Consider the following 56,830-nt stretch of genomic DNA (forward strand, 5'->3'; position numbering starts at 1 on the left):
CCAGGTGGTGTAAACCGAAACGGTTAGAGTATGTACACCTAAAAACTCAGACGCTCCAATATCATTCAGCGTTTCCAATAGGGCAAGACTGACCCCCACGGCAATAGCCGGACGCGCCAGGGGCAGGGCAACGCGAAGGAATACACCCCTACCGGATAAGCCCAGAATACGCCCGGCCTCCAGCAAACTGGCCGCCTGTGTTGAAAACATGACGCGCGTACTTAGATAAACATAGGGGTAAAGGACAAAGCCCAGTAAGAGAATGGCGCCGGGGAGCCCACGGATATCGGGCAGATGAAATTCACGTGCACTGGAATAGCCCAGAATGCTGCGGATGAGTTCCTGAACTGGACCAATAGGATGAAGGAGATCGAGATAGGCAAACGCAACAATATAAGTGGGGACAGCCAGCGGTAATAAAAGGGCCCACGATAAGATGCGCTGCGAAGGAAAGCTAAAAGCCGTAACCAACCAGGCTGCACCAGTGCCTAAACAGGTTACAAGCACACCCACGCCCAGCAACAATAAAACGGTATTTTGAAACGCGGTGGGGATAACGTAATTAAGCAGGTGCACCCAGTGCTCAAGCGAGCCGCCGGCGGCTAAACCGCCCAACGTTAAAACCGGCGTAATAACGCATATTGCAATGAATAATGCGCCCAGCCGCCAGCCGGCATCGGATCCAAATTGGAGAGGGCGGGGTAGCGGCAAACGAGTCGGTTCCTGAAACGAAGCAGGCTGCACACCCTGCGGCTGTGCAGCCTTCACAGAAGGGTTGAACGAGTTGTTATTGATCGAACCCAACTTTGTCTACCAGCTTACTGGCTTCTTTACGATGCTTGGCAATTTCAACCAGCGGCAGCGGATCGACTTTAAGTGGCCCGAAACTCGCGACAACAGGATCAAGCTTAACACCGGCGCGAACCGGATACTCATAATTGGCTTGTGCATACATTTGCTGGGCTTTATCTGACACCAGATACTCCAGCAATGCCTGCGCGTTGTCTTTGTTAGGGGCATATTTTGCCACAGCTGCGCCGGAGATGTTTACATGGGTACCCTGGCTTTTTGTAGAGGCAAAAGTAGGACGAATGACTTTAATGGCCTGGCCCCATTTGTGGTTGTCGCTGCCGGGTTCGGCATTTTTCATTCGACCCACATAATAAGCGTTTGCGATGCCAATGTCGCAAATCCCGCCCAGAATATCGCGGGCAACATCGCGATCACCCCCTGCAGCTTTGCGCCCCAGGTTTGCTTTAACGCCTTCCAGCCACGTTTCTGTGGCCTCAACACCGTTGTGTGCAATCATGGCGGCGATGAGCGCTGTATTGTATGGGTGCTGACCTGAGCGGATGCACACCTTACCTTTCCATTTTGGGTCGGCAAAGTCTTCATACGTGAGGCTGTCGATGTTGAGTTCTTTTGCTACGTAGGCAACACGGTCGCGTAAGGAAAGGGCATACCAATGGTTGTCGGCGCCGCGCAAATTAGCGGGAATAACTTCGTTAAGTGTCTTGGACTCAACGGGTTGTGTGATGCCGCCCTGTACCAGGTCGATCAAGTTGCCGATATCAACCGTCATCAGCACATCGGCGGGGGATTTATCGCCTTCAGCCTTAACACGTTCAAGCAGGCCGTCTTTAACAAATACGGTGTTTACGTTGATACCGGTATCGGTTTTGAATTGTTCGATAATCGGCTGTATCAAGCCTGGTTCGCGCGTGGTGTACAGATTTACTTCGTTGGCCTGCGCAGACGCAGCGGTGAATAGTCCGGAAAGTGCGATTGCAGATAGCAGAGCACGGGAAAATAACTTCATGAAGAGACTCCGAAGCGGAAATAGGCGTTGTTACGAATTAATGATAAAGCCGCACGCAGTGCACTACTTGCACGGCTGGATGAAAACACTGTTGAGTTTGTAAATAACAATGATTCTCAAATAGAATAGCATAAATCAGGAATAAAGGGGTATGGTCTTGCCTTAATAAAGCGTAAGCACTCTATTATTGTCAGGTCAGGCAAATGGGAAATAAACCGTCAAACAATTTGAAAAGTTGTGGTCTAACAACTTATCTATTGAAATTACAGGATAAATTGGTAAAATTGTAGTAAGCCTGAAAATCAGATATGGGCAGGTATGGCAAACCTAAATGCAGCGTATTAATGCAATTATGCTGAAGGCTTGCTAATAAAACGGCATATATTATGCTCTAACCACCGAAGAAGACACTTATTATGGCAGCTTTCAATTCAGAAAAAGTTCTCAGTGTTCATCACTGGAACGAAACGCTTTTTTCCTTTACCACCACGCGCGACCCCGGCTTGCGTTTCCACAATGGACACTTCGTTATGCTGGGTCTGGAAGTGGAAGGCAAACCGCTGCTGCGTGCTTATAGCATCGCTAGTGCCAACTACGAAGAAAACCTCGAGTTTCTTAGCATTAAGGTGCCCGACGGTCCATTAACGTCGCGCTTGCAGCATTTGAAGGTGGGCGATGAAGTACTGGTTAGCAAAAAGCCGGTTGGCACGCTGGTTGTGGATGACCTGAATCCGGGCAAACATCTTTATCTGTTCGGTACAGGCACGGGCCTTGCTCCTTTCATGAGCATTATCAAAGATCCCGAAGTCTACGAGCGCTTCGACAAAATCGTCCTCATGCATGGCGTGCGCTTTGTTAGCGAGCTGGCCTATGCCGATTTCATCGAAAATGAGTTACCCAACAACGAATTCTTCGGTGACATGGTGCGCGAGAAGCTTATTTATTATCCGACGGTTACACGCGAAGAGTTCCAGAATAAAGGGCGTATTACCCATGCAATTGAAAGTGGTGATTTTGCCCGCAAAACCGGCTTGCCTGATCTGAACCCCGAAACCGATCGCGCCATGATCTGCGGTAGCCCTGCGATGCTGGAAGATATCAGCAATATGCTTGATACCCGTGGCTTTACCATTTCTCCGGGGGTCGGTGATCCTGGCGACTACGTTATTGAGCGCGCTTTCGTGGAAAAATAAGAGTTTTCATTGCTGCGGTGGGCTGTTAATTTTGTCTATAGAAAGATAAACTCTAATAGTATTTTCAACTCCAATACTTATGTAGAGACTTATCATGACAAAACAGGTTATTCACTCGAACGACGCCCCCGCTGCAGTAGGCCCTTATTCTCAAGCCATTGCGGCCGGCTCAGGGAAAACCGTCTATTTATCGGGTCAAATTGGGCTTGAACCTGGTACGGGCGAATTGGTGTCCGAAAATTTTGAGGGGCAGGTTCGCCAGTCATTTGCCAATCTAAAAGCAGTGATCGAAGCGGCGGGTGGCACGCTCGACAGTATTGTTCGATTGAATCTATATTTAACCGATCTTTCCAAGTTTGCCGGCGCCAACGCGATCATGGCCGACATCATTCCCGAGCCTTTCCCTGCCCGCAGCACAATTGGTGTTGCCAGTTTGCCCAAAGGGGCGCAGTTTGAGGTAGACGCCATTATCGTGGTTTAACATACCACTACAGGCTTGCCTGGTTGAAACGAAAAACGGTGGCAACAAGCACATTGTCGGCAACGGAACGTCGCCTTCAGCGTCTTGGGTTGCGAACGCCCCAAGATTGCGTCATTCACTTGCCCATCCGCTACGAAGATGAAACGCAACTGCATCGCATCGCATCGGCGCGCGTTGGGCAAACAGTACAACTGGAAGGCGAAATTTCCTATAACGAAGTACAGCTTCGGCCTCGTCGTCAGCTTGTTGCCTTATTGAAAGACGACACAGGCAGCATCTTCCTGCGTTGGTTGCACTTCTACCCCAACCAGCAAAAGCAGGTTTCGAAGGGGCAATTAGTCCGTGTTCGCGGCGAAATTCGCTCTGGTTTCAACGGATTGGAAATCGTGCATCCGCGCGTCAGCAGAGCAGGAGGGGCGCTTGCTTCCACATTCACTCCCGTGTATTCCACCACAGATGGGTTAACACAACCTGTTTTGCGGAAAATTATCGGTCAGGCACTTGAAAGCGCCGACCTTTCCGATACATTGCCGGACACAATTCGCTATCGTTTCAAGCTGATGCCGTTTGCTCAAGCAGTACGCACGCTTCACTACCCACCAACGCAAACTACGCTCTCCAGCCTTGAAGAACGTTCCCATCCTGCGTGGCAACGGATCAAGTTCGACGAGCTTCTGGCGCAACAGCTGTCTCTGGCTTCAGCGCGGGCATTGCGCCTGGAACAAACGGCAACCCCTCTGAACGCGAATCATGAACCGTTGTTTAGTGCCTTGCGTGAACGCCTGCCTTTCGCATTGACCCGCGCGCAAGAACGGGTCATCAACGAAATTAGTCAAGATCTGTCACGCGCGCATCCCATGCATCGTTTGTTGCAGGGCGATGTCGGCAGCGGGAAAACCATTGTGGCTGCGTTTGCTGCGCTTAAAGCAATTTCAAGTGGTGCCCAAGTGGCGGTGATGGCACCAACCGAATTATTGGCCGAACAGCACTATCACAAGCTGCAAGCCTGGATGACGCCTTTGGGTGTTCAGGTTCAATGGTTAAGCGGAAGCCAGAAAAGCAAAAGCAAACAACAAGTTCTAGGCTCCATTGCCAGCGGCGAAACGCAATTAGTCGTGGGCACCCAAGCGCTTATCCAGGCTTCGGTTGAGTTTCATTGTTTAGGGTTGGTGATTCTGGATGAGCAGCACCGTTTTGGCGTGGGGCAACGGTTGGCACTAGGGCAAAAAGGTGAGCAGCAGGTCTCTCATGCGCCGCTGCTGCCGCATCAGCTCAATATGAGCGCCACCCCGATTCCACGCACATTGGCCATGACACTGTTTGCCGATCTCGACGTTTCGGTGCTCGACGAGCTGCCGCCAGGGCGCCGGGCAGTTGTAACGAAGTTGGTTGCCGACAGTCGTCGGCAGGAGCTCATTGCGCATATCCATTCCGAGATACAGAAAGGGCGGCAAGTGTACTGGGTGTGCCCATTGGTTGAAGAAAGTGAGGCGCTGCAGTTGCAAACCGCTGTGGATACCCATGCTTATTTACAGCAAACGTTGCCGGATTTAAGTATCGGCCTAGTTCACGGTCGCCTGAAATCCGCCGAGAAAACCGAGGTAATGGAAGCGTTTCGCAGCGGTGAAATATCCTTGCTGGTCGCCACAACAGTGATCGAAGTCGGGGTCGATGTGCCGAATGCAACTTTAATGGTGATCGAACATGCCGAGCGATTCGGCTTGGCGCAGTTGCATCAGCTGCGCGGTCGCGTCGGCCGTGGTGCCGAGCAATCAGTTTGTGTTTTGCTTTATCAGCCGCCTTTGTCGGCTATTGCGCGTCAACGCTTACGTACGATGTACGAAACAACTGATGGTTTCGAGGTTGCCCGCCGTGACCTGGCGCTGAGGGGGCCGGGCGAGTTTCTTGGTTTAAGGCAGTCGGGCGTGCCGCTTTTGCGTTTTGCCGACATCGAAACGGATACCGCTCTTGTCGAACAAGCCCAGTCGCTTGCCACCGAACTATTGTCGAACGCACGCGACATTGCGCAGATGCATCTCGACCGATGGATGCAAGGCAAACATGTTTATTTACGCAGTTAATAACGGGATCAGGAGTTGCCATGACGCTGACTGAGCTGAAGTATATTGTCGCCGTTGCCCGTGAGCGCCATTTTGGCCGCGCGGCTGATGCCTGTTTTGTCAGCCAACCGACATTGTCCGTTGCGATTCGCAAACTCGAAGAGGAACTGGGCGTGACGCTGTTTGAGCGAGGCGGGAATGAAATTGCCGTTACACCTATTGGGTTGCGTGTGGTGGCTCAAGCCCAGAAGGTTTTGGAGGAGGCGGGTAATTTAAAGGAAATAGCACGGGAGGGGCATGATCCACTTGCCGGACCGTTGAGGGTGGGAATTATTTATACGATTGGGCCATACCTATTACCTCGTTTGGTTCCGGCTCAAATTGAAATCACGCCACAAATGCCGTTGATTCTTCAGGAAAACTTCACGACACGGCTCATTGAGTTGCTCCGACAGGGCGAGATTGACTGCGCGATCATGGCATTGCCGTTACCCGATGCGGGGCTGGAAGTGTATCCACTATACGATGAGCCTTTTGTGATTGCGGTACCGCGTCGACACCCTTGGGCCAAATGCAAAGAAATCAGCGCCTCGGAGCTTAAAGACGAAACCATGTTGCTACTGGGTGTTGGTCACTGCTTTCGTGATCAGGTACTGGAAGTGTGTCCCGAGCTTTCGCGCTTTTCAGCGTCCAGTGAAGGGATTCAGCGAACCTTCGAAGGCTCATCGTTGGAAACGATACGTCACATGGTTGCGGCAGGAATTGGTATTACCGTTTTGCCGGCCAGCGCGATTCCAGGGGCACCTAACGATTTATTGGCTTACATTCCGTTCAAGAAGCCTATCCCCAGCCGCCGAGTGGTCTTGGCGTGGCGTAAAAGCTTTCCCAGGCCTGCTGCCATTCAGGCGCTGATTCAAGCTATTGAGCAGTGCGATTTACCGGGTGTGAACCCAATGTCTTACAACCAGCCCGTGTTATCGTGATATCACTTGCCTATCCTTATCAATCTAGTTAAAAAATTATCGCTATGAGCACTCATCAGGAACTAAAACTTGCCTTCATTGGCGGCGGAAATATGGCATCGGCCCTGGGCGCCGGGCTGATCGGAAAACGGTGCGGCGCACAAGACGTCCACGTGGTTGATATTGATGAAAATGTACTAAAGCGCTGGGCAGAGCAGGGCGTAAGCACGGCCTCGCAAGCCGACGAAACGCTTGGCAACCATCGGGTCTGGGTATTCGCAGTGAAACCACAGGTTATGAAAGAAACCGTGGCAGCCTGCAAACCCTTTTTACGTGACGACACATTAGCGATCAGCATCGCCGCCGGCATCGATTCGGACACGTTCGCGCAATGGCTGGGTGAGCCGGGGCAACCCTGGACTCGTCTGGTTCGTTGTATGCCAAATACGCCGTCACTGGTGGGGGCTGGTATTTCGGGCTTATGTGCCGCAAAAGGCGTTTCCGAACAAGATCGCGCTTTGGCGCAGCAGCTGCTGCGGGCGGTTGGGGAGGTTGTCTGGGTCGACAACGATCAGCAAATTGATGCAGTGACGGCTTTATCTGGAAGCGGGCCTGCCTACGTATTCCTGTTTCTGGAGGCTTTGATACAAGGGGGCCGGCAGTTAGGTCTTTCCGAAGCCCAGGCCCGGCAATTGGCGTTGGCAACACTAAGCGGCGCAACAGAATTGGCCAGCTTGTCGCCGGAGCCTCCATCTGTGTTGCGTGAGCGTGTCACTTCCAAAGGGGGGACAACGGCCGAAGCCTTGCGTGTTTTCAACGAACGTGACTTTGTGGCCATTGTTCAGGAAGCGATGAAGGCATCGTATAATAGGGCCTCCGAGCTGTCTGTTGAACTTTCCAAATGAAATCAAATTCTTATCACGTGCCCATGACGGCGCGTCAAATTCTGCTGGCGGTCGCCGCCATGGCCATTGTAGTGGTGGGGTCGAACGTATTGGTTCAGTACCCCATCAATAAATGGCTGACATGGGGTGCCATTTCCTACCCCGTGGCGTTTCTGGTTGCCGACCTCATCAATCGGCGCTTCGGTGCCAAATCGGCCCGGCAGGTTGCCGTGGCAGGTTTCGTGGTGGCCATTGTATTTTCGGTATGGGTCGCCACGCCGCGTATTGCGTTGGCTTCCGGGGTTGCATTCTTATTCGCTCAACTGCTCGATATTTATGTATTCGATCGGTTGAGGCAACAGCAATGGTGGCGTGCGCCACTTATCGGCGGAGTGGCGGGAGCCACACTTGATACCATTTTGTTCTTTAGCATTGCATTCGCTGGAACCGGCATTAACTGGCCGGCTTTGTTAGTGGGCGACCTGGCGGTTAAGTTGGCCGTGAATTTGGCGTTGCTGGCACCTTTCCGGGCGTTAATGTGGAATATCGCGCGGCCCGCCAAATCGGCTTAACAGGGCAGGCCGGGCGTATTCAGCTGTTTGCCGGTTATTCCAAGCCCTGGCGGTTTAGCGCATTTTGAACGCCAGGATCTGCTGCCATACGGTTATAGAATGCGTCCAGGTTTTTCAGGTTAGACATATCAATGCCTTTTGCGCGGGTCCAGCGATTAACTGTATACAGATAAGGGTCGGCCAATGAGCGTTTCCCTGCCAGATAATCACGGTCGGCTAGGCGCTTGTCGGCCACACTAAATAAAAATTTGATACGTTCCGCCGCTTTGGTTGCCAGTTCCTCTTGCCCCTGCGGCGTGCTTTGAAAATTCTGCGGCACAAAGACCAGCGAGAAGGTACGGTGCAAATCGGAATTGCAAAATGATAGCCAGCGTCGTACTTCTGCACGTTCTTTTGCAGTGGTGCCGTGCAGCCCGCTTTCAGGATGCAATTCGGCCAGATATTCCATAATGGCCACACTTTGTGACAGAACGAAATCATCATCAACCAATACCGGTACGGATCCAACCGGATTCAAAGCCAGGAACTGGGGCGTTTTGGTTTGCTCACGAGTGACTTCTTCAAGCTCGTAGCCAACATTCATCCACTCGAGCACAATTTGCGATGCCAGCGGGCAGGCGCCTTTCAGGTAATAAAGCTTCATGGTTATCCTTGAATCAGTTAAATCGAATTGAGCTGATATTCTATCGATGACCATCGCGAATGCAAACAGGCTTGATTAAACCAGTAGTTTGATCCGATCAGGTTGCAGTTGCGCTACCATGTTATTTTTGGAGTGCGTTGTTACCATGTTCAAGCCTGATTTTTCGTTGAATAATCGTCTTGCTCTTGTTACTGGGTCTACTCGCGGATTAGGCTATGCCATTGCGTCTGCTTATGCCGCCAGCGGGGCCAATGTGATTATTAACGGACGAGACCCGGAACGCACGCAAGCGGTTGCCCGGCAATTACGTGAGCAAGGTGCAACCGCGCACGCATGGGTGCAGGATATTGCCGACTTCGACTCATTGCCTCAAGCTTACGCGAACCTTTGTAACCAATGGGGTACACCTGATATTTTGGTTAACAATGTGGGAATTCGTATCCGAAAACCCTTGTCTGCAGCCTCAGTCAACGATATCAATCAACTAATCCACGTGAATTTGTCGGCCGCAGTTTTCTTATCGAAGCTGGCGGCAGGGGCCATGCTTGACCAGAATCCAAAACCTTCCGGTCGCATCATCTCCTTAACCTCTATTGCAGGGAATCTGGCCCGCTCAGGTGACGCCATCTATCCTATTGCAAAACTAGGTTTGAAAGGCCTGGTTCACAGTTTGGCGGTGGAGTACGGGCCTTATGGCATTACCAGTAATGGTGTGGCCCCTGGTACTTTTGCCACCGAAGCCAATGCCGATCTGGTGGCTGACCCCGTTCGCGGGCCGGTCGTTATTGGCCGCAATCCACTGGGTCGCTGGGGGCAGCCCGAGGAAATCACCGGCGCGGCGGTTTTTCTGGCGTCACCCAGCGCCGCCTACGTGAATGGCCATGTTTTGGTTGTTGACGGTGGTTTTTCTATTACATTTTGAATGGTTTTTTATGTCTGCAAAACTTCGTCTGGCAATTAATGGCTATGGGCGCATTGGCCGTTGCTTCTTGCGCGCACTATACGAATCGTCGGCGTGCGAGCAATTTGAAATTGTTGCAATTAATGAGCCGGCCGACCTGGATTCCATGGCCTACCTTACGCGTTTTGACTCAACACACGGTGTTTTCCCGGGCGAAGTCGATCAAGGCAGACAAACGCTCATCATCAATGGACATTCAATCAAGGTAACGCACGCCGACAAGCCTGAGTCGGTTGATTGGGGTGCTTATAACCTTGATGTGTTGGTCGAGTGCTCCGGTTGTTACAGTAGCAGAAGCGAACTGATGCGGTTTATTCAGGCCGGGTGCCCCCGGTTATTGTTGTCACAGCCGGCTGACGGCGCGGCTGAAGTTGATCAGACCATTGTGTATGGTATTAATGAGCATGTATTAAAAGGCGATGAGGTTCTGGTTTCGAATGCCTCGTGCACGACAAATGCTATTGTGCCGGTGCTGGCGGCCTTGAATCGCGCTTTTTCGCTTGAACACGCTTTTCTGACAACATTGCATTCGGTTATGAATGATCAGCCCTTAATCGATGGCTATCATAGGTCGGATTTGCGTCGCACACGTTCAGCCATGCAATCGATTGTGCCGGTCTCAACAGGGTTGGCCAAGGGGGTGGAGCGGTTACTGCCGGAATTGGCGGGTAAGGTTGTGGCCAAGGCGATTCGCGTTCCCACGTTAAATGTTTCTGCGATTGACCTCATGGTCACAACGAAACAGGTGGTCTCTGTCGAGGCGATCAATACGCAAATGCAAGCCCTTGCTCACAATGCAAAGCGTCTTGTGGCGTACTCAAGTCACCCCCATGCTTCAGTCGACTTCAATCATAATCCGCACTCAGCCATTATCGACGGCAGCCAAACGCGCGTGAATGGTGAGAATTTTGTGAATTTGCTGGTATGGTTTGATAACGAATGGGGCTTTGCCAATCGGTTGCTCGATACCCTGGGGTATTGGGCAACCCACTTAAACCTCAGTAGCCCTGTTCAGTTCAAGCAACCAGCCTGATCGACAGGAGGCCAAAATGAGCAAAATGCGCACGGAGTACGATTCAATGGGACCCATCGACGTTCCGGCCGATCGGTACTGGGGCGCACAAACGCAACGGTCACTTCATCACTTCCCAATCGGTGCCGACCGCTTTGTCTGGCCTGCCTCCATTATCAAAGCGCTGGGCTTATTGAAAAAGTCTGCCGCCAAGGCCAACGCATCGCTGGGGGAGCTAGACCCAAAACTGGCCGACTTAATCATTCAAGCCAGTGATGATGTCATTCAGGGGCGATTGAATGCACACTTTCCATTGGTGGTGTTTCAAACGGGCTCGGGAACCCAGTCGAACATGAACGCCAACGAAGTCATTGCCAATCGGGCTATTGAACTGGCCGGGGGGCAATTGGGGTCGAAACAGCCGGTTCATCCCAATGATCATGTCAATCGCGGGCAATCTTCGAACGATACTTTTCCTACCGCAATGCACATTGCAGTGGCCCAAAGCGTGCAGCATCATTTGCTGGATTCGGTACAGGCTTTACGTGACACACTCGATGCAAAGTCGCGCGCGTACGACCAAATTGTGAAAACCGGGCGTACCCATTTGCAAGACGCAACGCCCATTACCTTGGGGCAGGAAATAAGCGCCTGGGTGGCGCAGATTGATTTCGGCCTGGCGGCTATCAAACAGGCATTGCCGGGCGTTTATGAGCTTGCAATTGGAGGTACGGCCGTGGGAACGGGTCTGAATGCACATCCTGAATTCGGTGACCGGGCCGCCGTGTATTTGTCGGAAGAAACAGGGCTGCCTTTTATTTCGGCCTCTAACAGGTTTTTTGCATTATCAGCGCATGACGCCCTGGTTCAAATGTCTGCGGCGTTGCGGACCCTGGCGGGCGGCCTGATGAAAATGGCTAACGACATTCGCTGGCTGGCCAGCGGACCCCGTTGCGGCATCGGTGAATTGTTGATTCCTGAAAACGAACCGGGTTCTTCAATTATGCCGGGCAAAGTGAACCCAACCCAATGTGAGGCTCTGACCATGGTTTGTGTACAGGTTTTTGGTAATGATGCCGCCACCGCCTTTGCCGGTACGCAAGGTAATTTTCAACTTAATGTTTACAAACCGGTCATGGTGCATAACGTGCTGGAAAGCATCCAGCTTCTGGGCGATGCATGCGGCACATTTAATCGTTTTTGCGCTGAAGGTATTGAGCCAAATAAACCGGTAATCGAGTCACATTTACATCAAAACCTAATGCTGGTCACTGCGTTGAACCGCCATATTGGATACGACAAAGCAGCCGAAATTGCCAAGAAAGCGCATCGGGAAGGGATGTCGCTGCGCGAGGCGGCCATTGATTCTGGCTACCTTAGCGGTGAACAATATGATCAGTGGGTGGTTCCGATGAACATGACCCGACCGGGAGTATAAGACGATGCTTGATATTGACACTTCAAAATGCCTGAATGCGCCTCGAGGCCTGTTGAGGTCGGCTTTTGCCTGTGCCCTTATGCTGTTTACGGCACAGTTTATGACTTTGTCACACGTTCGTGCGGCAGAAATCGAGGTTGAAGAGCTTGCTCAAGGTTTGCAACACCCTTGGGGTATGGCATTTTTGCCCGACAATCAGGGCATGCTGGTGACTGAACGTGAAGGTTCTCTACGCCATGTTTCCTCAAACGGCCAGGTTTCCGACCCCATTAACGGCGTACCTGAGGTGTGGAATAAAGGGCAGGGTGGCTTGCTTGATATTGCATTGGCACCGAATTTCAAGCAATCCCGAAATGTCTATTTATCGTATTCCGAGGGTGGCAGTGCCCGCGCAGGAACGGCCGTGGGCTTCGGCAAGCTAAGTAACGACATGCGACAACTGGAGGGTTTCAAAGTGATCTTCCGCCAGGAGCCCAAAATGTCCACCGGCCAGCACTTTGGTTCCCGTTTGGTATTTGATAATCGCGGCCATTTATATATTACGTTGGGAGACAACGGGCAGCGCCCGTTGCCGCAAGATCTTGACAAGTTACAAGGTAAGGTCGTACGTATTCTCGCCGACGGCACGATTCCATCCGACAATCCCTTCGTTCGCGACCCAATGGCGCGAGATGAAATCTGGACTTACGGGCATCGTAACCCGCAGGGTGCGGCATTACATCCCGAAAGTGGGCTCCTCTGGATAAATGAACACGGCCCACGCGGTGGCGATGAAATTAATATTCCGAAAGCAGGGAAAAATTACGGCTGGCCGATTGCCACGCATGGCATCAACTATTCCGGTAGTCCTATCCCTGAAGCAAAAGGGGAGCAAGTAAAGGGGACGGAGGCGCCGAATTTTGTTTGGGAAGTGTCGCCTGCGGTGAGCGGAATGGCTTTTTATACCGGCGAACGTTTCCCACAATGGCAGGGCTCGATTTTTGTGGGTGCCTTGCGCGACCGCAGCCTGATTCGGCTGACTCAAAACCAAGACGGCGTTATTGAAGAGCAAGAGCGCCTGTTAAAAGATTTGAATGAACGTATCCGTGATGTACGCAGTGGCCCCGATGGGTTTATTTACGTGCTAACAGATGCAGATAACGGGCGTTTGCTTCGCATAGGCTTGCAGTAAGTAACAGTAAAAAAACCCCGGTTTTAAGGCCGGGGCTTTTCTTGTGACGGCACATACTGCCAGATGATTATTTCATCAGTTTCCAGTCGCCGTCTTTAACCTCAACCAGCATGCGGGCACGTTCATCGTGGCCGAAGTGGTCAGTGGGGCTCATGTTGAACACACCATGCGAGCCGACGACTTCTTCTGAGTTTTCAATCGCGTCACGCAGCGCTGCGCGGAATGCTTGAGTGCCTGGCTCAGCCTTTTTAAGGGCTTCGGGAGCCGCTGCTTCAAGCACAAGATAAGCATCGAAAATATGGGCACCGAAAGACGAGAAGGAGCCTTCGCCATACATTTTTTCGTAAGCTTTGATGTATTCAATACCAGGTTGCTTCGAAGGGTGCGAATCAGGTAGTTGCTCTGCAATTACAACCGGCCCGACCGGCAGAATAGTGCCTTCCACCGCTTTGCCGCCTACACGAATGTACTCTTTACTGGCGGTGCCGTGCGTTTGGTATATCTGCCCTTTAAAACCGCGATCTTGCAGGGTAACCTGTGGCAGGACCGATGGGGTTCCAGACGCGACAACCAAAATAGCGTCGGGTTTTGCGGCAACCAGTTTCAAGGCTTGGCCCGTTACACTGGTGTCGTTCCGGTTGAAACGCTCAACGTTTTCCATACTGATACCGGCCTTTTCAACCAAGGGGCGCATTTCTTTAAGCCAAACCTCGCCATATGCGTCGGCATAGCCGATAAAGCCCAGTTTTTTGACCCCATTTTCTTTCATGTGGTCAACCAATGCACCTGCCATAAGGCGCACGTGTTGCGGGGTGCGGAAAACCCATTTTTCTTTATCGGCAGGCAAGTCTAATGGGGCAACGGCGATTTGCGGTACCTCGAGTTCGTTGGTTATCTCAGCCACGGCCACGCTGGTTGGCGTTGAAGATGAGCCAAAAATAATATCGACTTTGTCTTCGGTAATGAGTTTGCGCGCATTACGACCCGCTTGCGTTGCGTCAGTGGCATCGTCGAGCACAATGTAGTTAACTTTGTGGCCTGCGATCTCTGTTGGTAAAAGCGGGATGGTATTACGCTCGGGCACCCCCAACGCGGCGGCCGGGCCGGTGCTGGAGAGCGTGACGCCCACATTGATGTCTTTGGTTTGCGCTGAGGCAGCCATTGCACTGGCCATAAGGCCGGCAGCGGCCACGCCGGCCAGTTTCATTGAGAGTTTCATGTTTCCTCCGGTTGTAAGAAATTTTATTAATTGCGACGTTTTGAAAACGTTGCCAACTTTACGTAAACGTTCTGATTATGACAATAGGGATGAACCCAGCGCAACTCTTGATTTTCATCAAGGCGGCCACCAAATAGCAGGTGTAGCATGAACATGCCAATTTGGAACTTAACTTGATAGAGAGGTGAGTCATGGCAAACTTAACACGTTTTGATCCGTTTCGTGATTTAACGACAATGGAACCCTGGCGAAATTTGGAGGACTTTTTTAGCGATTTCAGCTTGCGTCCGTTGGCGGACAAAGTCCAAACCGAGCCGCGCATCCGAATGGACGTAACCGAAGCGCAAGACCATTACGCCGTCAAGGCCGAGATTCCAGGTATGCGCAAGGAAGACATCACTGTTTCCATCGATGGTAACCAGGTAACCCTCAGTGCGGAGATCCGTCAGGAAAAAGAAGAGAAAAAAGACGAAAAAGTGGTGCGTCGGGAGCGTTTTTACGGCCGTCAGACGCGCAGTTTTTCACTCGCCCACGATATTGATGAGTCTGCCTCTTCAGCGCATTATGAAAATGGCGTATTGAACTTGAAGTTGGTAAAAAAGGCCGGTACGAACGGCAGCCGGACATTGGCTATTCAATAAAAATAAAGATATAAATTATGAATCATAAGGGGCGTTACATCATCGCCCCTAACTTTTTCTCGTTCGCCGCCGTTAACTAACAAATTGTCCCTTTTCAATTTGTTGCATTTTGTTATAAACCGGGGTAGTCTAGCGATTTTGTCTGGCGTAGGCGCCTTTATTCTGGCGGAAGGTTATGGTTTCTATTCTTCAAGGCGCAGTCAAGCATTTCCCGACCGACGCCCAGCGTATGGCGAAGAAGATGCCATCGGCACAGGGCCTGCAATTGTTATATAACGCAGTACAGCGCCTTTCGGGAACCCGCAGAATTGATACCGGGCTGGCACGGGTTCTTGAGTTGCTGTGTACGCACTCGCAATGGCAAGCTGCAATTGCCTGGATCACCCGGCCACATGAAAAGCCGCAGTTTCAGTGTGCCTGGCATGAAACGCAGCACGGTATACAAGCGCTGGAAGCCTGTTTTCGCAACGGCGCGTTCAGCCACCAGGACACCATTCCATTCTTGGTGATGCAACAAGAAAGCGCAGTTTTCGCAGCAACCATTCCACAAAGCAATCACAACGAAGCAAACAATGTGGTTCGTAAACTGGGCTTGCACTCCGCCCTGGGTATCCCACTGCCTGGGCGTGATCATGTTCTAGGCGTCATCGAGCTGCTGAGCACCGACACAAATGAGCCTGACGCCAGCACAATTGCACTACTGCAAACGTTGGGTAGCGACATTGGTTTGTTTCTGGAGGCCCGCCAGTTGGAGGGGCAATTACAGGAAAAGAATAAAAAATTGTTGCAGACACAACGTATTGCACGCCTGGCTTCCTGGGAAATCGACTTACTTAACTTAAAGCTATACGGCAGCCCCGATGCCGCAAGGGTCATGGGTTTATCGGTCGATACCTTGCCGTCCAATTTGCATGAATTATTGGCCTTCATTCCGCCGGAAGATCATGACATTTTCAATAGCCTGTTGGCCGGCGCACAGCAGCGCGCCCATCCTTTCGTTACCGTAGAGCATCGTTTATGTTCCCCAGGCGGTATGCGTTACCTGATGGTGCGGGCGGAAGGGCAGTTCGATCACACCGGCAGGCCGGTGCGAATCACCGGCACCATGCAAGACATTACCGAACAAAAGCTGGCCAATATACAAGCTACGCAGTCTGAGCAACGCTGGGAGGCCGCGTTTCGAAATAGCCCGGTGCCATCGATTATTACAGCGATCGATTCGGGGCTTTGCCTGGATGCCAACGATGAAATGTGCCGTCTTCTGGGGGTGGATCTGAGTGAAATGGTTGGCAAAACCACGACCGAACTCATGATCTGGCCGGCAAACATGCCGCGTTCCGCTTTTATTGAAGAAGTGAAGAAACAAGGTTCCGTACGCCAAAAGGAGTTCCGGGCGTTGGTCGACGGCGCAGAACACTATCTTCTTATTAATATGGAGCGCATTGAGTTTAACGGCCACGATGCGCTTTACGGTCAATGGGTCGACATCACGCCGGTAAAAAAACTGGAAGAAAAGTTGCGCTTAACGGCTGCGGCAGTCGAGCACGCCGCTGATGCATTGGTGCTTATTGACCGTCAAGGGGATATTGTTGCCGTTAACCCGGCATTTACCGCTATTACCGGTTATACGGCGGACCAAGCGCTAAATCAGTGGTTTATGGGACTGCTACACAAACCCACGGGGCGTCACGATAAACACTTTTTTAAAAGCGCGGTCGATACGCTAGAGGATCACAATCAGTGGAAAGGTGAGGTCTGGACGCAACGGGCTAACGGTAATGTTTTTCCGGCTCTGTTGACTTTAGGAGCGATTCGCAGCCCGGAAACAAACAAAATAACCCATTATGTCGGTGTTTTTTCTGATATTTCACGCCAGAAAGAATACGAAGACCGTCTGCGCCAGCTTGCTTTGCACGATGAGTTAACCGGGCTTGCCAATCGTACATTACTCATCGAACGGGGTAATCGTGCGTTGCTTCAAGCTGAACGGCATGACGGCATGGTAGCTGTGTTGTTTATCGACTTGAACCGTTTCAAATCAGTTAATGACGCGCACGGCCATGCAGTAGGTGATGCACTATTGCAACAAGTGGCAGATCGCCTTGTGTTATGCGTGCGGGCTTCCGACACAGTCGCCCGGGTCGGCGGTGATGAGTTCGTTATTCTACTGACCGATCTTTCACAAGACGACGACGCCTATCAGGTTGCCGATAAAGTGCACCTGGCAATGGTGCAGCCGTTTCGGGTTGAGGGTGTTGATATCGATGTGGGGGCCAGTGTCGGGGTGGCACGCTACCCGCACGACGGCGTCGACATGACAATGCTGCTCAAATTCGCCGATGAGGGTCTATACCAGGCAAAGCGGGCGGCAGGAAGGTCCGACTAAAACTTTATTCCGGTCAATTCGGGTTTTTGTTGCAGTGATATTAAAGTTTGCGCCACACTTGCCGTTAACCTCCCGTTAACCTGCAAAGTGGTGCTTGCTTATGACGAATAACGACACGCAAGTCGGCTCGAACCCGGCAAATCTGCTCAGCCAGATTGATCACCCCCTGGCAGTTCATCTATTACAAACCGAGAAAATGGCGGGGATCGGCCAGTTGGCGGCCGGTGTAGCCCATGAAATCAATAATCCGGTGGGTTATGTGTTTTCAAACCTGAAAACCTTGGCCGGTTATATGCAAGACATGCTGAAAATCATTGATGCGACCGATCATGTCGAGTCTATGGGTGAATTGCATCAATTGAAAAAATCCCTGGACTACGACTACATTCGGCAAGATGTGCCGGCATTGTTACGCGAGTCCGAAGAGGGGATGGATCGCATAAAGCACATTATTTCAGCGTTGAAGTATTTTTCCCACACCGACGACGACAGCTTCCGTTTGGCCGACCTTCATCAAAGTATTGAGTCGACGTTAACGGTGGCGGGCAACGAAATTAAATATCGTGCACAAGTGATCAAGCAATTCGGTGTTTTACCGCCCGTACAATTCAATGTGTCGCAAATCAATCAGGTTGTGATGAATTTATTAATCAATGCAGCGCAATCGATTGAAAATTCGGGCATGATTACATTACGTACTGATCAGGACGGCGCCTGGGTGTGGTTCGAAGTTGAAGACACAGGGTGCGGTATGACCCCAGAGATACAGCAGCGCATTTTTGAGCCTTTTTATACAACCAAACCTGTTGGGCAGGGCACCGGTATGGGTTTGGCCCTCTCTTACAGCATTGTTCAAAAACATAATGGCAGAATCGACGTATTCAGTAGAGTGGGGCACGGCACACGTATTCGTGTCTGGTTGCCGGTTCACCAACCCAATTTCTAAACCTGGGTGTGATCATGTCTGACGCCTCACAATCGGCCACTATTTTAATTGTTGATGACGAACCCAATGTCATCAGTAGCCTCAAACGTGCCTTGCACGCACAACCTTTCAAGTTGTTGGGGGCCACCAATGGTGAAAGCGCGTTGCAATTGCTGGAAGAAGAGGGCGCCGACCTGGTCATCTGCGATGCCCGCATGCCGGGCATGGACGGCCCAACTCTGTTGCGCACCATTGAGTCACGCCGGCCCGACTGCATGCGTATTCTTTTAACCGGATATGAAGACATTGACCAAACCATCAGGGCTATTAACGAAGGGCGTATTTTTCGTTATATCAGCAAACCGTGGGATGACCGGCTTTTGTTGCTTGCGATCAAGCAGGCTTTGGCACATCAGCATATAGAACGTGACCGTAATCGCTTGCAACTATTAACGCAAGAACAGAATATAGCTCTCCAGCAAGTAAATAGTGAATTGGAAAGCCGGGTTGAATCGCGAACAGCCGAGCTGATGCGGGCGGCTGAAATGTTGTCGGCCGCCAACGAAGAATTGAAACAAGCCTATGTAACGGCAACCGAGGTTTTCTCTGCACTGTTGGCCCAACGGCTGCCGCGCAGCCGACAAACCAATAAAGAGGTGATTGAATTAATGCGCGCTTTTTGCAAAGCGCAAGAGTATTCCCAACAACTGACCGACGATCTTTCAATGGCCGCCGCGTTATATAACCTGGGCAAACTCACCTGGAACGACGCCCTGATCGCCTTGCCGCCGGAATCTATGGATCGCGTCCAACGCGAGAATTATAAAAACTACCCAACAACGGGTGAGCGCCTGCTGATCGCGCTTGAGCCGGCACATGATGCCGCCCTCATTATCCGGCATCATCAAGAACGCTGGGACGGGGCGGGCTTCCCTGACGGTCTTGTGGGCAATGCAATCCCGCTTGGAGCCCGGGTTCTTAAGTTGGTGGTGGATTTCGTTGAAATGAAAATGGGTATGGTTTTTGCGCGCAAAGTGCCGCATGAGGAAATGGTAGAAAAAATGCCCAAATATGCCGGGCGTTTATATGACCCCGAATTATGCGCGGCGTTTATTGAACTGGTGAAGCGTTTGGAAGAAGAAAAAGAAGCGGAAAGCGAAGACGTTGTGACACACAACACAAGTACGTTGCGGCCTGAGATGATTATTGCGCGCAGTTTGCATGCTCAAAACGGCATGCTGCTTTTAAAGGAAGGTACGGTCATTACGGAAAGGCTTATCAATAAGCTCAAAGACTTCGAAGAGAACGAGGAAACGCAATACGTTATTCATGTCTTGCAGGTACTGCAAGACGAAGAGGCATGAGCGCATTCGGTTTCCTTCGGATGTGCAGTGTTTATGGCGCAGCGCGTTTTCTCCCTGCGTTGGCATTGCTGTTTTTTGGCTTGGGCGGGCTACTCGACGCTGTCATCAATTTATTGTTCTTCGCTCGCGTACCGCTTGTTTCCTGGGGCGAAATCACGCTTTATGTATCAACCGGCCTAACGCTGGGTCTGGCCGCCTATTGGGTTTGGCCGGCTCGTGTTTTGGCGCTCGTAACGCTGATTATTGCTGTTGCCTACACCTATTCGGCAGGTCTATGGGGTGGTTTGCTATTGGTAGGGGCATTTGGCTTAATCGCGATAACATTCCCTTTGCCAAAACAAAAACTTGTTTGTCTCTCGCTTGCCGCTTTATTGTTGTTTTTGTCGTTTTCTGCGGTGATTGTGCCCGACGACTGGGTCGTGACACGCTTGCAAAGTTATGCGCACGAAACCCATATCGACGCCATTATGGGTGGTTTGCTTGCCTTGGGTCTGTTTGGGCATGCCTTTTCAAAAGCCTCCCTTGCCGGCCGTCAGACGAAAGAAGAACGTAAACAATTTTTTGTCGCAATCGGCGGTGTTGCATTGGCCGTTCTATGCTGGTTTCTATTGGCGGAGCAGGAGCAACGCTTTGCCGAACAACAAGCAACAATCAGTTCTGCACAGGCGCAAAGTGCCATCACCGAATCTTTGAGCGAAAAAATCGCAGCCTTGCAACGCCTTCATTATCGCGTTGTAGCCTGGCAAGGCCCGATGCACGACGAGGTACAGTTGATTGCCGAGGCGCAGCGTTTCATACAAGACCACGCAACCGCGCTGGGCGTTGCCATCGTAAGCCAGTCGGGGCGAACCGAAACCGGCTATTCGTTGAATCATCCACAACGCTTTTCCGACGTGCTGAGTCACTGGCCTGCTCGTGCCAAGGTGCAAAGCTGGCTCAGACATGTTGCCTCGGAAAGTACACCGCATCTGTTCCTTTATAGTTCAGACAATGTTTCCGACTGGTTCTGGCTGGGTATGGCTTTGCCGGGCCCGAACGCGAGTCATCAAGTGTTGGTGGTGGCACATAATCTTGAGCAGTTTCTTGATTCTGCGTTGCGACCCGACCTTGCCGCCATTCGGTTCCAACTGCATATGGATGGCCGCATGCTATACAACAACCTGGACGAGCAGGGTGTTCAAGCGGCCCGCTATCTGGGCACAAGCCGGTTCGATCCGCATCATGACATCCACTGGGAATTGTCGACGTGGATATCGCCGCGAGCGGCGCCACTCATTAGCCGTTTGCTGCCCGACTTCCTGTTCCTGGTTTGTCTGGGTTTTACGATCCTGTTAATTCGAACGCTGCGTTTGTCACAAGACGTTGTTCAACGATCCGACGCCCTTAGCCAGGCTATTTTTTACGATTATCTTACCGGGCTACCGAATAAAGCCTCTTTAGTACAGAAACTAGATGACGTATGCAAACGCGCCCGTGCGCAGGCAAGTTGCGCCTCCATTATTTTGCTTGATCTGAATGGGCTCAAACTGATTAACGACTCGATGGGCTTTGAGGTAGGCGACCGCGTACTGCGCGAAGTGGCAAACCGGTTGGCCGGCTCTATACAGGCCCCTCAGTGGTTGGCCCGATTGGAAGGGGATGAATTCGTTGTTGTGGTACCAGACGCGCCGGGCCATCAGGTGACGCAACTTGCACGACGCTTGATCAACGTTATTGCGCGTCCTTACCAGCACCAACAGGCTGAATTACACCTAACAGCGTCTGCAGGCATTACCACCCACATAGCGAATGTGCCTGAACCGCTGGAGCTGATTCGCGAAGCCGACCTGGCATCGGCACAAGCCAAGCAAAGTGGCCGCAACACCTGGCGCGAATATGCAAACGAATTGGCTTCCGACGTGAATACGCGGCTTTCTTTGCGCACCGATTTGCAGAAAGCTTTGGTCAACGACCATTTCAATATGCATTACCAACCGCTCATCAACGGCTTTACCGGGCGGATCACAAGCGCGGAGGCGTTGCTGCGTTGGCCGCACTCCGATCGCGGCTATATCTCACCTTCGGTCTTCGTGCCGATTGCCGAAGAGTCGGGCTTAATTGTGCCTTTAAGTCAATGGGTGCTGCATGCAGTTTGCCGCGATAAAGCAGCATTGAACCAAAAAATCATGGCGGACTTTCCGTTCATCATTAACATTTCACCTTTGTATTTTCAGCACCCGCGATTTGTTGAGGAACTCAGCCATGCGCTGGCAACGCATAATTTATCGCCACAGGATATCCAGATAGAAATTACAGAAGGGGTGCTGTTGGAAAGGGTTGACCACACCATCAGTAAATTGAGCACACTGCGAGAATTGGGTTTCAGTGTTTCGGTGGATGATTTTGGTACCGGCTATTCAAGCTTAAGCTATCTGAAAGATCTCCCTGTCGACAAAATAAAAATCGATAGTTCCTTCGTCCGACAAATCGCAGGAGACAGAAAAAGCGCGGCGATTAGCAAGGCCATTATCAGTCTGGCTCATCACCTGGGGCTTAAGGTGGTCGCGGAAGGGGTTGAAACGGAAGCGCAATACTGGTTTCTGAAACGGCACTTTTGCGATGAATTTCAGGGGCATTTGTTTGCCCGCGCCATGCCGATGGATCAATTGGAAACGCGCTTAAGAGAAAAAGGGGGGGTTGAAACGCTTCCCGTTGCACCGGAAAATGATTTAACCCATCGCGCCATCCTGATCCTTGATGACGAAGAAAATATACTGAATGCGCTTCACCGTGTTTTGCGTCGTGAAGGTTATCTTGTATTCAAGGCTTCAAGCACACGCGAAGCGTTCAATATATTGGGGGAAAACGCGATACAGGTCATTATTTCCGACCAGCGTCTGCCCAACATGACCGGGACCGAATTTTTCAGTGAAATCAAAAACCTTTACCCGTCGACCATTCGTATTATTTTGTCCGGCTATGCCGACTTGAAATCACTGACCGAGGCGATTAACCACGGCGCCGTGTACAAGTTCATGGCCAAACCGTGGGACGACGAAGAGCTGCGTCAGACACTGTTACAGGCGTTCAAGGAAGTTGAGCTGCGTACTACATTCTCAAACTAATTCGCGTTGTTCTTCCTGAACCAGACGGTCGATCATGCGCCGTGCCTGTACGCCGCCCGAATCAATATTGAGCATTAGCAAACGGCGCTCGGGATGGCCGGCCAGGTTTTTTTGCTGCGCTTCCAGAACCCCTAAATCCTGAGCAAAAATTTCACCCTGATTTTTGCGGATACGTTCGGTTAACTCCGTGTCATCGGCCTTGAAATGACGCGCCATGCCCCAGAAATACCAATGTGAGTTTTCCGTTTCGGGCGTGATGAAATCAACGACAATGGCTGAAACCTTCACCGACGGGTCGGCATCGAATCCGCCTTGCCCGGCATAAGCCACACCGACATTGATCAGGATATGGCTGGGGGGAGTAAAACGCGAAATTTGCCAGCGGTCGACGGGTTTATCGGGGTCCAGCCCATTTGCGCGCATGGCGTTGGCTAGAAAGGGTGGTGCCTGAATGTTATCCATAAAACGGCTGGTAATGACCGTATCTCCCTCGACCCGCGTATTAACCGGTGCTTCGTCGATCTCGTCTTGCCCGATACTTTCGGGATGCACGTAGGTTTCGTGAGTAAGATCCATTAGATTGTCGATCATTAAACGGTAATCGCAATTCAAGTGATACATGCCGCCGCCGTAGGCCCATTCATCGCTGACCGCCCATTCGAGATGCGGGATTAGGGCGGGGTCGGCTAAGGAGGCGTCGCCCGGCCAAACCCAGATAAAGCCATACTTTTCAATTACCGGAAAACTTTTAATGCATGGAAACCCCGCCACACGCTGCATCGGCATTGATACGGGTTTGCCATCGCAACCCATTGCCAAACCGTGGTAACCGCATACAAGATTTCCGTTCTCGACAAAACCCAACGATAAAGCAGCGCCGCGGTGAGGGCAAAAGTCTTCCACGGCCGCTACCTGGTTGTTCTCGCCGCGATAAAACGCAATACGCTCCCCGCAAATTTGGCGGCCCAACGGCTTGCCGTTAATTTCGTCGGGCGTGCAGGCAACGTACCAGGTGTTCTTTAAATACATGATGGGTTTTGTCTCCGTATTGATTTCGATGGCACGGATGCTTACGAGTCGTGCTTATTTTATGGAGGGTATTGTAGCGATACGGGCTAAAGGGATAAAGCCATTAAACCGATATGGACACATAAATACTTAACTTTACATAATATACATTATGCGCATGACGCCCTGACCAAACGTGAGCGATCGTCTTCAAGTTGCGGTTGATCCACAGCGAGACCCTCCAGTAACTGAGTAAGCCATTGCGGCGCGCTTTGGGCAAGATCATAGAACACCCATTGACCTCGACGCCGATCAGACAGCAACCCACAACGCCTTAATTGTGCCAAATGTCTGGAAACCTTTGACTGGCCTTCGTTCAAAGCACTCGTCAGTTCACAAACGCAAAGCTCTCCTTCTTGCGAAATGAGCAAAAGCATCCGCAGCCGTGTTTCGTCCGCCAGGCACTTCAGTATGGCCAGTTCATTTATTGCGCTCATGGTTTTGTTCGTTATCCATCAAGGATCAATTTAGATTCTTTAAATTATGCCAGTTGCACGTAACCGGATCGTCGACCGATTTGCTACTTACCATCTATTATATTTGCTATTCCATATATGTGGATAAACAGATATAATGTCTCATGCATCGTCAATAGCGATCCGCCCAATTCTATTCGCCATTCAACCTTCAAAAATCAGATATGTCAGAAACCACTGCAACGTCGCAAAAACACGCCGATACACCTCCAATCAGTTTTTTTGAACGCTATCTAACGGTTTGGGTCGCGCTATGTATTATTGTTGGAACGCTTCTGGGTTTGTATTGGCCGGGTGCAGCCCAAGCGCTGGGAGCCATGGAAATTGCCCATGTCAATATTCCGGTTGGTATTTTGATTTGGTGCATGATCATTCCCATGCTCATGAAAATCGACTTTTCTGCGCTCAGTGAAGTGTATGAACAACGCGCGGGCATGGGCATCACTCTGGCAGTGAACTGGCTGATTAAACCGTTCAGCATGGCGTTATTTGGTTGGTTTTTCATTAAGGTGGTGTTTGCGCCCTGGTTACCGGCCGCGTCACTAGACAGCTACATGGCCGGTCTCATTCTGCTGGGCGCAGCACCCTGCACCGCCATGGTGTTTGTATGGAGCAATTTGTGCAAAGGACACGCCAATTTCACGCTCACACAAGTCGCGCTGAATGACCTGATTATGGTGTTTGCCTTTGCCCCGATTGTGGCCTTGCTGCTTGGCGTCTCGTCCATTCCCGTGCCGTGGGATACGTTAATTCTATCGGTGGTCATGTACATCGTCATTCCACTGAGTATTGCTCAGGCATTACGCACTTGGCTCATTAAAAAAGGCGGGCAGCCATTTTTCGAAAAGGTTTTATCCCGTATTGGCCCTTGGTCAATCGTTGCCTTGCTGGCCACCTTGGTTTTGCTGTTCTCATTTCAGGGTAAAGCCATTGTCGAACAGCCAGTCATTATCGCCATATTAGCCGTACCCATTCTGGTTCAAACCCTGTTTATTGCTGCGTTGGGCTATGTTTTGAATCGACAACTGAAAGTTCGGCACGACGTTGCCGGGCCATCGACGATGATCGGCGCCTCGAACTTCTTCGAATTGGCTGTAGCCGTCGCCATCGTGCTCTACGGATTTGATTCAGGCGCCGCGCTGGCCACCGTTGTAGGCGTGCTGATTGAAGTTCCGGTGATGTTGTGGCTGGTACGAACCGTAAACCGCACGCGTCACTGGTATGAACAAGCCTTGCAGGCAGGATAAGCCTCGCCTACCCGCCTGCTTTTCATGATTGGTTAAATGATTCGCCTGCCTTGTTCATCCAGAACCGGTGTGCCGTCTTCCTTGGCGAAAGCTTTAGGCGGCATAGGCGGTAAAAGATCCAAAACCTTTTCACAAGGCCGGCATAAGTTCGCGCCTTTTTCAGTAATCACGAACGGACGATTCAACAAAATGGGATGTGCCTCGAGCGCGTCGAGAATCTGCGTATCGGTAACGTTGGGTTGGTCGAGCCCCAATTCCAGAAAAGGCGTGCCTTTTTCACGCAGCGCTTCGCGCAGGGAAAGGCCAGCTTGTTTAACCATATTAATGATTGTTTCGCGTTTTGGGGGTGTTTTCAGATACTCAACAATTTCCGGTTCAATGCCGGCATGGCGAATAAGCGCCAGCGTATTACGAGAAGTCCCGCACTTGGGGTTGTGATAAATCGTGACGTTATGCATGACGACATTCCTTGTTTTTCAACGATATTCTGCTAAAAGGTCAGTATATGAGTGATAAAGTCTACAACGTGCTGTTTCTATGCACCCACAACTCTGCCAGGAGCATTATGGCAGAAGCATTGCTGAACACGATTGGGCGTGGTCGTTTTCGCGCCTACAGCGCAGGTAGCCAGCCCGGCGGCAAAGTGAATCCATTTGCCGTTGCAAAAGCCGTAGCCATTGGGTACCCAGCAGAAAATTTGCGTAGTAAAAGCTGGGACGAGTTCGCCCTGCCGAATGCCCCGCAAATGGATTTTATTATTACCGTGTGCGATAACGCCGCCGGGGAAGTGTGTCCTATTTGGCCGGGTCAACCTATTTCCGCGCATTGGGGATTTGCAGACCCTGCGTCGGTGGTTGGGGGTGACGACGTCAAACGCGCCGCTTTTAACAAAATATTTCGACAGATTTCCACGCGTATCTCGATTTTTGCTAACATGCCTCTCGAAAAGCTTGAAAAAGCAGCAATCCATCGCGAGCTGAAAAATATTGGTGAAAACCCCGTTTCTCCGGCGTAAAACTTCGTGGCAAAAGGGGTGAAATGGCGCAGCGTACCTAACCTTGACGGCCTTAAACGAATTTCTGCATGTGCGTTCCGGTGGGCAAACACTGTTTGTACAGGTTGCCGGCTCCTGGACGCTTGAGCATTACGAAAAACTAGCCCAAATACGTAATTTACAACTGGAAACTAAGGGCGGCCCGCCGGCCCCGGTATTTACCGGGCCGATTGAAATTGATCTAAGTAATCTCAAGGATTTGGATACGGCGGGCGCGCAACGTTTATACGAATTGCTGGGTCCTGCGCTGGAAACGTCCTTAGAGTCGCCCACTACCCTACCCTCGGAACGTATCGCGCTAATTCGCACAGTTATCAACGCCATCAAACAAGCACCCGCGCCAGAGCGCGCAATGAACCCACCATCATCAATGTTGGAGATCCTTGGTAGGATGGGCCAGGCTGTTGCCGAAGCAGGTAAACAAGCATGGCTGCTTCTGGGTTTTATCGGTCTGACATTACAGGCGCTGTCTTACAACGTATTTCGTCCCCGACGCTGGCGTCTTACCTCCGTGGTTTGGCACATCGAACAAACGGGTTTTAACGCCGTTCCTATCATTGCTTTGCTGACATTCATGGTGGGTGCAGTGGTCGCGTTTCTGGGTGCGACTATTTTGAAAGGTTTCGGCGCGTCGATTTACACCATTAATCTGGTGGCTTTTTCTTTTCTGCGAGAGTTTGCCGTCCTTCTTACGGCCATTCTCATGGCCGGTCGAACCGCCAGCGCCTTTACCGCGCAAATCGGCTCGATGAAGTCCAACGAAGAGCTTGATGCGCTTCGCATGACAGGGCTGAACCCAATTGAATTACTGGTATTGCCCCGCATCCTGGCCTTGCTGGTTGCCCTGCCCTTGCTGACCTTTGTCGGTATGGTGTCAGGCATTGCCGGTGGGATGATGGTGTGCGCTTTATCAATGGATATTTCGCCGTCGATGTTTCTAACGATCATGAACCGGGATATTGATTTGCGCCACTTCCTGCTTGGTATGGCGAAAGCGCCGTTTTTTGCCTACCTGATTGCCATTATCGGCTGTCTGGAAGGCTTGAAGGTGAAAGGCAGCGCCCAATCCATCGGGCAACACACCACCTCCGCCGTGGTGCAGTCCATTTTTGTGGTGATTCTGGTTGACGCGCTGGCGGCAATTTTCTTTATGGAAATGGGATGGTAAACGCCCGACGTTCAAACGCAGATGCGGTCGTACAAGTGCGCGATGTTCGCAACCAATTTGGGTCGCATATTGTGCACGACCATTTGAGTCTTGAGGTGTATCAAGGGGAAATTCTGGGCGTGGTTGGGGGCTCGGGCTCGGGTAAATCGGTTTTACTAAGAACCATTGTCGGCCTGCAAAAACCCGTAGCGGGGCAAGTTTTGTTACGTGGTACTGACGTATACAACCATGCCAACCTGAAAGCTCAAACGCAGAATACGGCCGCAAGGGATATCCAAACGCACCGTCGTTTTGGAGTGTTATTCCAAAGGGGTGCCCTGTTCTCCTCGCTTACCGTACTGGAAAATATTGCCTTGCCCTTAATTGAGCACGCGAAGCTTAGCCGAGAGCTCGCCGAGCATATTGCCCAAATGAAGCTGGGCCTGGTCGGCTTGCCCGGGCACGCGGGTCAGTTATATCCCGCTTCGTTGTCGGGCGGGATGATCAAACGTGCCGCTTTGGCGCGTGCCCTGGCGCTTGATCCAGACATTTTGTTTCTTGATGAGCCCACCGCAGGCCTGGACCCCATCGGCGCGGGTGCGTTTGATCAACTAATTCGCACCTTGCGCGATGCCCTGGGTTTAACGGTGTTTCTGGTCACGCATGATCTTGATACGCTTTACACCCTATGCGATCGAGTGGCGGTTATTTCTCGAAAAAAAGTATTGGTTGCTGATACATTGGGCGTTGTCGCCGAGGTTAATGACGCGTGGATTCAGGAATATTTCCACGGCCCACGTGGCCGCGCCGCCCTCGCTGCCACAGAGCAAACAAAAGGACACGTATAAACATGGAACCCCGTGCACACCACGTGCTAATAGGCATTTTTACGGTTGTTGTGATTGCGCTGGGATTACTGACTGCGCTTTGGTTCGGAAAATATGACCGCCGCGCTGAAGCGGCACTTTACACCGTAGTTTTCAAGGATCCGGTTAGAGGCTTGTCGACAGGTAGCTCGGTTCAGTTCAACGGAATTCGGGTAGGCGAAATCACCGATTTGTATTTGGATCCCAACGACGTTGCAAACGTCAAAGCCACGATTTCAATTCGCTCAGATATTCCTGTGCGCGAAAACACGCAGGCGCAATTATCAATAGTGGGTATTACAGGTATGGCAGTGATTGCTTTAACATCGGGAGCGGGCGAGGCGCCGCTGCTGACTGCGCCACAGGGCGAACCGTACCCGGTGATTGTGGCCCGCCCCTCCCCTTTTGCTCAAATATTCCGTAACGGTGATGCCGCACTCAGCGGACTCACCGAGCTCATTCAAAACGCCAACACCTTATTATCAACGCAGAATGTGCAAGCATTTTCAAATACGCTGACACACCTCGAGGCCGCCTCCGCCCGCTTGGCTGAGCAAGACATCGGTGTACTGATTGGCCAATTAACCAACGCCGCCCAATCGGCCGCGACAACGCTTGAAAATGTCGATAAGCTGGTTTCAAAAGAAGGTCGGCAAATGATACAGAATGCTTCGCAAATGATGTCAACCCTTGAGCGCACTGCTGTTCGTCTGGACACTCTGATTAAAACCAGTCAGCGGCCGCTAAACGATGGTATGGAGGGGTTTGCCCAACTGGGCCCCGCCTTGCAAGAGTTGCAAAGTACGCTGGCTACGTTGCGTTTAACGTTGCGACGTCTGGATGACAACCCGGCGGCTTATTTATTCGGGCGTGAACCTTTACAAGAGATTAACCCATGAACCTGGTTTATTGTTTTAGGCGTTCGTTCACATTCTTTTGCACTGCCGCAAATGGTTTTGCCCGATGGGTAGCGGTGGGAGCATTGACCGTCGTATCGCTGGCCGCCTGTTCTATTTTGCCGGAATCCACTCCGCAGCGCGTCTATCAATTACCCGGTGCACCTGTGCCTTCGGCACACATACATATGCCCGCTGACACCGCCCCGTCGTTGCGGGTGTTAACGCCGTCAAGCCCGTTGATCTTGGCTTCCAATCGCATTCTGGTCATGAGCAACCCTAATGAGTTGGCCGCTTTCAAAGGCGTAAGATGGTCTGATCCCATGCCTCAGCTTTTTCAACGCAGGCTGGTGAGCTACTTACGTGAATCAAATAATTGGCGCGTTGTGACAACCGACGGCACACCGCTTGCAGGTGATTACCAGCTCATTTTAAGTCTGGCCCAATTTCACGCCGTTAGAATGCCTGGGCAAAATCCCAGGGTTGAGATTCGCATTGATGCAATACTCGGGAATCGTGAAACAAACAAAGCCGTTGCTGGCCGTACCTTCACGGAAACGGCTCTAGCCGAAAGCGAGGCTTTCGACGCTTTATTAAGCGCTTATGGTGAAGCCGGAAATGCGTTAGCCGGAAAAATCAGTGTATGGGCCTACCAACAAACTCAGTTTTAACGTAGCCGCATTGAAGGTGTATCAGGCCCTGACTCAGCTTCGGAGTTCATACTGTTGCTGTTAGCGGCGTTTGACGTCGGTTCCCAATTAAGGCTGGCACCTTTGGATCGTGCAAGATAAACCGCTTGATTCCGATTGTGCGCACCCAGGCGCTGATAGACGCTTTCGGTATGTGCCTTGGTCGTTCCGAGCGAAATATCCAAAATGCGCGCTACCGACTTCAATGCGTGGCCACGGGACAACAACACCAAAACTTCGTATTGGCGCCGTGTGAGGCCAAGCAGTTCGGACTCCTTCGCAACAGAAGCGCTCGGCGCGACCGATGAGCGCAGAGTAGCCGCCCTGGAAGGAGCGGCCAAGGCGGCTTTGGGAGCCTGCGCTGGTGAAACCATTGAGGTGCCCAATTCCGAATGACTGCCGTCGATGCTCGTATTGGGTAGGGCATGGTTATTTTCTACCCCAACTGAACCGATGTTTTGATCCCAGGGAAAACAAGTGTGTCCGCTTAACACACGCCGTACGCTGTCGACGAAAACCTCGGCCGGCGCGGCCTGATCGATAAAACCTGATACTTGTCGGGGTAAAGCACTGATCGCCGAATAGTCTGGTGTGCTTTCACTCAGTAAAATCACTTTCTGCGGCAGGAACGCGCGCAAGCCGGCTGTAACCAATGACGTAAGCCGTTCGGGCGATGCAATGGAAATGAGCAGCAGGTCGATTGACTGAGCAGGGTCGGGATATCGGTCGAGATCGTGATAGGAAAAGCCCATTAAGCGAACGTTAGGAACCACGTCGGCCAAAATCTGTATCACACCGGCCCGAAGCAAGGTGTTGCGGGACACCACGGCGATGGTAGTGATGAGAAACTCCTTTACGCCTGTGTTCTGGCTACTACAACGTTAATGGGCAAGTAATTAAAACTATGTATGCAAAAGTAAAAATCAGTTTCAAATATCATAAAGAAATGTGAATATGATGGCAATACTGTGTAACCCGACATCTGTTATGGGTACACCCTTTTTCCCGCACTTTAATTCATAAGGGGACAGTCATGGGCGACCCGGAAAATTCCATGGCAAACGCAAAAGTACACCATAACACCCTTGCACCAGGCGAAATTCGCCGAATAGACGCCTTTTGGCGCGCTTGCAATTATCTTTGCGCGGGAATGATCTACTTACGGGATAACCCTTTACTGCAAGAACCGTTGCAACCGAACCACATAAAAAAACGATTATTGGGTCATTGGGGTTCCAGCCCCGGACAAACTTTTATTTGGGCGCACCTGAACAGAGTTATTCAACTAAATCAACTCAATATGATTTATCTGTCGGGCCCGGGGCATGGTGCACCGGCGGTGCTTGCGAATGCCTACCTCGAGGGGAGCTTTAGTGCCATTCACCCCGAGGTGTCGCTTGACGCATGCGGCATGTTGGAACTCTTCCGTATGTTTTCGTTTCCGGGGAAGTTAGGCAGCCATTGCACGCCGGAAATTCCGGGGTCCATTCATGAGGGCGGAGAGTTGGGCTATGTGCTGTCGCATGCCTTTGGCGCAGCGTTTGATAACCCCGATCTTATCGTTACAGCAGTGGTTGGCGATGGTGAGGCGGAAACCGGGCCGCTTGCCACGGCCTGGCACAGCAATAAGTTTCTGAATCCTACCCGCGACGGCGCCGTTCTGCCTATTTTGCACTTGAATGGGTACAAAATCGCCAATCCAACCATTCTTGCTCGTATCGGTAACGATGAGCTTACCCATTTAATGAAGGGGTACGGCTGGACTCCGTTCTTTGTTGAGGGTGACGACCCCGCTGAAATGCATAAAAAAATGGCCGGCGTGCTAGACCAATGCGTTGCAACGATAAGAAAAATTCAACATCAAGCAAAAGCAACAAACTCCTCGCAACGCGCGATATGGCCAATGATTGTCCTGCGCACGCCAAAAGGATGGACGGGCCCCGACGCGTTCAATCATCATCAAATTGAAGGTACATGGCGTTCGCATCAAGTGCCACTGGCCGATGTGCGCCAAGACCCTGTTCAGCTAAAACTGCTCGAAGACTGGATGCGAAGTTATGATCCCGCCTCATTGTTCGATAGTAACGGGGCTTTGTTACCAGCGCTGCAAGAAGCAATGCCCCCGCCCGCCCTGCGCATGAGTGCAAACATGCATGCCAATGGCGGGCGATTACGGATGCCACTATTTATGCCGGACTTTAAGGAATATGGCGTTACAGTCGATCGCCCCGCCGCCGTGCGCGTTTCACCTACCGCCGTTTTGGCCGCTTTCTTGCGCGACATCATGCAACGTAACCCTAATAATTTTCGCTTGTTCAGCCCGGATGAAAATGCATCGAATAAACTTGATAGGGTTTATGAAGTAAGCGGGAAAACGTGGCTGGCGGATCGATATGCTTCAGATGACGATGGGGGCCATTTGAGCGCCGACGGTCGTGTTATGGAGATGCTCAGTGAACACACTTTGGAAGGCTGGCTCGAAGGCTATCTGTTAACCGGGCGGCACGGCCTGTTCAACACCTATGAAGCCTTCGCCCATATTGTTGACTCCATGGTCAGTCAGCAAGCGAAGTGGTTGGATAAATCGCGTTTGGAAGCACGCTGGCGCGCACCCATTTCTTCGTTGAACATCCTTTTGTCGTCACTGGTGTGGCGCCAGGATCATAACGGTTTTACTCATCAAGACCCCGGTTTCCTCGACGTGATCAGTAATAAAAGCGGTGATGTTACGCGAATTTACCTGCCGCCCGACGCCAACTGCCTGCTAAGTGTGGCAGATCACTGCCTGCGCAGCGTGAACTACGTTAACGTCATTGTGGCCGACAAGCAGCCCCATTTGTCTTACTTAGATATTGAAGAGGCGGCCACGCATTGTGCCAAAGGCATTGGCATCTGGTCGTGGGCAAGCAGCGACGAAGGCCGGGAACCTGACGTCGTCATTGCCTGTGCGGGGGATATTGTGACTGCCGAGGCGTTGGCTGCGGTCGCATTGCTGCGAACTCATGTTCCCGATCTGAGAATCAGATTTGTGAATGTGGTCGATTTATATCGCTTGCTCCCCGACACCGATCATCCGCATGGCATAACTCATTCAGACTTCGATGCGCTTTTTACACGCGACAAGCCGGTTGTTTTCAGTTTTCACGGCTATCCCTGGTTAATTCATCGTTTCATTTATCGCCGACATAATCATGCCAATTTCCACGTGCGTGGCTATCGTGAAAAAGGCAACATTAATACGCCGCTGGAGTTGGCTATCATGAATCAGATAGACCGCTACCATCTGGCTATGGATGTACTGAACTACGTACCACGTTTGCAGAATCGGACTTCACACTTTAAAGAGTGGCTTAAAGGGTGCTTGATTGATAGCGTAAACTACGCGCACACAGAAGGGACGGATCGGCCCGAAATATCAGGCTGGACATGGCCGGAGCGCAAAGTTTGAGTACATTTTTGGTTTGGCTGATGGCGACCGCCATTGGGGGAGCGGTAGCCAGTAATTATTATGCCCAACCCCTGCTTGATTCAATTGCAACGGAATATGGTGTCTCGTATGGTGCGGTTGGCATTATCGTTACCGTCGCGCAAATTGGTTACGGTATCGGTTTGCTATTGCTGGTTCCATTAGGCGATAAATTCGAAAAACGCAACCTTATTTGCATCATGACCCTGATTTCAGCGTCGGGGTTGCTCATTAGCGGCGTGTCACCCTCTTTACCATTTCTTTTATTGGGTACGGGTATCACCGCTCTTTTTTCCGTTGTCACCCAGTTACTGATTCCTTTTGGTGCTCAGTTGGCACGCCCCGAAATGCGTGGCCGTATCGTCGGGGTACTCATGAGTGGCCTGTTAATGGGCATTCTGCTAGGGCGCAGTGTCTCGGGCGGCTTATCTGCGTTTGGAAGCTGGAGAATTGTTTATTTTGTTGCTGCAGTATTCATGAGCCTGATTGCGTTGCTGCTGTGGAAATTATTGCCGCAACATCGCAACGAGAAGCGGGTTTCGTATGCCGAACTATTACTATCGGTGGCGCGACTTTTCGCCCAAGAGCCGGTTTTGCGGTCTCGTTCCGTGATGGGCGCATTGTCGTTTGGTTTGTTTGCCTTGTTTTGGACACCACTTTCTTTCCTGCTAAGCGCCCCACCCTACGAATATTCCAACGCCGTTATTGGTTTATTTGGTTTAACCGGCGCGGCCGGCGCAATTTCGGCGGGCTGGGCAGGCCGCCTGGCCGATAAAGGAAGGTCGAATTTAGCTGTTATCCTGGGTTTGGTCATTATGCTGGGCTCATGGATTCCCCTTGGTTTTTCTCCTGTCTCCGTTATTGCGTTAGTTGTCGGTGTTATTTTTCTTGATTTTGCCGTGCAGTTGGTACATGTAAGCAATATGAACACAATTATTAAATTGCACCCTGAACAACGCAGCCGACTGAACGCCGGCTATATGACGGCTTACTTCGTCGGTGGGGCAAGCGGTTCGTTCATCGCCGCGCATATTTATGAAGATTACGGCTGGTTGGGCATCACCTTAACCGGATTCGGCCTATCGCTATTAGCGCTAACGCTTGGCCTGAACGGTCTTCATCGGGAAAAGCGCAGCGCCTGAAAACGGCGCAAGCGTAACGCATTCGACACCACAAATACGCTCGACAAAGCCATTGCGCCTGCTGCAAATACAGGGGAAAGCAAGATACCATAGGCCGGGTACAATACCCCCGCCGCCACGGGCACCAACGCAGCGTTATAGACAAAAGCCCAGAATAAGTTTTGCCGGATATTACGCATCGTGGCCTTGGAAAGTGCGATGGCATCGGGTACACCCATTAAATCGCCCGACATCAATACGACATCGGCTGCTTCCATGGCAACATCTGTGCCGGTCCCAATAGCAATCCCAACCTGCGCCTGGGCCAAGGCCGGTGCGTCGTTAATGCCGTCGCCAACGAACGCTACTGAACCATACTGCTCAAAAAGACAGCTAACAGCGTGAACCTTGCCGTCGGGTAAAACTTCCGCCACCACCTCGTCAATACTCAACTGGCGGGCAATTGCCTCAGCCGTGCGCTGGTTGTCGCCGGTAATCATGGCAACTTTCAACCCTAGCTGATGTAAAGCCGCAATGGCTTGCACAGTGTTCTCTTTCAAAGGATCGGCAACGGCGATAATGGCCGCCAAACGGCCATCTATTGAGGCATACATGGGTGTTTTACCCTCATTACCCAGTTTTTGCGCCGTCTCATTGAAAATGCTCACATCCAGTCCAAGCTTCTGCATGAAGCGATCGGCACCCACCGCCACCGTCATACCATTAGCTTGTGCCTGAACGCCATAGCCCGTCACAGATTCAAACTCCGTTAAATCGGGCAAGGACAATGACTTGTTCTTTGCCGCAGTGACAATGGCCTGCGCAATCGGGTGCTCTGAGCGCGACTCAACTGCGGCTACAAGGGCCAACACATTTTCTTCGTTGAACTCATCTGCCACTACCAGGTCTGTTAAAACAGGTTTTCCTTGGGTTAGCGTGCCGGTTTTATCCACCGCCACAACTTTCACGTCACGCAGTAGTTGCAATGCTTCGCCTTTACGAAACAACACACCAATTTGGGCGCCGCGCCCCGTTCCCACCATAATCGAGGTTGGTGTGGCCAGACCCATTGCACACGGACAGGCAATAATTAGAACCGCTACTGCATTCACCACAGCAAACGTAAGCGCCGGGCTGGGTCCCCAAATAAACCAGATAACAAAAGTGAGCATGGCAACGCCCATGACGACGGGCACAAACCATAAAGTAACGCGATCAACCAGCGCCTGAATGGGCAATTTTGCACCTTGCGCCTGCTGCACCATATGAATAATTTGTGCCAGTACGGTGTCTTTTCCAACGCTAACAGCCTTTACCCGCAATGCGCCGGTCTGGTTCACCGTCCCCCCAACAACCTGAGTGTCGATGGATTTTTCAACCGGTACGGGCTCCCCGCTAATCATAGACTCGTCAACAAAGCTATGCCCATCCATTACTTTCCCATCAACTGGAATACGTTCACCCGGGCGAATTTCCAGAGTGTCTCCCACCTGGACCTGCTCAATCGGCAAATCGAGAAGGGTTCCGTCGCGCACAACCCTTGCGGTTTTGGCTTGCAAGCCCATTAAGTGCCGAATCGCCTGGGAGGTGTTGCCTTTTGCACGAGCTTCAAGAAAGCGTCCAAGCAAAATCAGCGTAACAATGACCGCCGCCGCTTCGAAATAAACGTTCACCGTTCCATCGGGTAACAGCGCCGGCATAAATGTGGCCACCACGGAATAAAGATAGGCTGCGGCCGTACCAACAGCCACCAATGAATTCATATCGGGCGCGGCCTTAAGCAAAGCCGGCACGCCTAATAAATAGAAATTACGGCCCGGCCCCACCAATACGGCGGTTGTAAGCGCAAACTGAAGGAACCAACTATTTTGCGTGCCGATAGTATTTGCGACCCAGTGGTGAAACGCCGGCACCAAATGTGCCCCCATTTCCAGAATGAATACCGGCAAGGTGAGCAATAGTGCAACCCACAGTTGCAGGCGCAAGTGCGCCACTTCCGCCTGCTGCCGATCAGCCAAATGATCGTCCCCTCCTTCCGACACGACCGAGGCCTGATAGCCCGCTTTTTGAATAGCCTGAATGGCTTGCTGAACCAATGACGCATCGGTTACGTCGATTTCGGCCCGTTCCGTTGCCAAATTAACATTCGCCTGTTCGACCCCGGGTAGTTTTTTCAGGACACGTTCAACACGACCCACGCAGGAAGCACAGGTCATGCCCTGCACCGACAAGCTGATATGACTGGATTTCATGAGAAACCTCGCAACAAACCAATAGAAGAGATTTGACCAGAATAAACCTTCCCATTGTGGCAAGGTCAAGCGTCAGGTTGTCATACCGATACTGCTCATAATCCAACGCAGAACTAAAGCGAAAACCGTTAACGCCGCAACCCCGCCGAACCACAACGCCACCAGCCACCCCAACCTTTTAAGCCATGGTTTACGCGCGTCTGACATCTTTATTCATTCCGGACTGATAACGTTAGTGATAACCATCGCCTGGCCTTACTTTGCCCCGAAAAACATAATACGACCAAGCGGTATACATAAGAATAAGTGGAATAATAAGCAACGCTCCCACAAGCGCAAAACCTTGGCTTTGCGGTGGCGCGGCCGCATCCCAAATGGTGATGTCAGGCGGGATGATGTACGGCCAAACGCTGATACCCAGACCGCTATAACCCAGAAACACAAGGCACAAGGTGAGCAGAAAAGGCCCCGCATGAGGCTGTTGCCCCAGTTGCCGCCAAGTAGCCCACGTCGCCAGCAAAACCAGAACCGGAACCGGCATGAAGTAAAACAGGTTGGGTACAGCGAACCATCGATCGGCGATTTCGGGATGGCTAAGCGGTGTCCAAAGGCTGATTAAGCCAATGACCGCCAACACGGTAAGCAAGAGTGGCCGCGCAATGCGAATCATGTTTTCCTGCAACTTGCCGTCTGTTTTGAAAATCAGCCAGGTGCATCCCAGCAGTGCATAGGCAATGACCAGGCCGATTCCCGTAAACACACTAAAAGGTTTCAACCACTCAAGCGCACCACCGGAATACGTGCGCTCAACCACATGAACACCATCGATAAAACCACCCAGCGTGACCCCTTGAAAAAAAGCCGCGCATATTGACCCGGCAATAAAGCCTTTGTCCCACCAGTGCCTTCTTCTTTCGGATGCCTTGAATCGGAACTCAAACGCCACACCACGAAAAACCAGCCCTAAAAGCATGAATATCAGTGGCAACATGAAGGCATCAAGAATAACTGAATACGCCAGCGGAAACGCAGCCAGCAAGCCCGCCCCGCCCAAAACCAGCCAGGTTTCGTTGCCGTCCCAAACCGGCGCCACGGTATTCATCATGACATCGCGATCGGTTTTGTCTGGGAAAAATGGAAACAAGATGCCGATACCGAGATCGAAACCATCAAGCACCACATACATGAAAACGCCAAACAGAATAATAATGGCCCACAACAAAGGTAAGTCGATACCCATTACTGGTCTCCGAAATGTGTGGAACGGTCATGCATCGCCGCCGATATTGGGCGCCGTGCGGTGGCAACCGGTTCGCCCGGCGACCCGGCGTCAGACGGCTCAGGTTTGGGTTCGTAGGGCTGCGGCCCTTTTGCAATGAGCTTTAACATGTACACAATGCCCGCGCCGAACACGAAAAAATACACCACCACAAAAAGCGCCAGCGTCACGCCAAGTTCAATAGCGCCGTGAGGTGATACCGCGTCGGCCGTTCTCATGACGTTATAAACAACCCATGGCTGACGCCCTGTTTCTGTCGTGAACCAACCCGCAAGAATGGCAATCAACCCGGCCGGCCCCATGACAAGAGCGGCCTTATGCAAACGGGGTGACTCGTACAGGCGCCCTCTCCATCGCGCCCAGTTCGCCCACACCGCCAAGGCGATCATCAGCAGCCCCAGGCCGACCATTACCCGAAAGGACCAGAACACAATCGGCACGAAAGGACGGTCTTCAGGAGGAAACTCTTTAAGGCTTTTGAACTGACCTTCCCATGAGTGAGTAAGAATCAAACTCCCCAGGTGTGGGATCTCGAGAGCGAAACGATTGCGTTCTTCCTCCATATCGGGCCAGCCGAACACAACCAGCGGCACGCCTTCACCCGGGGTGTTCTCCCAATGCCCTTCAATAGCGGCCAGCTTGGCCGGCTGGTGTTCAAGCGTATTTAAGCCATGTTGATCACCCACCAGTGCCTGGATGGGCGCCACCAGCAAAAGCATGCCCATGGCCATGGAAAACATTTTCTTTACCGCCGCCGATTTGTTGCCTTTCAGAAAGTGCCAGGCTGCCGAGGCACCAACAAACAAGGCAGTTGCAAGAAACGCGGCTAGCACCATGTGCGTGAGGCGATAGGGAAATGAAGGGTTGAAAATGACCGCCAGCCAGTCGACGGGAATGACCCGGCCATCAACAATTTCATAACCGGCCGGCGTTTGCATCCAGCTGTTGGAAGCAAGGATCCAGGTTGAGGAAATTAAGGTGCCCAGCGCCACCATAATAGTGGAGAAAAAATGCAGGCCAGGCCCGACGCGGTTCCAGCCGAACAGCATGACACCCAGGAACCCGGCTTCCAGGAAGAAAGCCGTAAGCACCTCGTAAGCCAGCAACGGGCCGGTAATACTTCCGGCAAAGTCGGAGAAAAAGCTCCAGTTTGTGCCGAACTGATACGCCATGACCAGGCCCGACACGACACCCATCCCGAAATTAACCGAGAAGATTTTGATCCAGAAGTGATAGAGATCGCGATACAGCGGGTTGCGGGTTTTCAGCCACAACCCTTCCAATACCGCCAAATAGCTGGCCAGGCCAATGGTAATGGCGGGAAAGATAATGTGAAAAGATATCGTGAAAGCAAATTGAATCCGGGCCAGCAATAAAGCATCGATATCCATTTCACACTCCAGGTTCCATCAAATAACGGGCTTTACTTTAACCCATTACACCGAGGGCGGTTCGCGATGATGCGGCGCCGTGAAGTCGATGTCCGGCCCTTTGGGAACCACGCCGGTGGGATTAACGGTGGCGTGACTCTGGTAATAATGGTTTTTTATATGTTTGAAATCAACTGTTTCGGCAACCCCGGGCCACTGATAAAGCTCTCGCGTAAAGCCCCACAAATTGGGCATATCGACGATACGCTTCAAATTACATTTGAAATGTCCGTGGTAAACAGGGTCGAAACGCACCAGTGTGGTAAACAACCGCCAGTCGGCTTCGGTGATGCGATCACCCGTTAAATAACGCTGTCTCGACAAACGCAGCTCAAGCGACTCAAGCGCATCGAACAATTCCGTGACAGCCTCTTCGTAGGCATCCTGAGTGGTAGCAAAACCCGAACGATACACACCATTGTTCACACTGTTGTATACCAACTCGTTTACCGCATTGATTTCCTGGTGCAACTCAACTGGATAGTAATCCCCTTCGTTTGCCCCAATATCATCGAATGCTGAATTGAACATACGGATGATTTCAGAGGACTCATTGCTGACAATAACTTTCCTTTCTTTATCCCAAAGAATGGGAATGGTGACCCGTCCGGTATAGTCGGGCTGCGTCAACGTATATAACTGATGCACGTAATCGCAATGATTAACCGTATCCGGCACAACGCCCTCACCCGGTTCGAACGACCAACCCTGGCGCCCCATGAAAAAGTGCACAATCGAGACGTCGATCATGTTTTCCAGGCCCTTGAGCTTGCGGAAGATCAGCGTGCGATGCGCCCAAGGGCACGCCAGCGAGACATATAAATGGTAACGCCCGGGTTCGGCTTTGAAGCCGCCCTCACCTGTTGGACCAGCAGCGCCGTCGGCGGTTACCCAATTGCGAAACTGCGCCTCAGTGCGAATAAACCGCCCGCCGGTTTTCTTGGTGTCATACCAATCGTCGTGCCACTTACCATCAACTAGTAAACCCATTTTTTCTCCTGTTATTGCTTAATTTGTGCAGGCGGCTGTGCCAAATCTTCAAGAATGGGACATTCGGGTGAGCCGTCTCCGCCGCAACATTGGGCCAGCCGCTCCAACTCGTTGCGAATGGAAACCAAACGCGCGATGTCAGTGTCTAATTCCTGAATATACCCCTGCGCCAGTGCTTTTACGTCTTCGCTGCGACGATTGCGGTTACGCCAGAGCTCAAGTAGTGTTTGAATCCGCTCAAGCGAGAACCCCAAATCACGTGCCCGGCGAATAAAAATAAGTGTCTGAACATCAGTGGGGCCGTACAGCCGGTACCCCGAATCAGACCGGTCGGGGGGTTGAAGCAAACCTACTTGCTCATAGTAGCGAATCATTTTGGCACTGATGCCCGATTGCTTTGCCGCCGCGCCGATGTTCATTGCTTGACCTTCCCACCGTGGGAACGATTAGATTAAAGTATGCTAATGCTAACAAATGCCTTCGGGCAACGCTGTAAAGGAGTTTAAAAGCATGCAATTTAATGTTCAGGACATGACCTGCGGCCATTGTGTCGCCGCCATCACTCAAGCTGTGGAAAACGCCTTTCCACAGGCTAAGGTATCGATTAACCTGGAGCAGCATCGGGTGGTTGTCGACAATGTCGACGACACCGCTGCAGTTCGGAAAATTATTGAAGAGGAAGGCTATACGCCGATTCCTGCCGAATAATTGAAGGGATAGATATGATTGATTTGTACTACTGGACCACCCCTAACGGGCACAAAATCACACTTTTCCTTGAAGAAACCGGCTTGGAATATAAACTGATCCCTATCAATATCGGTAAAGGCGATCAATTCAAACCCGAATTTTTGAGCATTGCACCGAATAATCGCATTCCGGCCATTGTCGACCAAGCGCCTGCCGATGGGGGCAACCCTATTTCCATCTTCGAGTCGGGTGCAATTTTGCAGTATTTGGCCGAAAAAACCGGCCGGTTTTTGCCTGCCGATTTACGGGGTCGCACTGAAACGGTGCAATGGCTTCATTGGCAAATGGGTGGCTTGGGCCCGATGGCGGGACAGAATCATCATTTCAATCAATATGCGCCGGAAAAAATCGCGTATGCCATTGATCGCTATGTACGTGAAACTGCGCGTTTATATGGTGTATTGAACAAACGGCTGGCAGATCGAGAGTTCATTGCCGGGGACGAGTACACCATTGCGGATATGGCCAGTTACCCGTGGATTGTTTCTCACCCCAAACAGCAACAGAATCTTGATGACTTTCCCAACCTTAAACGTTGGTTCAACAACATTGCCGAACGGCCGGCAACCAAACGTGCTTATGCACGCGCTGCCGAAGTGAACAGTCAACCCACGGTACATGACGAAGAGGCACGCAAGCTACTGTTCGGCCAAGGTGCTCATACCGTCAAATAAAGTTGCAGCTTATGAAAGGTTTTTTCTCTCGAATTCATCCGACGTCTGCCATTCTGGCCTGCGTCATGCTGGCAGGTTGTGCCTCGTCGCCTTCGAACATCTCTTTAATTCCGGCCGACAAGGTGGCCTCGCAAACGGAAAAGGAAGGTTTGTTCACGCAACCGGTTGAGTGGGAAAAAGCCCGGCCGGGTTGCGAAGGTGAGTGTCCGACAATAACGGTTAAATCCCTGGTTTTTCCAGGGGTACCCGTGTTAACAGACTTGGTTGACCACGCCCTGGCCATGATGACGGGGGTGAACGCAGAACGCGCGCCCGGCTATACCACCATTGCAGGGTTCGAGTCTTATTTCTGGCAAACAGCCGGTCCGCGCGACGAGGTGATTCTGAATGCCAATACCCGTTACCGGAACCGCCATCTGACTGTGATTGAACTGGATAGCTGGCAATACTTAACCGGCGCCGCACATGGCATTGCGGCTACGCAATTTTTAAACTGGGATAATGCCGGCCGGAAAGTACTGGGCATTCGCAATGTATTACAGCCAAATCAATACGAAGCGTATGTTGAGGCGCTACGTCGGGCGCATCAGCGCTGGCTGGGAACTCAGCCCGCAGCACGCGAAAACCCTGCTGAATATAACCGTTTATGGCCGTTTCAACCCAGCGACAACTACGCCTTTACTGATACCGGTTTAGTCGTCAAATACGATTCTTATGCCATTGCGCCCTATTCATCCGGGCAGCCCGAGTTGCTTATTCCATACAGTGAACTACGCGGTGTTTTACGCCCGGAATTTATACCGGCTGGAACGGCTTAAGAAAGGTTATGGATTTTGCCCTTGCCTTTTGTCCAGTCGGTGAATTGGGTGCAAAAGTCGTCGCATTGCGCCTCAGGCACACGCAATTGCCAAACAACGCCGTGAGCGTCAAATTGCTCAGACTCTATATGCGCGCTGAACTGCCCCAATCGCCCTCGAATCAGGGCCATATCGGAAAAAGGGCACCAACAAGACAACGTGCGGGTTGGCACCCAGAGTGTTTTGACCGCCAGCCTTAAGCACTGCCCTGCTGCACCACCATAAGCCCGCGCCAAGCCCCCCGTGCCCAATTTAATGCCGCCAAACCAACGTACGACCAAAACAACAACATAATCAATTTCATGGCCTTCGATGGCTTGTAAAATAGGGCGTCCTGCGGTACCGCCCGGCTCACCATCATCATGAAAGCGATAATTTTGCCCGATGCGCCAAGCCCAGCAATGATGATTCGCGTCGGGATAAATATGTTGCGCAATAAAGCTTTGGGCTGCCTCGGTATCATTTACCGGCGCGGCAAAAGCCAGAAACCGGCTTTTGCGTACCTCCTCTTCAAATGAGTGAGCCTGGGTCAGGACAAACGTCACCCGTGTTACTCCTCGATACCCCGCACGCTCAGGAAGTCATCGTAATTGCCTGCGTAATCCATTACGTCGCCGTCGGCTTGGATTTCCCAGATACGCGTGGCCAGGCCCGACACAAACTGCCGATCGTGCGAAACGAAAATAAGCGTACCTTTATATAGCTCCAATGCATACTGCAGAGATTCGATCGACTCCATATCCAGGTGATTGGTGGGCTCGTCGAGCAGCAATACATTGTGGCGTCCCAACATCAGACGGCCGAATGTCATGCGATTCTTTTCACCCCCCGACAACACTTTTACCGGTTTTACGATGTCGTCGGCCGAAAACAGCAAACGCCCCAGCACGGAACGAATGGCTTGGTCGTCATCGCCGGGCTCGCGGTAGTCTGTCATCCAGTCGAACACTTTTTTGTCAGTCTGAAACTGGTCTGATACGTCTTGGGCCATATAGCCACGGTCGGCGTTTTCCGACCATTTGATACTGCCCTGATCAGGTGCGAGGTCATCGGCAAGCATGCGTAGCAGCGTTGTCTTACCCACCCCGTTCGCCCCAATAATGGCGATTTTTTCACCAGCCTCCACCATGGCGGAAAAGGACTTAATGACCGGATGGTCGTATGTTTTGCTAACCCGCTCGGCGGTGACGGCCAAACGATGCATCACCTTCTTTTGTTCGAAACGAATATACGGGTTCTGACGCGACGAAGGCTTGACTTCGATGGTATCAGCCTTGATTCGATCGATTTGCTTCAGACGCGAAGTGGCCTGCCGTGACTTGGATTTATTGGCGGCAAAACGGCGTACAAAGTCTTGCAATTCCGCTACGCGTTCCTTGGCTTTAGCGTTCGCCGCTACGGTACGTTCGCGGGCCTGAGCCGACGCCAACATGTAATCATCGTAATTACCCGGATACACTCGCAACTCGCCGTAATCAAGGTCGGCCATGTGAGAACACACCGCATTCAGAAAATGGCGGTCGTGGCTGATGATGATCATAGTGCTTTGATAACCATTCAGCACATTTTCCAACCAGCGAATCGTATTGATGTCCAGGTTATTGGTGGGCTCGTCGAGCAATAACACGTCGGGGTTGGAAAACAACGCTTGGGCCAACAAAACCCGCAATTTCCAGCCAGGCGCGATTTCGCGCATAGGCAGGTTATGTTGCTCAACTGGAATTTCCAGCCCCAGCAATAGTTCTCCGGCGCGGGCCTCTGCGGTATAGCCGTCATATTCGGCGAATTTGGCTTCCAGCTCAGCCGCGCGCATGTAATCATCTTCAGTGGCGTCGGGGTTGGCATAAATGGCATCGCGCTCACTCATGACGCGCCACATTTCCACGTGGCCCATCAACACCACGTCGAGCACGCGACTGTCTTCAAAGGCGAATTGATCCTGGCGCAGTTTCCCAAGCCGGGTGCCCGGCTCCAACGACACATTGCCCGATGACGGCTCCAGGTCGCCGCCCAGAATTTTCATAAGCGTGGACTTGCCCGAACCATTGGCACCAATCAAGCCATAACGGTTGCCCTCACCAAACTTGGCGTTGACGTTTTCAAATAAAGGCTTGGGGCCAAACTGAATTGTTAAATTAGCGGTGGTAATCACAGAAAATACCGGCTCTATAAAAAAATAGGCGCTACTTTTCAAAGCAGCGCACAAAAGGGTGAATGACGTTAACCCATTAGTTTAACAAGTTCCGTTTTAATGTTCTTCCAACACCAAATAAGCCATGCCGTCTTCAGTGGCAATGCCCACTTTACGCCCCACCGGCAGCGTTGCTTTTACCGCGACGTGGCCATATGGCAATCCGGTAACGACAGGTACTTTGACGGTTTTTCGTAACCAGGTCACTACCGAAGGCAAATCGAAACCGTTATCCAAGGGGCCCAGTTTGTAATCGGTAAATTGCCCTAGCACAATGGCCTTTTGACGCGCCAGAATTCCCGCCTGCCACAGTTGCGCCAACATACGCTCGACACGATAAGGATGTTCGGCAACGTCCTCAAGAAATAAAATACCGCCTTTAATCTTGGGCATGAATGGGGTGCCCACCAGCGAAGCCACCATGGCCAAATTACCGCCCCATAAAACGCCGCGCGCGTCTACCGCGTCAGTATCAGGCGCTTCAAAACTCAGAATTTCCAGCTCACGGCTTAACGCCTCAGTGAACAAGGCGGATGTTAAGTCGTTTATGTTTTTTCCGCCGAAATCATGAAATGCCATGGGGCCGGAAAAACTGGTCGCACCGGTTTTTGCCAAAAGCGCCAGATTAAACAAGGTGAAATCACTTAAACCCACAAAAGTTTTGCCGCTATCGGCTACAGCACGCCAATCGATTGCCGGAAGGATTCGACTTAACCCATAACCGCCCCGGGTTGCCATGACGACGGGTTGTTTTTGTTTTATCGCGCGGTTAATGGCGGCCAATCGCTGCGTGTCGGTGCCGGCGAAACGCTCGTGTGCCGCCAAGGCGGTGCGATCGACGGCTGTGCGGAACCCCATTGACTTCAAATGTGCCCGAGCACGATCCAGCGCCTCAGCATTCGGCACTACCCCGGACGGGGAAAACAAGTAAATGCCCTTGGGCGCGACTTCATGATGGTGACCCATACTGCTTACCTCTTCAGTTGTTCACGCTGCGCACGAGCCTGGGCCCGTCTGTCGCGAAAGAAATCGGATAATAACGCACCACACGCGTCAGCCATGACACCTCCCCGCACCTGGGTATGATGATTCAACTGCCTAAAAGTAGAAATATCCAGCACGCTGCCGCATGCTCCCGTTTTGGGGTCGGATGCACCAAAAATCACCTCGGCCACCCTGGCATGCATTAAAGCGCCCATGCACATAACACACGGTTCAAGCGTTACATATACACGCAGCCCCGGCAAACGGTAGTTTTCCTGTTCCTTTGCAGCCTCGCGCAAGGCGACGATTTCGGCGTGGGCAGTGGGGTCGTGGTCAATAATGGTGCGGTTATGCCCTGCTCCCAACACACGACCTTGCTCATCTAGCACCACCGCCCCAACGGGAATTTCGCCCAGTTCAATCGCCCGTTTGGCCTGATCGAGCGCCAGTGCCATCGCAGCCGCGTCGCGAGTGGTTAGAGCAGTTTCATGCGATTCAGGTTCAATCATGCGGATATTGCCTTAGCCGACATAAATACGCGACTGCAGGGCGATGCGGCCGGCCAGGCTTTCAACCGCCTCTTCCAGCCATTGATACAGCTCGGCATCTTCGTCGTAACGCGCCTGATTCAGGTTCGAGACCCGCCCTTCCTGAATAAACCCCCAGGCCCTGCTGCGTTTCTCGCGGTGGGCGCGGTCCCACACCCCGAACGCTACGCCACCGGCCTGGCGTACAAGTGAGAAACACGGCACATCAGTGTAGCCGTCGCCGATGAAAATCATTTGTTGAAAAGGCACGCGTAGTTTCTCGGACTCTACCTTGCGATTAACCTCGAAAGGTTTATTACGCGATGAAGCGCCAATAATACCTTTCTGAATATGAAACAAGTAACGTGTTTTATCGGTAAAACTAACCACCCGGCGGGGAAAATCGATTCCGCCATCGGCGCCATATTTGAATTCCGACGCCCAAATATCGGTAAATTCGTTCGCAATGGACGTATGACGCACGACATCACCTATACCACTGGAAATCAGATAGAACTCCAACTGTACTTGCGGATGATCTTTACGGACATGCCGGCGCAAGCGATCGAACAGGGTTTCCACCCCTTGATGCAAAGGCAGTCGGGCACCCCACTCCTGCAACCGCTCCCGGGTAATTAAGCCGTACTCACGCGAGCGCGAAAGCGCAATCATTTCATGTAGATATGCGGGAATCGGATCCCAATCGTGCTCATTTAGTAACGGCCCCACTTTTTCAGACCAGAATTGCCCGGCATCGACACCGATATCGTTTAAAAACCCGGTGGTGCTGTCCGGGGCAAGAGTGTCGTCGAAATCGAACACGAGGGCAATGACATCGGACATATCGGCTCTTTAAGAATATCTTGCGTTAAATCAAATAGTCGGCTTGGTGATCTTACTAGAATGAAAGAGACACCATACGTTATTAGGGGAAAATCATGCTGGGACGCATTGCTATTGATCTTACCAAAGATGGAAATCACACACGTCGACTAGACACGACCCTGCGTTTGGCCAAAACACATGAAGCCGAAGTCGTAGGGGTGTACCCTCGCCCCGAATCCACGGAGTATTTGCGCGGCGGCAATTTAATGCCGCCCGAGGTTTCAAGCATGGTGAGCAGCCATTTGGCTGAAGAACGCATGCAGATGCATGAGCTATTCCAGAAGCGTACCCAAGAAGTCGGCGTCAAAGCCACCTGGCGTGAGCCGCAAGGGTTCGCTGAAGAGGTACTGGCGATTCACGCCCGCTATTGTGATTTACTGGTCATGAGCCAAAGTGAAAAACAAACCTCTTCAATGCGTTCCAGCCCCGCCGAAACAGTTATTACCACCGCCGGACGCCCTGTACTCATGGTGCCGTTTATTGGTGAAATCAACCCAATCGGCAAACGCATCTTGTTTTGCTGGGACAGAGGCCGGCGCGCAGCCAGGGCTTTGGCCGACGCGGGTCCGATTCTGCGACAAGCCAAAGATTTGGTTGTTCTTACCATTGACGAAAACCGCGAATTGGCCAAAAAACAAGATCTGCACGATGATGATTTCAATGCTTATTGTGCTTCACGCGGCTATCCGCAACCCAAATTCATCAGGCAAATCAGTAATCACATTAACATCGGAACAATTATCCTGAACGGCGCAACCGACCAAGGCTGCGATATGGTCGTAATGGGCGCTTACAACCGCAGCCGCACACGCGAGTGGGTATTAGGTGGCACGTCGAAAACACTGCTCGACTCCATGACCGTACCTATCTTGTTTTCCCATTAAATGGTTAGCCCAAGGACATCCGCCGCAGTACTTTCAGCGCTGCAGGAATTAAATGGATTAAATCATCGGCAACAAGACCGGGACCATGCTGACGGGCGGCTTCGCCGTGTAACCAGCATGCAGCACACGCGGCATTAAACGGGGGCATTCCCTGGGCCATGAGGCCGGCAATCATGCCGGCCAAGACATCGCCCGCGCCGCCTGTGGCCAGATCAGGCGGCGCATTTGTATTCACAATCGCCCGGCCGTTTGGGTGCGCTATGACGGTATCGGGGCCTTTCAACAGCACCACGGCACCCGACGTACGAGCCGCCGTACGCGCTCGCTCAAGCTTGCTGCCGCTTACATTGAAGACCCGAGCAAACTCCCCCTCGTGGGGTGTCAGTACGCTCTGTTCTGATAAGGCGCGGAACAATCGCTCAGGCTGTGCGCTAAAGCTGCTGATTGCGTCTGCATCGAGCACGCAGGCGCGCTGGGTGGCCAAAATTCGCAAAGTTTGATTCCGCGTGGTTTCACCGACCCCCAAACCTGGCCCAACGACGAGCACGTTTTTTCGCGTATCCGCCAATAGCGACTCAAATGAATGGTCATCACAGAAACCTTCCACCATAATGCTTTCCAGCGCGGTAGCGTAAACCGGCCACGCCGGTTCGGGGGCAGCCAGAGTAACCAAACCTGAACCAACTCTTGCCGCAGCGCGAGCCGCTAAACGTGCTGCGCCGGTCATGCGATTGCCACCCACCACCAGCGCGTGTCCCCGGCTGTACTTATGGCCTGTTAATTGCGGCCAGGGAAACGTCGCAGACCAAACGTCCGGATTATTTTCAGCTGTATGGCCGGCCAAACCGGGCAACACGGTATCGGGGATGCCGATTTGCGCCACAATTGTCGGGCCGCACAAAGCGCGCCCAGGAAACAGGACATGACCCGGCTTTTTGCGAAAAAAGGTAATCGTTAACTGCGCCTGAAGTGCAGCACCTAAAACGGCGCCGTCTTCGCCATTTACCCCACTGGGCAAATCCACCGCGCAAACAGGAATGTTCGAGTCATTCAGTGCCTGGATAAATGCCGCGGCATCGCCGCTTGGGGGCCGAGCCAGGCCGGCCCCAAACAAAGCGTCAATCACCAACCCTTCGCGAACGGTGTCGAGCAATGCAGGTGACAACTTAACAACGGGTTGCCTCCATAAGGCAGCATGATGGGCCGCATCGCTTTGTTCTGAGGGCATACGACCTTCAAGCGACGCTACGGTAACGGGCCACCCCCAATCGGCCAGGTAACGCGCGGCCACATAGCCGTCTCCGCCGTTGTTACCCGGCCCACATGCCACCAAAACCGGGCGTCGCGACCAACGACGGACAATTTCCCGTGCCACCGCGCGACCCGCATTATCCATTAATGTGGCACCAGGCACCCCGCCTGCCATCGCTGCCTGATCGGCCCGCCCCATTTCCTGAGGCGTAAGAAGCGCCGTTGAAAACATGTTGATCATGGTAGAGTTAAACTCGCTGAACAAGACTTTATGATGCCATGAGTTCCGTTATATCGATACGCAATGTTTCGAAAACCTATGCGTCCGGTCACCGGGCCCTGAACAATATCAACCTGGATATCCAGCGCGGTGAAATTTTTGCGTTATTGGGTCCGAACGGCGCGGGCAAAACCACTTTAATCAGCATGATTTGCGGCTTGGTGAATTTGGACGAAGGTGAAATTGTCGTCGATGGCCACGATATCAAGAAAAAATTCCGTGCTGCGCGAAGCCAAATCGGCCTGGTGCCGCAAGAACTCACCGCCGAGGCATTTGAAAAAGTCTGGAATACGGTCAGTTATAGCCGGGGGCTATTCGGCAAAAGAGCCAACCCGGCGCATATCGAAAAAACATTGAAAGACTTATCGCTATGGGAAAAGCGCAACAGCCGGTTACTGACCTTGTCCGGTGGCATGAAGCGGCGTGTACTCATTGCCAAGGCCCTGTCGCACGAGCCCCCTATTCTGTTTCTGGATGAACCCACCGCCGGTGTTGATGTCACGCTGCGCAAAGGCATGTGGGATATCGTACGCAAACTGCGCGATACTGGCGTCACAATTATTCTCACCACACATTACATTGAAGAGGCCGAAGAAATGGCCGACCGGATAGGGGTCATTCGCCAGGGCGAACTAATTCTAGTGGAAGAAAAAGCGCGGCTGATGCGTTCGTTGGGCAAAAAAGAACTTACCTTGCAATTGGCCCAACCTTTGCATGAATTGCCGGCCACATTGGCCAATACCGGTTTAAAACTGTCCTCTGACGGTCGACGTTTAATGTATGCCTACCGCACTCAGGAAAGTGACCAGCATATTGCCGACCTGCTTCACCAGGTTCACCAGGCAAAGGTCGTTTATACCGACCTTCACACACGGCAAAGTTCACTTGAGGACATCTTCGTTGACTTGGTACAGGAGCCGCAATGAACTGGTTGGCGATACGGGCGATTTACCTTTTTGAAATGAACCGCATCCGGCGTAACTTATCGCAGAGTGTGCTGGCACCTATTATCTCAACGGTGCTGTATTTCGTAGTATTTGGCGCCGCCATTGGCAATCGTATTACAGAAATGGATGGGATTAGCTATGGCGCGTTTATTGTGCCCGGCCTGGTGATGTTAACGGTCCTAACCCAAAGTATTTCCAACGCCTCGTTTGCCATCTACTTCCCGCGCTTTACCGGCACCATATACGAGTTATTGTCGGCGCCGGTGTCGTACGCTGAAATTTTGCTGGGCTATGTGGGTGCCGCTGCCACCAAGTCGTTGGTATTGGCCACCATTATCATGATAACGGCCACATTTTTCGTACCAATGAACATCCAACACCCCGTGTGGATGATTGTATTTTTGGTGCTAACCGCACTAACCTTCAGCCTGTTCGGTTTTATTATCGGAGTATGGGCCGATAGTTTTGAAAGCCTGCAAATCGTTCCGTTACTTATTGTGACACCGCTCGCTTTTCTAGGAGGCAGCTTTTATTCCATTCATATGCTGCCCCCTTTTTGGCACACTGTGTCGCTATTCAACCCGGTGGTGTATTTGGTTAGCGGATTTCGCTGGAGTTTCTATGGCTCGGCCGATGTCTCACCCGGCGTGAGCCTGGGCATGACATTTGTGATGTTGCTGATTTGCCTGGGCATCGTGGCCTGGATATTCAAAACCGGTTATCGGTTGCGCAATTAAACTTTAATCACGAAAATTGTTGAACTGCAGGGGTAAGTCGACGTCTTGCTGACGCAGCAAGGCCATTACGGATTGAAGGTCATCGCGCTTTTTACCGCTGATGCGAAGTTTGTCACCGTTTATTTGGCTTTCCACTTTTATTTTGCTGCCTTTAATGGCCGCGATCAACTTCTTGGCAGTAGCCTGCTCAATACCCTGACGCACGGTAATTTTTTGCCGCGCACCCGCCACGTTTTCCGCCACGTCGCCCAACTCCAGGCAACGCACATCAATGCTGCGCGCCGACATACGACCACGCAGGATGTCGAGCATCTGTTTAAGCTGAAATGCGCTTGGCGCGGCCATGGTTACAACATATTCCTCCAGCTCAAACGTGGCGTTCGACCCTTTAAAGTCAAAACGAGTCACCAATTCTCGATTGGCTTGATCAACCGCGTTCGACAATTCATGTTTATCGACTTCGGAAACAACGTCAAAAGATGGCATGGCGAATTTTTCCCCTATTTCTGTACCAAAAGATCTGATTGATTAAAACGTGAATAAACCTAATGCCGCAAGCACAAACGGCACCACCACCGCCGTGGCTACCCCGTTCAGGCTGAGCCCCAAGGCCGAAAACGCACCCGTGGTTTCATCTACCTGAAAAGCACGCCCTGTGCCGATTGCATGCGCGCTTAACCCCATAGCAAAACCATGCGCCACCGGGTCGGTAATTTTCATGAAACGCAACAAGCCGCCTGTGAGAATTGCACCTGAAATACCTGTAATAGCACATGCCACTGTGGTTAATGATGCAATTCCACCGGTTAGATCGGCAACCTCCATGGCAATCGGCATGGTGGCGGATTTCGGCGCTAACGACAATAATGTATCGGTGGTTGCGCCAAAAACCCAGGCAATGCCCAAAGCGGAAAGAATCGCAGTGAAACACCCCACCAGCAGCGCCACACTAATCGGCTTCCACATTTGCCGCAAACGGGGTAATTGTGTATATAGGGGCACCGCAAGCGCCACCGTTGCCGGTCCGATCAGAAAATACAGAAAGCGGGTGGCCTGTTCATATTCTGCGTACGGTGTGCCTGTTGCCATAAGAATGCCCACCACCACAATAACGGCCGTGAGTACGGGCAACAACAATGGATGATTGTTGAAATGATCATAAATACGAAAGGCAGCCAGATAAACCACCAGCGTAACCGTAATCCACACTACCGGCGACGCAATCAGTTCAGGCCACGGAGCAAGAAACCAATTTTGCATGGCTAACCCTTTTGAGTGCGCTTAAGCACCCAACAAAACGTAGCGGCCGTTACCGCCACAGTAATAGCCGTTCCGACGGTACACGCCAACACAAAGGGCAACCACTCTTGTTCCAAACGTTCAAAATGCAACGTAACGCCGGCTACCGCAGGAATAAAAAGAAACATTAAATGGGGCAACACATGATCGGCAGTTTGACGCAAGCCGGTTGGCAAGCGCCCCAACACCACCAAGGCCAAAAAAAGTAAAAGTAACCCAACCAGCGCGCCCGGCACCGGCAAGCTCACAACACGTACAATCCATTCTCCGGCCAACTGCATCACAAGCAACGCGGCGACCGCATATAGCACCGGCATAACTCACCTGTTTCACGTAAGTCTGCTGTCAGGGTCCCGGCGGTACAATTTCAGGCTTTACACACCCAAATGCCAGGCAGACAAGCAGTGCCCTCCGACGACACCTCATTCAGCTTAAAGAAAATTTCGGTTGCCGCCTTCGGCCCTTCGTTATTGTTTGGTATTGGCGAAGGTGCCATCTACCCCGTTATCGCACTCAGCGCCCGCGACCTGGGCGCTTCAGTTGCACTTTCGGGCATTATTGTTGCACTGATTGGCATCGGTTCGCTACTGAATAATATCCCCGCCGCCATTCTAACCGCCCGCTTCGGCGAACGTCGGGCCATGGTGGGTGCAGCAATTGTCGCCATCATCGCCTTGATTATTTGCTTATTGGCACCGAATCCCTTCACTTTGGGCGTAGGAATCTTATTGGTAGGCATGACCCGCGCCGTCTTTCTGTTGGCGCGCCAAACCTATTTAACGGAAGCGGTGCCCATTGCCATGCGGGCACGAGCCTTATCCACTCTGGGTGGCGTAACGCGCATCGGCATGTTCATCGGCCCTTTCGCCGGCGCCGGGTTAATGCATTTTATGGATCTGCAGGGGGCTTACGTTGTTGCCATTGTCACTTTTGTCTTTATGGCGGCGCTGGCATTCGCCATTCCCGATTTACCGCAACACGCACCCCACGAACAAGCCGATAGCGGGCCCTCTACGCAGGGTTTGCGACACATCGCCCGTACGCATTTCAAAACATACTTAACGTTGGGTGTAGGTTGTTTGCTGGTTGCAGCCGTTCGGTCAAGCCGCCAGGTCATCATCCCCTTGTGGGCGGCGAACATTGGCATCGATGCCGCCACGACCTCATTGGTTTACGGCCTGATGGGGGCCATCGACATGTTGCTTTTCTATCCTGCGGGTAAGCTGATGGATCATAAAGGGCGAGCGGCCGTGGCCATTCCCTCCATGGTCATTATGGCCGTGTGCCTGGCAATGATGCCGCTTACCGCAAGCCTATGGACGTTTGTGATGATCACCATGGTGCTGGGTTTCGGGAACGGCATCTCATCAGGCTTGGTCATGACGGTTGGCGCCGACGCATCGCCAAAACAAGGTCGCACCCAGTTTCTGGGAATATGGCGCTTTATGGCCGACATCGGCAACAGTGGCGGGCCGCTTTTGCTGTCAGCGATTACAGCCGTGGCGTCGCTGGCCGGCGGTATGGTGGCCATCGGCGGCTTGGCCTTGATTTCAGCAGGTATTTTCTGGCGCTGGTTACCAGTTAAGCAAACTGACCCTCATTAATTGAGGCCTCTACATGTAATCCCCCATTTAAACCCCGGCATCAAGGCTGTTAGGGTGGGATGTCGATATATAAATAGGAGATCGTAATGAACATTCCTGAATGGATGAAACCAGCAGCCTGGGGCGGCGTCATTGGCGCTATTGCAATTACCATTATCGGCTTTAGTTCCGACTGGGTGGTTACAAGCGCGACGGCACAAGAAATGGCTCAGCAAAAAAAAGAGACGGCAATCATTGCTGCACTCACGCCGGTGTGTGTTGCAAACTTTAAGGCTCTGCCACAGCAACAAGAAACCATGGCACTTGCTTCTCTGGAAGAAGAGCGCACGTACCAAAGGGGGAATTACGTTGAGGAACAAGGTTGGGCAACCTTTCCCGGCAAAGAAAAACCCCATGACGACGTTGCCGACGCATGTGCACGTGAACTGATGAAACTCGCGGAGAAATAAAACTTCGCTCCGTAGAACAACACTTTTGTTAACTGCGCCCAACACATAGCAATGACAACTATCAGGGCCAGTTAACGCTTAGACACTTCGGAAAAGCATGCCATTGTCAAAACCTGTTTCCCGGTCTTAAGATACATGTAAATACGCAAGGGGAAGCAAAATGGCACTACACCACGCACAACCCGGAGAAATCGTTAATTTGGCTCCACTGGGCAAATACTTGCTTGAAGCTCGTTCGGTGGCGATTACAAAAAAGGCGGGGTTTGAAGCACTGCGGCTTATTATGCCGGCCCATTCCACCATCCCCCGGCACGCAGTACCCGGTAATGTCATGATTCATTGCCTGGAAGGCAGTATCGAGCTGTCGCTGTCCTCGTCCAACGTCACACTGAACGCGCATGACTGGGTTTATCTTGAGCACAGCGAGCCTCACAGCTTGAAAGCATTGCAAAACAGTGCTCTGCTACTTACTATTTTGTTTAATCCCGGCCCCAAGCTCAAACCCAGCCAACCTGCTCACGAATCGTTAGAGCGCTGGGAGGATGAGGGCGGCTCCGCAAACGCGTATCAACTCGGCCCACCTTAATCGAAAACGCTTCCAAGCGACATCAAAGAGGCTAAATTTGAAATAAGGCGAACTTATGTAGGTCAAACACAACTTCTTCTGTTACCGTGATACGTCAAACTATCAACAAGGGTCGCAGAAAGTGCGTAGCACAACATCATGAAGTACAAAGTTCGACCCTATTTGGCCTCGTTGGTCTTTGCCGGCGTAGCCGCCCTGCCGTTAACTCTCGTGCAACGTCTTGGCAAAGTATGCGGATGGATTCTGTTTATTGTGCCCGGCCGCTACAAGCGCCGGGCCAAAACGAATCTTGCACATGCATTCCCCAATTTACCGTCTGCCGCGCTAAAACAATCGTTACTGGCAGTGGGTCAGCTTTTTCTGGAAATGCCCTATTGGTGGGTACGACGAGACGATCAGGCGCTGAACAAGCAGGTTCACTACGATGATTGGCCGTTATTTGCGCAGGCGCTCGCGCGTGGTAACGGGGTAATTTTGTTATCACCGCACTGCGGGTGTTTTGAATTATTGGGGCCGGTTTATTCCAGCCACTACCCATCCACAGTTTTGTTTCGCCCGCCCCGCAAGGCATGGTTGCAAGACTGGGTTATCAAAATGCGTACCCGCAAACAGTTAACCATGGCGCCCGCAAACAAATCAGGCGTACGAACGGTTGTGAAAACCTTGCTGCGGGGGCACACAGTGGGTATTTTGCCCGACCAAGTCCCTGTTTCAGGTGAAGGTGTTTGGGCGCCGTTCTTCGGCAAACCTGCCTACACGATGACGCTTGTGCAACGACTACAGAAACTGACAGGCGCCACCATTTTCATTCTCGGTGCCGAGCGAAACCCTGTGGGTCAAGGCTACAAAATGCATGTGAAGGAAATGACGTCTCCCCTGCCCGATGACCCAACCGAAGCAGCCACTATCATTAATACTGAAATGGAAAATGTTATTCGTATGATGCCTACTCAGTATTTGTGGGGCTACAACCGATATCGCCAGCCGCGCGAGAAACCGGCATAAACAACAAATCGGTTATGCCGAAGTCAACGCCCGAGCGCGATAAAGCCGCCGTAATCTGGCCGCGATGATGCGTTTGATGATTGAAAAAATGCACCACGGTTCGG

56 protein-coding genes and 1 pseudogene (2 of these 57 only partly in view) are annotated in these 56,830 nt (G+C 51.9%); 33 read left to right on the forward strand and 24 right to left on the reverse strand.

The window, feature by feature from the left end; genetic code table 11:
* Positions 1–711, reverse strand: partial view of an ABC transporter permease gene (locus G9Q38_RS11350; RefSeq protein ID WP_166132387.1) — the beginning only. It extends 957 nt beyond the left edge of the window; only the first 711 of its 1,668 coding nucleotides appear in the window; its start codon is at positions 709–711; its stop codon lies off the left edge, out of view.
* Positions 712–787: 76 nt separating this feature from the next.
* Positions 788–1,819, reverse strand: coding sequence for a Fe(3+) ABC transporter substrate-binding protein (locus G9Q38_RS11355; protein WP_166131021.1), 1,032 nt, complete (start codon positions 1,817–1,819; stop codon positions 788–790).
* Between the two features lie 416 nt (positions 1,820–2,235).
* Here G9Q38_RS11355 and G9Q38_RS11360 point away from each other — a divergent pair, with 416 nt between their 5' ends.
* The 6 genes from G9Q38_RS11360 (at position 2,236) to G9Q38_RS11385 (ending at position 7,971) form a co-directional block, all read left to right on the forward strand.
* The gene (locus G9Q38_RS11360; protein WP_114421725.1) at positions 2,236–3,012 is read left to right on the forward strand and encodes a ferredoxin--NADP reductase; all 777 of its coding nucleotides are present in this window, start codon (positions 2,236–2,238) and stop codon (positions 3,010–3,012) included.
* 94 nt (positions 3,013–3,106) lie between these two features.
* Positions 3,107–3,493 (forward strand): Rid family detoxifying hydrolase, encoded by a 387-nt coding sequence (locus tag G9Q38_RS11365; RefSeq protein ID WP_114421727.1) that lies wholly within the window; start codon positions 3,107–3,109, stop codon positions 3,491–3,493.
* Between the two features lie 38 nt (positions 3,494–3,531).
* A complete protein-coding gene (recG, locus tag G9Q38_RS11370; RefSeq protein WP_228276120.1) occupies positions 3,532–5,574 on the forward strand; it encodes an ATP-dependent DNA helicase RecG in 2,043 nt (680 codons plus the stop codon).
* A 20-nt stretch (positions 5,575–5,594) separates the two neighbouring features.
* The gene (locus G9Q38_RS11375; RefSeq protein ID WP_114421729.1) at positions 5,595–6,536 is read left to right on the forward strand and encodes a LysR substrate-binding domain-containing protein; all 942 of its coding nucleotides are present in this window, start codon (positions 5,595–5,597) and stop codon (positions 6,534–6,536) included.
* Positions 6,537–6,580: 44 nt separating this feature from the next.
* Complete coding sequence (gene proC, locus G9Q38_RS11380; RefSeq protein ID WP_166131024.1) at positions 6,581–7,420, forward strand: pyrroline-5-carboxylate reductase; 840 nt, start codon at positions 6,581–6,583, stop codon at positions 7,418–7,420.
* Positions 7,417–7,971, forward strand: a complete 555-nt coding sequence (locus G9Q38_RS11385; protein ID WP_228276121.1) for a VUT family protein — start codon at positions 7,417–7,419, stop codon at positions 7,969–7,971. Before proC ends, G9Q38_RS11385 begins: the two co-directional genes overlap by 4 nt.
* A 34-nt stretch (positions 7,972–8,005) precedes the next feature.
* On the opposite strand, the gene G9Q38_RS11390 is transcribed toward G9Q38_RS11385, so the two are convergent.
* Positions 8,006–8,614, reverse strand: coding sequence for a glutathione S-transferase family protein (locus G9Q38_RS11390; RefSeq protein ID WP_166131026.1), 609 nt, complete (start codon positions 8,612–8,614; stop codon positions 8,006–8,008).
* A gap of 145 nt (positions 8,615–8,759) precedes the next feature.
* Between G9Q38_RS11390 and G9Q38_RS11395 the strand changes: the two genes are divergently transcribed.
* The 4 genes from G9Q38_RS11395 (at position 8,760) to G9Q38_RS11410 (ending at position 13,196) form a co-directional block, all read left to right on the forward strand.
* A complete protein-coding gene (locus tag G9Q38_RS11395) occupies positions 8,760–9,536 on the forward strand; it encodes an SDR family oxidoreductase (RefSeq protein WP_205962289.1) in 777 nt (258 codons plus the stop codon).
* A gap of 10 nt (positions 9,537–9,546) precedes the next feature.
* The gene (locus G9Q38_RS11400) at positions 9,547–10,608 is read left to right on the forward strand and encodes a type I glyceraldehyde-3-phosphate dehydrogenase (RefSeq protein WP_166131029.1); all 1,062 of its coding nucleotides are present in this window, start codon (positions 9,547–9,549) and stop codon (positions 10,606–10,608) included.
* Between the two features lie 16 nt (positions 10,609–10,624).
* On the forward strand, positions 10,625–12,025 hold the full coding sequence (gene fumC, locus G9Q38_RS11405) for a class II fumarate hydratase (protein ID WP_119442680.1): 1,401 nt from the start codon (positions 10,625–10,627) through the stop codon (positions 12,023–12,025).
* A gap of 100 nt (positions 12,026–12,125) precedes the next feature.
* Complete coding sequence (locus G9Q38_RS11410; RefSeq protein WP_228276122.1) at positions 12,126–13,196, forward strand: PQQ-dependent sugar dehydrogenase; 1,071 nt, start codon at positions 12,126–12,128, stop codon at positions 13,194–13,196.
* A gap of 67 nt (positions 13,197–13,263) precedes the next feature.
* Here G9Q38_RS11410 and G9Q38_RS11415 read toward each other — a convergent pair whose 3' ends face one another.
* Positions 13,264–14,415 carry an ABC transporter substrate-binding protein gene (locus tag G9Q38_RS11415; protein ID WP_205962290.1) on the reverse strand — a complete coding sequence of 384 codons (1,152 nt, stop codon included), beginning with the start codon at positions 14,413–14,415 and terminating at the stop codon, positions 13,264–13,266.
* A 191-nt stretch (positions 14,416–14,606) separates the two neighbouring features.
* On the opposite strand from G9Q38_RS11415, the gene G9Q38_RS11420 reads away from it, so the two are divergent.
* The 5 genes from G9Q38_RS11420 (at position 14,607) to G9Q38_RS11440 (ending at position 22,835) form a co-directional block, all read left to right on the forward strand.
* On the forward strand, positions 14,607–15,056 hold the full coding sequence (locus tag G9Q38_RS11420) for an Hsp20/alpha crystallin family protein (protein WP_166131030.1): 450 nt from the start codon (positions 14,607–14,609) through the stop codon (positions 15,054–15,056).
* Positions 15,057–15,231: 175 nt separating this feature from the next.
* Positions 15,232–17,442 carry a diguanylate cyclase domain-containing protein gene (locus tag G9Q38_RS11425; RefSeq protein ID WP_166131031.1) on the forward strand — a complete coding sequence of 737 codons (2,211 nt, stop codon included), beginning with the start codon at positions 15,232–15,234 and terminating at the stop codon, positions 17,440–17,442.
* 100 nt (positions 17,443–17,542) lie between these two features.
* Positions 17,543–18,388, forward strand: a complete 846-nt coding sequence (locus tag G9Q38_RS11430; protein ID WP_166131032.1) for an ATP-binding protein — start codon at positions 17,543–17,545, stop codon at positions 18,386–18,388.
* 14 nt (positions 18,389–18,402) lie between these two features.
* Positions 18,403–19,731, forward strand: a complete 1,329-nt coding sequence (gene nosR / locus G9Q38_RS11435; RefSeq protein WP_166131033.1) for a response regulator c-di-GMP phosphodiesterase, NosR family — start codon at positions 18,403–18,405, stop codon at positions 19,729–19,731.
* Positions 19,728–22,835 carry an EAL domain-containing protein gene (locus G9Q38_RS11440; RefSeq protein ID WP_166131034.1) on the forward strand — a complete coding sequence of 1,036 codons (3,108 nt, stop codon included), beginning with the start codon at positions 19,728–19,730 and terminating at the stop codon, positions 22,833–22,835. The genes nosR and G9Q38_RS11440 overlap by 4 nt, the downstream gene beginning before the upstream one ends.
* Here the strand turns inward: G9Q38_RS11440 and G9Q38_RS11445 are convergent.
* The gene (locus tag G9Q38_RS11445) at positions 22,827–23,864 is read right to left on the reverse strand and encodes a Rieske 2Fe-2S domain-containing protein (RefSeq protein WP_166131035.1); all 1,038 of its coding nucleotides are present in this window, start codon (positions 23,862–23,864) and stop codon (positions 22,827–22,829) included. The two genes, G9Q38_RS11440 and G9Q38_RS11445, sit on opposite strands and share 9 nt — an antisense overlap.
* Positions 23,865–24,013: 149 nt before the next feature.
* Entirely contained in the window at positions 24,014–24,340 is a 327-nt protein-coding gene (locus G9Q38_RS11450) for a metalloregulator ArsR/SmtB family transcription factor (protein ID WP_166131036.1), read from the reverse strand.
* A 203-nt stretch (positions 24,341–24,543) separates the two neighbouring features.
* On the opposite strand from G9Q38_RS11450, the gene arsB reads away from it, so the two are divergent.
* A complete protein-coding gene (arsB, locus tag G9Q38_RS11455) occupies positions 24,544–25,626 on the forward strand; it encodes an ACR3 family arsenite efflux transporter (RefSeq protein ID WP_166131037.1) in 1,083 nt (360 codons plus the stop codon).
* A gap of 32 nt (positions 25,627–25,658) precedes the next feature.
* On the opposite strand, the gene arsC is transcribed toward arsB, so the two are convergent.
* On the reverse strand, positions 25,659–26,084 hold the full coding sequence (gene arsC / locus G9Q38_RS11460; RefSeq protein ID WP_166131039.1) for an arsenate reductase (glutaredoxin): 426 nt from the start codon (positions 26,082–26,084) through the stop codon (positions 25,659–25,661).
* Positions 26,085–26,131: 47 nt separating this feature from the next.
* On the opposite strand from arsC, the gene G9Q38_RS11465 reads away from it, so the two are divergent.
* From G9Q38_RS11465 to G9Q38_RS11485, 5 genes are read left to right on the forward strand one after another with little or no spacing between them, the layout of a single operon-like run.
* Positions 26,132–26,641, forward strand: a complete 510-nt coding sequence (locus tag G9Q38_RS11465; protein WP_166131042.1) for an arsenate reductase ArsC — start codon at positions 26,132–26,134, stop codon at positions 26,639–26,641.
* A gap of 43 nt (positions 26,642–26,684) precedes the next feature.
* Positions 26,685–27,848, forward strand: a complete 1,164-nt coding sequence (locus G9Q38_RS11470; RefSeq protein WP_228276123.1) for an MlaE family ABC transporter permease — start codon at positions 26,685–26,687, stop codon at positions 27,846–27,848.
* The gene (locus G9Q38_RS11475; RefSeq protein WP_166131044.1) at positions 27,842–28,675 is read left to right on the forward strand and encodes an ABC transporter ATP-binding protein; all 834 of its coding nucleotides are present in this window, start codon (positions 27,842–27,844) and stop codon (positions 28,673–28,675) included. Before G9Q38_RS11470 ends, G9Q38_RS11475 begins: the two co-directional genes overlap by 7 nt.
* Before the next feature lie 2 nt (positions 28,676–28,677).
* Positions 28,678–29,592 (forward strand): MlaD family protein, encoded by a 915-nt coding sequence (locus G9Q38_RS11480; protein WP_166131047.1) that lies wholly within the window; start codon positions 28,678–28,680, stop codon positions 29,590–29,592.
* Complete coding sequence (locus G9Q38_RS11485) at positions 29,589–30,260, forward strand: ABC-type transport auxiliary lipoprotein family protein (protein WP_166131050.1); 672 nt, start codon at positions 29,589–29,591, stop codon at positions 30,258–30,260. Before G9Q38_RS11480 ends, G9Q38_RS11485 begins: the two co-directional genes overlap by 4 nt.
* On the opposite strand, the gene G9Q38_RS11490 is transcribed toward G9Q38_RS11485, so the two are convergent.
* Complete coding sequence (locus G9Q38_RS11490) at positions 30,257–31,102, reverse strand: response regulator transcription factor (RefSeq protein ID WP_166131053.1); 846 nt, start codon at positions 31,100–31,102, stop codon at positions 30,257–30,259. The genes G9Q38_RS11485 and G9Q38_RS11490 overlap by 4 nt on opposite strands.
* Before the next feature lie 230 nt (positions 31,103–31,332).
* Here G9Q38_RS11490 and G9Q38_RS11495 point away from each other — a divergent pair, with 230 nt between their 5' ends.
* Both G9Q38_RS11495 and G9Q38_RS11500 read left to right on the forward strand, forming a co-directional pair.
* On the forward strand, positions 31,333–33,726 hold the full coding sequence (locus tag G9Q38_RS11495; protein ID WP_166131056.1) for a phosphoketolase family protein: 2,394 nt from the start codon (positions 31,333–31,335) through the stop codon (positions 33,724–33,726).
* Positions 33,705–34,886, forward strand: coding sequence for an MFS transporter (locus G9Q38_RS11500; protein ID WP_166131058.1), 1,182 nt, complete (start codon positions 33,705–33,707; stop codon positions 34,884–34,886). Before G9Q38_RS11495 ends, G9Q38_RS11500 begins: the two co-directional genes overlap by 22 nt.
* Here G9Q38_RS11500 and G9Q38_RS11505 read toward each other — a convergent pair.
* The 6 genes and pseudogenes from G9Q38_RS11505 to cueR form a co-directional block, all read right to left on the reverse strand.
* Positions 34,862–37,129, reverse strand: a pseudogene (locus G9Q38_RS11505) (heavy metal translocating P-type ATPase); the annotation flags it as partial. The gene G9Q38_RS11500 and the pseudogene G9Q38_RS11505 sit on opposite strands and share 25 nt — an antisense overlap.
* Before the next feature lie 60 nt (positions 37,130–37,189).
* Entirely contained in the window at positions 37,190–37,324 is a 135-nt protein-coding gene (locus G9Q38_RS11510) for a DUF2474 domain-containing protein (RefSeq protein ID WP_119442697.1), read from the reverse strand.
* Positions 37,325–37,349: 25 nt separating this feature from the next.
* Complete coding sequence (gene cydB / locus G9Q38_RS11515) at positions 37,350–38,357, reverse strand: cytochrome d ubiquinol oxidase subunit II (RefSeq protein WP_166131064.1); 1,008 nt, start codon at positions 38,355–38,357, stop codon at positions 37,350–37,352.
* A complete protein-coding gene (locus G9Q38_RS11520) occupies positions 38,357–39,787 on the reverse strand; it encodes a cytochrome ubiquinol oxidase subunit I (RefSeq protein ID WP_166131066.1) in 1,431 nt (476 codons plus the stop codon). Before G9Q38_RS11520 ends, cydB begins: the two co-directional genes overlap by 1 nt.
* A gap of 45 nt (positions 39,788–39,832) precedes the next feature.
* Positions 39,833–40,816, reverse strand: a complete 984-nt coding sequence (locus G9Q38_RS11525) for a glutathione S-transferase family protein (protein ID WP_166131069.1) — start codon at positions 40,814–40,816, stop codon at positions 39,833–39,835.
* A gap of 11 nt (positions 40,817–40,827) precedes the next feature.
* A complete protein-coding gene (gene cueR, locus G9Q38_RS11530) occupies positions 40,828–41,235 on the reverse strand; it encodes a Cu(I)-responsive transcriptional regulator (protein ID WP_166131072.1) in 408 nt (135 codons plus the stop codon).
* Between the two features lie 91 nt (positions 41,236–41,326).
* On the opposite strand from cueR, the gene G9Q38_RS11535 reads away from it, so the two are divergent.
* The 3 genes from G9Q38_RS11535 to G9Q38_RS11545 are packed head-to-tail and all read left to right on the forward strand — an operon-like array spanning position 41,327 to position 43,058.
* The gene (locus G9Q38_RS11535) at positions 41,327–41,524 is read left to right on the forward strand and encodes a heavy-metal-associated domain-containing protein (protein ID WP_228276125.1); all 198 of its coding nucleotides are present in this window, start codon (positions 41,327–41,329) and stop codon (positions 41,522–41,524) included.
* A 14-nt stretch (positions 41,525–41,538) separates the two neighbouring features.
* Complete coding sequence (locus G9Q38_RS11540; protein ID WP_166131078.1) at positions 41,539–42,240, forward strand: glutathione binding-like protein; 702 nt, start codon at positions 41,539–41,541, stop codon at positions 42,238–42,240.
* An 11-nt stretch (positions 42,241–42,251) separates the two neighbouring features.
* Entirely contained in the window at positions 42,252–43,058 is an 807-nt protein-coding gene (locus G9Q38_RS11545) for an RsiV family protein (RefSeq protein WP_166131081.1), read from the forward strand.
* On the opposite strand, the gene G9Q38_RS11550 is transcribed toward G9Q38_RS11545, so the two are convergent.
* From G9Q38_RS11550 to G9Q38_RS11570, 5 genes are all read right to left on the reverse strand, one after another.
* Complete coding sequence (locus G9Q38_RS11550) at positions 43,055–43,642, reverse strand: IMPACT family protein (protein WP_166131084.1); 588 nt, start codon at positions 43,640–43,642, stop codon at positions 43,055–43,057. The two genes, G9Q38_RS11545 and G9Q38_RS11550, sit on opposite strands and share 4 nt — an antisense overlap.
* A 5-nt stretch (positions 43,643–43,647) precedes the next feature.
* Positions 43,648–45,249: an ABC-F family ATPase gene (locus G9Q38_RS11555; RefSeq protein ID WP_166131086.1), complete on the reverse strand. Its 1,602-nt coding sequence runs from the start codon at positions 45,247–45,249 to the stop codon at positions 43,648–43,650.
* A 96-nt stretch (positions 45,250–45,345) separates the two neighbouring features.
* Positions 45,346–46,254, reverse strand: coding sequence for an LD-carboxypeptidase (locus tag G9Q38_RS11560; RefSeq protein WP_166131089.1), 909 nt, complete (start codon positions 46,252–46,254; stop codon positions 45,346–45,348).
* Positions 46,255–46,259: 5 nt separating this feature from the next.
* Entirely contained in the window at positions 46,260–46,781 is a 522-nt protein-coding gene (gene tadA, locus G9Q38_RS11565) for a tRNA adenosine(34) deaminase TadA (protein WP_166131091.1), read from the reverse strand.
* Positions 46,782–46,793: 12 nt separating this feature from the next.
* Entirely contained in the window at positions 46,794–47,642 is an 849-nt protein-coding gene (locus G9Q38_RS11570) for an HAD family hydrolase (protein ID WP_166131094.1), read from the reverse strand.
* A gap of 95 nt (positions 47,643–47,737) precedes the next feature.
* On the opposite strand from G9Q38_RS11570, the gene G9Q38_RS11575 reads away from it, so the two are divergent.
* Positions 47,738–48,568, forward strand: coding sequence for a universal stress protein (locus G9Q38_RS11575; RefSeq protein ID WP_166131097.1), 831 nt, complete (start codon positions 47,738–47,740; stop codon positions 48,566–48,568).
* A 4-nt stretch (positions 48,569–48,572) separates the two neighbouring features.
* Here G9Q38_RS11575 and G9Q38_RS11580 read toward each other — a convergent pair whose 3' ends face one another.
* Complete coding sequence (locus tag G9Q38_RS11580; protein WP_205962292.1) at positions 48,573–50,060, reverse strand: NAD(P)H-hydrate dehydratase; 1,488 nt, start codon at positions 50,058–50,060, stop codon at positions 48,573–48,575.
* A gap of 38 nt (positions 50,061–50,098) precedes the next feature.
* On the opposite strand from G9Q38_RS11580, the gene G9Q38_RS11585 reads away from it, so the two are divergent.
* Positions 50,099–51,025 carry an ABC transporter ATP-binding protein gene (locus G9Q38_RS11585; RefSeq protein WP_166131100.1) on the forward strand — a complete coding sequence of 309 codons (927 nt, stop codon included), beginning with the start codon at positions 50,099–50,101 and terminating at the stop codon, positions 51,023–51,025.
* The gene (locus tag G9Q38_RS11590) at positions 51,022–51,783 is read left to right on the forward strand and encodes an ABC transporter permease (RefSeq protein ID WP_166131102.1); all 762 of its coding nucleotides are present in this window, start codon (positions 51,022–51,024) and stop codon (positions 51,781–51,783) included. The genes G9Q38_RS11585 and G9Q38_RS11590 overlap by 4 nt, the downstream gene beginning before the upstream one ends.
* Before the next feature lie 3 nt (positions 51,784–51,786).
* On the opposite strand, the gene G9Q38_RS11595 is transcribed toward G9Q38_RS11590, so the two are convergent.
* The 3 genes from G9Q38_RS11595 to G9Q38_RS11605 are packed head-to-tail and all read right to left on the reverse strand — an operon-like array spanning position 51,787 to position 53,399.
* Entirely contained in the window at positions 51,787–52,269 is a 483-nt protein-coding gene (locus tag G9Q38_RS11595; RefSeq protein ID WP_166131105.1) for a YajQ family cyclic di-GMP-binding protein, read from the reverse strand.
* A 42-nt stretch (positions 52,270–52,311) separates the two neighbouring features.
* Positions 52,312–53,043, reverse strand: a complete 732-nt coding sequence (locus G9Q38_RS11600) for an LrgB family protein (protein ID WP_166131107.1) — start codon at positions 53,041–53,043, stop codon at positions 52,312–52,314.
* A 2-nt stretch (positions 53,044–53,045) separates the two neighbouring features.
* Positions 53,046–53,399 carry a CidA/LrgA family protein gene (locus G9Q38_RS11605; RefSeq protein ID WP_370523857.1) on the reverse strand — a complete coding sequence of 118 codons (354 nt, stop codon included), beginning with the start codon at positions 53,397–53,399 and terminating at the stop codon, positions 53,046–53,048.
* Positions 53,400–53,468: 69 nt separating this feature from the next.
* Here G9Q38_RS11605 and G9Q38_RS11610 point away from each other — a divergent pair, with 69 nt between their 5' ends.
* The 4 genes from G9Q38_RS11610 to G9Q38_RS11625 all read left to right on the forward strand — a co-directional run bounded on the left by G9Q38_RS11610 (position 53,469) and on the right by G9Q38_RS11625 (position 56,726).
* Positions 53,469–54,686 (forward strand): MFS transporter, encoded by a 1,218-nt coding sequence (locus G9Q38_RS11610; protein ID WP_166131110.1) that lies wholly within the window; start codon positions 53,469–53,471, stop codon positions 54,684–54,686.
* Between the two features lie 86 nt (positions 54,687–54,772).
* A complete protein-coding gene (locus G9Q38_RS11615; protein ID WP_205962293.1) occupies positions 54,773–55,135 on the forward strand; it encodes a hypothetical protein in 363 nt (120 codons plus the stop codon).
* Positions 55,136–55,295: 160 nt separating this feature from the next.
* Positions 55,296–55,721 carry a cupin domain-containing protein gene (locus tag G9Q38_RS11620; protein WP_205962294.1) on the forward strand — a complete coding sequence of 142 codons (426 nt, stop codon included), beginning with the start codon at positions 55,296–55,298 and terminating at the stop codon, positions 55,719–55,721.
* Between the two features lie 138 nt (positions 55,722–55,859).
* The gene (locus G9Q38_RS11625; RefSeq protein WP_166131113.1) at positions 55,860–56,726 is read left to right on the forward strand and encodes a lysophospholipid acyltransferase family protein; all 867 of its coding nucleotides are present in this window, start codon (positions 55,860–55,862) and stop codon (positions 56,724–56,726) included.
* On the opposite strand, the gene G9Q38_RS11630 is transcribed toward G9Q38_RS11625, so the two are convergent.
* A protein-coding gene (locus G9Q38_RS11630) for a DinB family protein (RefSeq protein ID WP_166131116.1) crosses the window boundary here: on the reverse strand, positions 56,668–56,830 show its final stretch. It continues 383 nt past the right edge of the window; 163 of the gene's 546 nt are visible here — the last part of the coding sequence; its start codon lies beyond the right edge, outside the window; its stop codon occupies positions 56,668–56,670. The genes G9Q38_RS11625 and G9Q38_RS11630 overlap by 59 nt on opposite strands.

The sequence above is a fragment of the Pusillimonas sp. DMV24BSW_D genome (genome assembly GCF_011388195.1).
In the GTDB taxonomy this organism is placed as follows: domain Bacteria; phylum Pseudomonadota; class Gammaproteobacteria; order Burkholderiales; family Burkholderiaceae_B; genus Neopusillimonas; species Neopusillimonas aestuarii.

Excerpts from the sequence above, each read along its gene's own strand:
- G9Q38_RS11355 (WP_166131021.1), bottom strand. The coding sequence starts at position 1,819 with ATGAAGTTATTTTCCCGTGCTCTGCTATCTGCAATCGCACTTTCCGGA.
- G9Q38_RS11360 (WP_114421725.1), top strand. The coding sequence starts at position 2,236 with ATGGCAGCTTTCAATTCAGAAAAAGTTCTCAGTGTTCATCACTGGAAC.
- G9Q38_RS11365 (WP_114421727.1), top strand. The coding sequence starts at position 3,107 with ATGACAAAACAGGTTATTCACTCGAACGACGCCCCCGCTGCAGTAGGC.
- G9Q38_RS11375 (WP_114421729.1), top strand. The coding sequence starts at position 5,595 with ATGACGCTGACTGAGCTGAAGTATATTGTCGCCGTTGCCCGTGAGCGC.
- proC (WP_166131024.1), top strand. The coding sequence starts at position 6,581 with ATGAGCACTCATCAGGAACTAAAACTTGCCTTCATTGGCGGCGGAAAT.
- G9Q38_RS11385 (WP_228276121.1), top strand. The coding sequence starts at position 7,417 with ATGAAATCAAATTCTTATCACGTGCCCATGACGGCGCGTCAAATTCTG.
- G9Q38_RS11390 (WP_166131026.1), bottom strand. The coding sequence starts at position 8,614 with ATGAAGCTTTATTACCTGAAAGGCGCCTGCCCGCTGGCATCGCAAATT.
- G9Q38_RS11395 (WP_205962289.1), top strand. The coding sequence starts at position 8,760 with ATGTTCAAGCCTGATTTTTCGTTGAATAATCGTCTTGCTCTTGTTACT.
- G9Q38_RS11400 (WP_166131029.1), top strand. The coding sequence starts at position 9,547 with ATGTCTGCAAAACTTCGTCTGGCAATTAATGGCTATGGGCGCATTGGC.
- fumC (WP_119442680.1), top strand. The coding sequence starts at position 10,625 with ATGAGCAAAATGCGCACGGAGTACGATTCAATGGGACCCATCGACGTT.
- G9Q38_RS11410 (WP_228276122.1), top strand. The coding sequence starts at position 12,126 with ATGACTTTGTCACACGTTCGTGCGGCAGAAATCGAGGTTGAAGAGCTT.
- G9Q38_RS11415 (WP_205962290.1), bottom strand. The coding sequence starts at position 14,415 with ATGAAACTCTCAATGAAACTGGCCGGCGTGGCCGCTGCCGGCCTTATG.
- G9Q38_RS11420 (WP_166131030.1), top strand. The coding sequence starts at position 14,607 with ATGGCAAACTTAACACGTTTTGATCCGTTTCGTGATTTAACGACAATG.
- G9Q38_RS11425 (WP_166131031.1), top strand. The coding sequence starts at position 15,232 with ATGGTTTCTATTCTTCAAGGCGCAGTCAAGCATTTCCCGACCGACGCC.
- G9Q38_RS11430 (WP_166131032.1), top strand. The coding sequence starts at position 17,543 with ATGACGAATAACGACACGCAAGTCGGCTCGAACCCGGCAAATCTGCTC.
- nosR (WP_166131033.1), top strand. The coding sequence starts at position 18,403 with ATGTCTGACGCCTCACAATCGGCCACTATTTTAATTGTTGATGACGAA.
- G9Q38_RS11440 (WP_166131034.1), top strand. The coding sequence starts at position 19,728 with ATGAGCGCATTCGGTTTCCTTCGGATGTGCAGTGTTTATGGCGCAGCG.
- G9Q38_RS11445 (WP_166131035.1), bottom strand. The coding sequence starts at position 23,864 with ATGTATTTAAAGAACACCTGGTACGTTGCCTGCACGCCCGACGAAATT.
- G9Q38_RS11450 (WP_166131036.1), bottom strand. The coding sequence starts at position 24,340 with ATGAGCGCAATAAATGAACTGGCCATACTGAAGTGCCTGGCGGACGAA.
- arsB (WP_166131037.1), top strand. The coding sequence starts at position 24,544 with ATGTCAGAAACCACTGCAACGTCGCAAAAACACGCCGATACACCTCCA.
- arsC (WP_166131039.1), bottom strand. The coding sequence starts at position 26,084 with ATGCATAACGTCACGATTTATCACAACCCCAAGTGCGGGACTTCTCGT.
- G9Q38_RS11465 (WP_166131042.1), top strand. The coding sequence starts at position 26,132 with ATGAGTGATAAAGTCTACAACGTGCTGTTTCTATGCACCCACAACTCT.
- G9Q38_RS11475 (WP_166131044.1), top strand. The coding sequence starts at position 27,842 with ATGGTAAACGCCCGACGTTCAAACGCAGATGCGGTCGTACAAGTGCGC.
- G9Q38_RS11480 (WP_166131047.1), top strand. The coding sequence starts at position 28,678 with ATGGAACCCCGTGCACACCACGTGCTAATAGGCATTTTTACGGTTGTT.
- G9Q38_RS11485 (WP_166131050.1), top strand. The coding sequence starts at position 29,589 with ATGAACCTGGTTTATTGTTTTAGGCGTTCGTTCACATTCTTTTGCACT.
- G9Q38_RS11495 (WP_166131056.1), top strand. The coding sequence starts at position 31,333 with ATGGCAAACGCAAAAGTACACCATAACACCCTTGCACCAGGCGAAATT.
- G9Q38_RS11500 (WP_166131058.1), top strand. The coding sequence starts at position 33,705 with ATGGCCGGAGCGCAAAGTTTGAGTACATTTTTGGTTTGGCTGATGGCG.
- G9Q38_RS11510 (WP_119442697.1), bottom strand. The coding sequence starts at position 37,324 with ATGTCAGACGCGCGTAAACCATGGCTTAAAAGGTTGGGGTGGCTGGTG.
- cydB (WP_166131064.1), bottom strand. The coding sequence starts at position 38,357 with ATGGGTATCGACTTACCTTTGTTGTGGGCCATTATTATTCTGTTTGGC.
- G9Q38_RS11520 (WP_166131066.1), bottom strand. The coding sequence starts at position 39,787 with ATGGATATCGATGCTTTATTGCTGGCCCGGATTCAATTTGCTTTCACG.
- G9Q38_RS11525 (WP_166131069.1), bottom strand. The coding sequence starts at position 40,816 with ATGGGTTTACTAGTTGATGGTAAGTGGCACGACGATTGGTATGACACC.
- cueR (WP_166131072.1), bottom strand. The coding sequence starts at position 41,235 with ATGAACATCGGCGCGGCGGCAAAGCAATCGGGCATCAGTGCCAAAATG.
- G9Q38_RS11535 (WP_228276125.1), top strand. The coding sequence starts at position 41,327 with ATGCAATTTAATGTTCAGGACATGACCTGCGGCCATTGTGTCGCCGCC.
- G9Q38_RS11540 (WP_166131078.1), top strand. The coding sequence starts at position 41,539 with ATGATTGATTTGTACTACTGGACCACCCCTAACGGGCACAAAATCACA.
- G9Q38_RS11545 (WP_166131081.1), top strand. The coding sequence starts at position 42,252 with ATGAAAGGTTTTTTCTCTCGAATTCATCCGACGTCTGCCATTCTGGCC.
- G9Q38_RS11560 (WP_166131089.1), bottom strand. The coding sequence starts at position 46,254 with ATGGGTCACCATCATGAAGTCGCGCCCAAGGGCATTTACTTGTTTTCC.
- tadA (WP_166131091.1), bottom strand. The coding sequence starts at position 46,781 with ATGATTGAACCTGAATCGCATGAAACTGCTCTAACCACTCGCGACGCG.
- G9Q38_RS11570 (WP_166131094.1), bottom strand. The coding sequence starts at position 47,642 with ATGTCCGATGTCATTGCCCTCGTGTTCGATTTCGACGACACTCTTGCC.
- G9Q38_RS11575 (WP_166131097.1), top strand. The coding sequence starts at position 47,738 with ATGCTGGGACGCATTGCTATTGATCTTACCAAAGATGGAAATCACACA.
- G9Q38_RS11580 (WP_205962292.1), bottom strand. The coding sequence starts at position 50,060 with ATGATCAACATGTTTTCAACGGCGCTTCTTACGCCTCAGGAAATGGGG.
- G9Q38_RS11585 (WP_166131100.1), top strand. The coding sequence starts at position 50,099 with ATGAGTTCCGTTATATCGATACGCAATGTTTCGAAAACCTATGCGTCC.
- G9Q38_RS11590 (WP_166131102.1), top strand. The coding sequence starts at position 51,022 with ATGAACTGGTTGGCGATACGGGCGATTTACCTTTTTGAAATGAACCGC.
- G9Q38_RS11595 (WP_166131105.1), bottom strand. The coding sequence starts at position 52,269 with ATGCCATCTTTTGACGTTGTTTCCGAAGTCGATAAACATGAATTGTCG.
- G9Q38_RS11600 (WP_166131107.1), bottom strand. The coding sequence starts at position 53,043 with ATGCAAAATTGGTTTCTTGCTCCGTGGCCTGAACTGATTGCGTCGCCG.
- G9Q38_RS11605 (WP_370523857.1), bottom strand. The coding sequence starts at position 53,399 with ATGCCGGTGCTATATGCGGTCGCCGCGTTGCTTGTGATGCAGTTGGCC.
- G9Q38_RS11610 (WP_166131110.1), top strand. The coding sequence starts at position 53,469 with ATGCCAGGCAGACAAGCAGTGCCCTCCGACGACACCTCATTCAGCTTA.
- G9Q38_RS11615 (WP_205962293.1), top strand. The coding sequence starts at position 54,773 with ATGAACATTCCTGAATGGATGAAACCAGCAGCCTGGGGCGGCGTCATT.
- G9Q38_RS11620 (WP_205962294.1), top strand. The coding sequence starts at position 55,296 with ATGGCACTACACCACGCACAACCCGGAGAAATCGTTAATTTGGCTCCA.
- G9Q38_RS11625 (WP_166131113.1), top strand. The coding sequence starts at position 55,860 with ATGAAGTACAAAGTTCGACCCTATTTGGCCTCGTTGGTCTTTGCCGGC.